Source organism: Bythopirellula superficialaquae (assembly GCF_059632245.1).
Window position 1 is genome coordinate 3,285,921 of the sequence record NZ_CP197426.1, and the last position, 57,671, is coordinate 3,343,591.

The following is a 57,671-nucleotide window of genomic DNA, read 5'->3' on the forward strand; positions in this document are numbered from 1 at the left end:
GCGGCGGGAGGGGAAGCGCATAGCGGCGGCAGGCCATCCAAGATTAGGTTTATTTTCGGAGCACGGCAAATCTCCAGGCGGTGGAATATAACGGTTGTAGCGGTGCCGTAGGAACACGCGCCGCTGCTGACAGACAACGACGTTTCTATTAGGCTGGCATCCATGCAATTCATCATCACAGCTGTTGGTCCTGATCATCGCGGGTTGGCCGATCCAATTGTGCATTGTGTAACGGAGCTCGGGGCCAACATCGCTGAAATTCAGATGTTTGACCACGACGAAGAATCCGTCTTCTCGATGCTGACCCGAGTCGAAATGGATCCTGTCCGGGCTGGAGATCTGCGAGCCTCGGCGCAAGAAATCAGCAAGCGGACAGGACTGTCAATCCGCACATGGACCCCGGACATTCAGGGGCGTATGCCGAGACTGGCTGTTTGCGCCACTTACCGCACCGAGACGCCCCGTGCTGTGTTAGAAGCCATGCAAAGCGGCCATATCGCCGCCGAAGCGGCGGTGATGATCAGCAACCGTCAAGCGTGCCGCGGGTTGGCCGAAGAATTCGGCATCCCCTGGGTGACCATTGGCGATACCAACGGCCGGGCCGATGATGAGCGATTCATCGAGATCTGCGACGAACACCAAATCGATTACATTGTGCTGGCCCGTTATATGAGAATTTTGCCGCCAGCGAGCGTCTGGAAATACGCGGGGGGGCGGATCATCAATCTCCACCACGGCCTGCTCCCCAGCTTCAAGGGCATGCGGCCTTATCACGACGCCTTTGCCGTACGGATGCTCACCTACGGGGCAACCTGCCACTTTATCGTTCCAGAACTCGACGCCGGGAATCAGATCATCAACCAATCGACCTTCAGCGTTCCGCCGGGCACTCCCATCGAGGAAATTGTCCGCCAGGGGCAAGCTGAAAACGAGCCCCAATGCCTCGTTGAGGGGGTCCGCCGAGTGGTCGATGGCGAAGTGCGGTTGCATTTCAACAAGATCGTCGCGGTCAAATGAGGACCAGTTTTACGGGTTATCCGAAATAGCAGCCGGCGCAAGCCATTGGACCGAGAAATTCGGCCCACCGGCTCGCGCCTGGGGGCTAGGTTTGCCCTCGATTTTCTTGACCGTTCCGAAACCCCTGTATAGGGTGGATGTATCGGAACTGAACAGAGACTCTCTTCCTACCCCGTGGTGCACCCTGATGTCACGTATTTTCTGCGCTCTTGCTGCCTTCTGTTTATGCGTCGGCAGCCTCTCGGCCCAAACGATTCGCTTCGATACCAACGTCGGCACGTTCGACATGAACCTGAACCCGACAGGCAATCCCTTCTTGCAGGGCCACGTGGACAACATCCTGGCCTACACGCTCGCCGGGCGCTATGACACAACGGTCATTAACCGGGCCGCGACGAACTTCGTGCTGCAAATGGGTGGCTTTCAAGCCCCGTTCTTGACGTTGCCAACCAGCTTCAACGCCTTTCCCTCGGTGCCCGCTTTTGATCGTGTGATCGTCGACGCCGACAACGACGGCAACGTCGACTTCGACCTCGGCAATCTCTCCAATACTCGTGCTACGGTCTCGCTGGCCTTGAGTAACAATCCGAACACCGGCACGAGTAGCTTCTTCGTGAATCTCAACGACACAAACGACTTTCTCGATGATTCCGACTTCGTCCCCTTCGCCGTCATCGAAAACATGGAGACGGTCAACCTGATTATGTCGCTGCCCCAAGCGAACCTGGATCCCAGCGGTAACAACTTGGCAGCGATCAACATTCCGATTCTCGAGAACAACCAACTCGTCTACATCCAAAGCGCCTATGTGCTTGATGCGACCGATGCCGAGATCGAATCCGCCTTGGCCAATGCTGATCTGTCGAACTTCTCACCAGCAAATCTAAGCGGGTTAACTGGCGGCAGCAGCCCGCTGTCGGCAACCGTTCCCGAGCCATGCTCGATCCTGCTCGCCGGCACGATGGCAATGCTGTCAGTTCTAAAGCGTCGCCGCTAAGTTTCACCCACATTTCGACTTAACACGATCCCGAGACGTTTTCGCCTCGGGATTTTTCATGCGCGCATTTCGTCGAAAATTTTTCTCTCGGCAATGCAAACTGCTCTTGCTATAGGGGTAAACTCTTCCTACGATCCCGCCGCCTCGAATCGTCCGAGGCACACACCTCTTCTACCAACTTATCTACGCAAGTTTATTGTCTCGATGGGTGACCGTTGCTTAGGCACGTTCGCGCTGAGGGTCCGCGAGATGCGCAGTCGCGCGCTATCGCAAGGACTTCGCGCTGTCGTTGTGCCTAGGTTGAAAACGGAACCTCCCGAGATACGTGACAGGAGATGCATCGCATGAGGGCTTTCACTTGCCTCTTGCCGAGTCAATGGCTCATCGGCGTCGTCGGATTGTGGACAATCGCGGGGTTGGCCATACCGGTTGGCGCTCAGGTACCTGTTTCCGATGGCACGATCGCTACCGAGGGTGCCATCGCCGAAGCGAGCTACACCAGCTCGGGGACTTACTTTAGCCGCGAACTCGGCACTCCACTCCGTTTTGGCTATCACAGCGAAGGCTACGGTACCGACCGCGGCGTCGCCAGCCTGGGTGCGATGAAGGTCTTCAATCTCGACGGAGCAGCCTGGTTCCTCGACGCCCAAGGCACGATGAGCGACGACTTCGGCGGCGGCTATAACGCTGGCCTTGGCTATCGCGAACTTGTGAATCTTGACCGTGGTTACGATGCCGAGCGCATCCTGGGTGCGAGCTTCTGGTCGGACGGCCAGAATACTGAAGGGAAAAACTTCTTCAATCAGCTCAGCTTCGGCTTGGAATCCCTCGGTGAATCCTACGACCTCCGGTTCAACGGTTACTTTCCGTTGGAACGCACGAAGCAGAGTGACCCCACGTTAATCGATTTCGACACGCCCGTCTTTCAGGGCAACAATCTGTTCCTCGGCCAACAAGAAATCATCACGAGCACGGCCTATTCGGTGCTTGATGCCGAACTTGCCAAACGAATTGGCAATCTCGACGCGTGGGCGATTGCCGCCGTTTATCAATTGGGTGGCGGGGGCGCGGATGACACGGGCTATCGCATCGGCGTGCGCGGATACGCGGTACCCGACCTCGCGGTGACGCTGCAAGTTACCGACGACGACATCTATCACACCAACGTGATGGTCGGTCTCACGTGGTTCGTAGGTCGCACGCACACGGGCAATGCTCCCGTGGGTGGTATCGTCGACCGCTTCCGCGAACCAGTTTGGCGTAACGACTTTATTGCAACCACAAATGCATCAGCGGTGGGGCCTGCTGGCGATCCATTGCGCGATGCCAACACGGGCGAAGTCCTGACCTTTATCTTTGCCAATTCGAATGTGGCTCCCGGCGGCGACGGCACATTCGAGAACCCAACCGACACACTCACCGGTGCACAAAACCTGAGCGACGAGAACGACTATATCCTAGGATTCTCGAATTCCGAATTTGCAGACGGAATTGTGCTCAAAGACAACCAAAAGTTCTGGGGCTTCGGCGACGATGCCTCAGGCAATCCGCTGGAATACTTCGTCGACACTAATCGGGGTGTCGTGCAACTTCCTGAAATCTCCACGGGTAGCCGTCCCATTATCGATACCGCAGGGACGGCGATTACGTTGGCTGACAACAACGATACTAGCGGCTGGATTCTACGAAATGCCACCACGGGCATCCTTGGCAATGGGGTCAACGCGCCACAAATTGGCAACATGACCATTGGTTCTTCAACTGATCCCGTGGGGACTGGTATTCAGCTAACGAATATCACAGGCACAACTGTTATCGAGAACACGGTGACCATCGATGAAACCACCACGGCAGGCATGATCATCGACGGTGGCGAAGATGGTATGAACATCAACGCCGTTATCACCAACTCCGCTGGCCGGGCGCTAGAAATCCGCAACCGTGCAGGTGGCACGATTGCCTACGGCGGCACGATCACATCTACCGGCGGCACGGGTATCCTGATCGACAACAACGTCGATACCAACATCACGTTCAGCGATGAGATTTCCTTAGCCACAGGCATCAACGACGCCCTGACCATTACCAACAATTCGGCTGACACAGCGGCCACAATTCGCTTCGACGAACTGCTGGAAATCGATACCACCGACGGTGATGGTGTCCTCATCACCGACAGCGATGATGATATGACCTATCGGTTTGCCGACCTCGACATTGAAACAGAAGCAGGTGCGGGTTTCACCGCCACCGGCGACGGCACTCTGATCGTAACCAGTGCCAATGGAACTAACTCGATTGCCACAACCACAGGCCGCGTCCTTAATTTGTCAGGCATGTCGATCGGTACCGGAGGTGCCAACTTCGACACAGTCGACGCGACAGGTGTGGCAATTTCTGCTGACAACCCCGATGCCAACGCGATTACACTGCAAAACTTGGACGGCACGGGCCAACTCCGCATCGGCTCGGGTGAAGACCCAGGCGACGGCGGCACGCTCGTTTCCAACGGCAATGCCGACGATCCTGCGTTCTTCGTCAACAATGTTGACAACCTAGTCGTGAACAACGTCACGATCGACAATTCGGCGGCCACGGGTGCTGGATTGGTTGTCACGGGCCAGGATGGCGGCACGGCCACGTTTAATGGACTCAATGCAGAGACTTCGGGCAACGCCATAGCTGTTAATGTCAATGGTAATGAAGGTGGCACGATCACATTCAATAATCTCGTCGCCGAAAGCGTCAACGGCACGGCTGTCGTGGTGGATAACAACGAAGGCGCAACTATTAACTTTAACCAAGATTTGACGGTCACCTCCACGGGCACTGGCCAAGGCTTCATCGCCTCGAATAAGGGCACGGTAAGTGTCACTGCAGCGGGTGATACGCAAGTCAATACGAACAGCGGCACGGCAATCGAAATTAATGATGTGACAATTGCTGGTACAAACGCCACGTTTGATGAAGTCAATGTAACCGCAGGGACCGACCGTGGCATTTGGATTCAAGATGTCACTGGTACGGGACAAATTGTTGCCGGATCAGGCACGACAGCTGGTGACGGCGGAACGATAACCATGGTCAATGCCGGTACTGGCGTTGAGATTGACAATGCCGATAGCGTTGCGATCAACAACATCATCATCAATAAGTCCGGAACGGGACAAGCGGCCTTAGTCATTGGCCAAGACGGCGGTTCTGCTTCATTCAGTGGAGTTGAGATTAACTCGACCGGTGCCGCCAATGGTCTCGTTGTGGGCACGGCAACAGCGGGTGAAGAAAACACTGAAGGCACATTCACGGCTAATAATCTTGATGTCACCACAGTTGACGGAAACGCTGTCTCTGTGATCGAGAATGAAGGTGGCGAGTACATCTTCACAAATCTGGAAGCGACGACGACTGGCACGGGTGACGGTGTTGTTATTAACAACAACAGCGCCGACACGACTGTGACGTTCAACAACATGGCTATCGAGGCGACTAGCACAGGCGAAGGCTTTGTTGCCTCAAACGGTGGCACTGTCATAGCGACAGGAACAAACACCGTCTCCACGGAAACCGGAACCGCTGTGAACTTGAACGGTGTCGTCAGTGGAGGCATCACCTTCACAGATGTCGATGTCGATGGTGCTGCCAATGGCGTCATTGTCAGTGGAGTCACGGGAAGTGCAGTAAACATAGGCAGCACGGCCACGGCTTCCAGTCTGAACACCACCGGAGATGCAATTCAAGTTACTAACTCGACGAATGTTGTTGTCACGAATGCCGATATTACTGGTACCGGTGCGGGTGTGGTATCCGATCACGACAACGATCAAGTCTACTCTTTAACCTTGAACGACGTGACTATAGCCGCTACGAAAACCAGTGGCATAGTGAGCACTCACTCTGGTAGTGTTGGCTATACGCTTAACATCAACAATAGTGCGAGCAATGCAGTCAACGGTGCTGGGGCTGCCAATACATTCGATCATACCGGCTCGGGTGCCTACACGGTGAATATCAGCAACACCGACTTTGAGGATGCCGTGGTTATGACTGGCAATGGCACTGGCACCTTTGGAGTTACCGCTCAAAGCGGTTCGTCCTTTCAGACAACCGGAACAGAGGTGGCCTTCCAAATCAACCTGGAAGCCCCAGTTGCACTGGCCAATATTCGCATTCAAAACAACGAGTTGGATGCGATCGATGCCAATGCGTTTGATTTGAATATCAACAGCACGAACTCCAAAACCGTCAACTTCCTATTTAACCAGAACGAAGTTGCTAATAACTCTGCCGCAGCAACGGTTGAAATAGATGCCAATGATGCAACGATTTTGAATTCGACCGTCGTCGGCAATAATGTGGTGTTTACTAATGCGGGAACCGGCGTCGAATTCGACATCGCGGCTAATGACGGCAATACAGTGGTTAACTTGAACTTGAACGATAACGAAGTAAGTGGTGTGTTCGGAACCTATGTGTTACGTGAACTCAACGGTTCATCGTTTGGTATTCAGAACCGTGACACGGTTGAAGCTAGAAACGATGGAAACTTCACTTACGACTCGCCAACAAACCAGCTGACGGACTTCACAGACATCAACAGCGTTCCAACGCCTCCGTGATCTAACGACTAAGAACTGCCATGTTCAGTGCCACGCTTCAATGCCATGCTTGTGGCTGGCGAACCATCGGCGGCGAGGAAGAAATTGTCAGGCGGTTGCGAGCGCTAGGATTATTCCGACGTGCTCCTCACCCGCCCATCGAGCTGGTCAGCGAATTGCTTAAAACAAACGCTCATCGGCTTAAATGCGACGCCTGCCACCAACCGGGCCTAGCCATCGCCGGGGCGGACGATGGCAGCTCGCTGGGATTTGCGGATCCGGGCGACGATGGGGATTGGCAACAAGCGATTATCTGCCAGGTTTGCCGCGAGCCGATATCGCCCGACCGTTTGGAAGTATTTCCCCACGCTCAGCGCTGTGCGAAATGCCAGGATCTGTCCGACCGCGGCGCCGAGCCGATCACCCCCGAATATTGCCCCAAATGCGGGGCGCTCGTCGAATTGCGGGCGAGCCGCGGCGGGGGCATCACACGCTATAAGCGATTCTGCACCGGCCAGCCCTCTTGCCGGCTCTAGCCGTTCGTACGGCAGGCTGTCATTATGGACGGATGACATTTCAGCTTGTTGCGACCGCTGCGTTCGGCCTTGAAGCCGTCGTGGTGCGCGAACTCAAAAATCTTGGCTACGAAGGCCGTGTTGCGCGACCGGGCCGGATTGAATTCTCCGGCGATGAAGCGGCCATCTGCCGCACAAATCTGTGGCTGCGCTCGGCGGACCGGGTCATGGTCCAAATCGCCAAGTTTTCTGCCCCGGATTTTGATGCACTCTTCGACACGGTCGCTGAACTGCCTTGGGAAGATTGGATCGTGCGTGAAGCCGCGATTCCGGTACGTGGTCGTTCGCATAAATCTCAACTCACCAGCGTGCCCGCCGTGCAACGTACGGTTAAAAAAGCCATCGTGAAACGCTTGCTCAACAAAATGGGCACGGTGGAACTTCCTGAAACGGGGGCGGCGGTCCCCATTGAAGTCGCACTCCTCGACAACGAAGCCACGATATCCGTGGATACTTCCGGCGACGGCCTGCACAGGCGCGGCTATCGTACGCTCGTCGGCCCCGCCCAACTGCGCGAAACGCTGGCCGCGGCACTCGTGCAATTGAGTTTCTGGAAACGCGATGTGCCGTTGATCGACCCTTTCTGCGGCACGGGAACGATTATCATCGAAGCAGCCATGATAGGGCGCAATCTCGCGCCGGGACGAAATCGCGAATTCTCCGCCGAATATTGGCCTCAGTTTTCGCAGGCCGCTTGGAAACAAGCCCGCCAGGAAGCTGCGGATTTGGTGCTTCCCGAGTTTGAAGAACGGCCGATTGGCACCGACATCGATGCCGAATCGCTCAGTTTAGCGCGCTATCACGCGGAACAAGCGGGCGTGGCCGAAGATGTGCATTTCCAGCAACGCGCATTCGCAGACCTCACGACGAAGCGGCAGTACGGCTGCACAATTATGAATCCGCCTTACGGCTTACGAATCGGTGACGAACACGAAGTTGCCGAGCTTTATCAAACATTTCCTGAAGTTTTGCGGCGGTTGAAAACGTGGTCGCATTTTGTTTTGTCGGCTCACGAGAATTTTGAGCAACTCGTGGGGCAAGAAGCGGATCGTCGCCGGAAACTTTATAACGCTCGGATTGAGTGTACGTATTACCAATTCTTTGGGCCGCGACGGCCGCGGGAAATCGAACCGGCTAAGCCGCAAGCGGCTGCCTTTGGCGGATTGCGCGAAGAAGCCAGTCGCCAAGCCGAGGAGTTTGCTAATCGGCTCAAAAAGCTCGCGCGGCATCTGCGGCGTTGGCCTGCTCGTGGAATCACTTGCTATCGACTTTATGAGCGCGACATTCCCGAAGTGCCGCTCGTGGTGGATCGCTATGAAGATTCCCTCCACATCGCCGAGTTCGAGCGTCCCCACGAACGGACCGCCGCCGAGCACGCCGATTGGCTCGACTTGATGGTGCGCACCGCCGCCGCGGCGCTCGATATTTGTCCTGATTTGGTTTTTTTGAAACTTCGTGAACGCCAGCGGGGTGACGCTCAATACGAACGCTTCAGCGATGAGCATGTTGTGCGAACCGTTCAAGAAGCCGGCCTGAAGTTTATTGTGAATCTGTCTGATTACCTCGATACAGGTTTGTTTCTCGATCACCGCATCACGCGCGGCATGGTCCGTGATATCGCTAGTGGCAAACGGTTTCTCAATTTGTTCGCCTACACCGGTTCATTCACCGCCTACGCCGCCGCGGGAGGTGCCGCAAAAACGACGACGGTCGATCTCTCGGCCAACTATCTCGACTGGGCTCACGAAAATTTGCGCATCAACGGTTTAGCCGGTCCGCAGCACGAGTTCATCCGCGACGACTCATTAGATTTCGTCAGTAATTTGAATAAGCACGACCTTTTTGACTTGGCCGTCGTTGATCCCCCCACGTTTTCGAACAGCAAGCGATTGGAGTTTGACTGGGACGTGCAGCGCGATTATTTGCCGCTGCTGAGCCGGTTGCTGGAACACATGTCGCCCAGCGGCGTGATTTTCTTCTCCACGAATTCGCGGCGATTCAAGTTCGATGAGAGCGCGTTCGCGGGAGTCTCGATTCGCGAAATCAGCAAACAAACGGTCCCCGAAGACTTTCGCAACAAGCGCATTCATCGTTGTTGGCGCATCGTGAAAGGTTAGCCGGTCCGCCGCGGCGGATCCCAGTGCCGTTTTTTGCGCGAAATCCCATTCACGGCAGTGGAACACTGCCGGCTAACGCAGCACGCAACTCCGCAAGTTCACGCTCAAATCCTCCCGACAAAATCGGGAACCGGCACCAACTCTTCGGATCGAGATTTTCATCGTCGAGATGAAACGACGGGGCGTACCGTTCGCGCTTCCATTGGTTGCGACAGAAAAGGACGAAAAACTTTTCGACCCACGCACCCAATTGAGCAGCGCTGTAGTCGGGAAACTTCTTACATACGACGTGAAATACTTCCAGTGGCATGAGCTTGTCACGAATCGCCGCTCGTTCAATCGCGTCGAGCACGCGGTAGGGCATCAAATCGCCCTCATCGGTTTGGCCTTCTGATTTGGGCCGCAGTTCCGCCGTGGGAGCTTGTGAGTTGATCACCGACAGCGCCGGCAGCGGCCCCACTCCGGCTGGGCCGACTGTTTCCATCCATGTGAGCCACTCCAGCAAATAAGCTTTATCGATCCCCCCAATCGGAGCCAATCCGCCAGCCGTGTCACCATCCATCGTGGCATAACCCACCGCTGCCTCGCTACGGTTGCTGGTCGTGAGCAACAAAGCCCCCGTGAGATTCGCCAGCAACCAAGCCCCCGGTGCACGCGTGCGCGCTTGAATATTTTGCAAAGCCGTATCATCGTTTTGCCAAGTTATCTTGCGCCCGACAGCCTCGGAAACCGTTTCGACGTAGCCATCCACGAGCGTATCAATGTTCCACTGCAAGAACTTCGCGCCGATCGCCTGAGCCACGGTACGGGCAGCGTTGTACGTCACGTCACCGCTATTGCGCGTCGATTGATAGACGCAACTCAGAATTTGGCCGACGATGTCTTCGGCCATTTTTGTTTGAGCCAAGCTTGGCAGATGTCCAAGCTTCTTACAAAACTCGGCATGTCCCAGTTCCGCCAGCCCTAGCTTCACCATCATCCACACCATCGTCGCCACGGTAGCCGAATCGGCCCCGCCGCTGAGCGAAATAACAAAGCCCCCTGCCCTGCTCTTGCGTAGGTAATCAAACAAGCACAGCGCCACGGCCCGCGGAAATTCTTCTTCCTTCGGCGGGGGCGAGCCATCCCAATCGCTTTGCGGTACGGGCGGGCAAGCAATAGTCGGAGCTGGCAGCTTAAAGCCGCAATCGAGCGTGATCCCACCGGCGTCTTTGAAAGAATTCGCCACGCGGTTGGCACGGGTCGCTTCTACATCGACATCCGCCTGAGTCACCACGATATCTTGAAACGAAAATCGCGGCCCAATCGCCACAAGCTCACCACCGGTCGCGATCAATGTTCCGCCGTCGTAAAGAACGTTGCCTGCTTCGTTGCCGAGCAAGTTCGTGTAGACGTAGCTCGTCCCAAAATCTCGGCTGCCGCGAAGAACAATATCGCGGCGAATGTCCTGCTTAGCAAAAGCAAAATGGCTGCCGCTGGGGTTCAAAATAATATCAACCCCGCGCGCGCAAAGTTGCTTGCCGGTGCGCTCGATCATCCAAGCATCCCGGCAGATTTCCATGCCGATCTTAATGCCCTCGCAAGAAAAAGTCAGATCACCCGCGGGAAACTTTTCTCCTAAGCACTCAACTTCGCTTACCTTCCCCGCTGGCCAAGGTTTGAACCACCTCGGCTCGTAGTGGATCCCATCGCCCGCTAGCCATTGCTTAAGAACAAAACCCATCAAGCGGCCGTCACAGGCAAAGGCACACGCATTATAAATCTGGCCCTCCACGACCAGCGGCAAGCCCAGCGCAATTGCGATCCCCTGAGTGGCAGGCAAAATCTCGCCGAGCATCTCCAGCGAAGTTTCTTGAACACCACGCGAGAAAAATGCATCCTCACACCCATAGCCGCTGATGCACAGTTCAGGCAGGCAAACAAGGCTTGCCCCGCCGTCACGGGCCGCATGAATCGCGGCGACGATATTCGCGCGATTATGTTCCCAAGCAAGGGGAGTTTGGTTGAGTGCGGCGGCAGCGAGGCGGACTTTCATGTCGAAAGTATAGACGAGCCCATCGACGAAGTCACTTCGTCAGTTCTAGCCGCAAGGCATTGAGCGCTTGCTTGGCGGTGCGCGTTTGCAATATCGCCGGGTGGCTCGCACAGCCAAATCGGAGCTTGCGTGTGGCGTCGGCCCCCGCGATCGCGATACTAATATGAGCATCCGCGGCGAAAGGATCCGCGGGATAAGCAGCAACCGCAAGCCCCCAGTCGGCACGTGCATTGACCCGCATTGCTTCAGCCATCGCCACGGCAACCGCGACATCATGCGGCTCAGTGTTCTCCGGAATCTCGCACAGCGAGTTGAGTTGCGCGAAATTCTCAATCACGGCACCACGCAGAAAAACGTGGGCCGCAGGATCAAGGTCAGTAAGTAATCGTGTTAACATTCCCGCCGTCGCCCATTCCGCGATCGCCAGGGTTTGTCCGCGCTCCATCAACAAACGCATGACGACGTGTTCGAGCTCATCCTCTTCCTCACCGAAAATGAGGTTTCCGAGTGACTGGCGAATCACGCTCTCGATCGGTTCAATTGCGCAAAGGCAGGTGGATTCATCAATGCCCGTAGCCGTGATCCGCAATGTGATCGTGGCATCGCTCACGGTGATCCCCACCTTCGGTTCGCGGCCTCGGCGAATGAGGTCAGGCAGCATCGCTTCGAGCTGACTTTCTCCCGTGCCGAAACACTTGATGCGACGATGGCGAATCACACCATGATCTGGTTGGAGTTGGTTGATCCGCGGAGCCACGGTCGAGTGCCACATCTCGGTCATCTCGACGGGCACGCCGGGTAACGCGAATATGATGCAAGGGGGACGCTCTTCCCGTGAGACGATCATCTCAATCCCGGGGGCGGTACCGTGCGCATTGAGAATGGGGACTGCCCCTTCTGGAAAATCAGCTTGTACAACATTCCGAGCGGGCATCTCGCGTCCGCGCGCTTGGAACAGCCGTTCGATGTGGGCCAGCGACGACGCATCGCGCCACAGTTTAGTCCCAGTCGCGGCAGCTATCGCATCACGTGTGAGGTCATCCGCCGTGGGACCTAATCCACCCGTCGTCACAACAACGTCGGCCCGCTCGAATGCCGCGCGAAACACGGCGACATTATCGGCTAGCTCATCCCCCACGGTCGTGTGGAACGCAACCTCCAAACCGAGCTCGGTAAGCCGCTGGCTGAGCCATTGGCTGTTGGTATCGAGCCGCTGCCCCGTGGTCATTTCATCGCCGATGGATATAACTTCTGCTCTCATAAAAAGAAGTTTCGCTTGGCGGCCACGCATTGGGAAGGCTATAGAACACTAATCTCCGCTAATACTCACTAATAATTGATTAGCAAGGATTAGTGATAATCACCGTTCTTTATATTACTTCACAACCGTGAAGCCGAAACTCGTTCGTGGCCCGGGATAGCCGCAGCGGTAGCCGTAGTGCGGATGACACATCGGCGGACCGTAGTAATGCTCTTCCACGATCACTGGCGGAGGAACCTGAGCAACCACGGTCCGGGTTGGCATGGGCGGACTTTGCATTACTTGAATCACGTCGGTCGAGACGCCCTGATTGTGCAAATAGATTACATCCGAGGCGGCCAGCGGCCGTGCCATCCCCGACGTCCGCACATAATTCTGAATCAGCAGCGGGTCGACGCCCGAACGGCTCATTGCGACGACCTCATCAATCGTGGCGGCACCGGCGGGAACCTGTCGGCCCATCGCCGCGGCAATCTCGGCCCGGTTGCGGGCTTGCATCTCATCCATGCCTGAACCAACGACACCACCAGTAATCGCCCCCAATCCCGCACCGATCAGCGCGCCACCGGCCGCGTTGCCACCCGTGGCCTCGCCGATAATCGCACCTGTTCCTGCACCAGCCAGTGCTCCGAAGCCAGCGCCACGATCAGCGTAATAGGGAGACATACAACCAGCGACTAACATATTCGAAGCGAGTACGACAGACTGCGCAAGACGAAGGGTCATGGGACACCATCATGGAGTGGGGAAAGATCTGCGGGGGTGGGGATCGTCGCAGTCCCCTGTCGATCGGTCAAGATTGTCTATCAACCAAGTGAAGCAGGTGATCCCACCTAAATTGCCATGTCACATTGCCTATTTCCCCGAAATCACGGATTCACCCGTGTCACGAGCTTGCAATCGTCCCCAGTGAAACGTAAACTTGGGTTAACTCGGGATTTGTGGCCGCTTGCAGCCGAAACTGCTAAAAAGCCAGAGCCTGCCTACTTCATGGAGTTCCTTCGGGGACATTGGTGCTGGGCAGCAACAATTGAAAAGCTTTAAGCAAAGCCGCATTTACCGAGCGTAGATGCGGCTTTTTTTGTTGCCCAACGGAATTTGGTTTGCCTACCTCAAACCAGCATCAAAATTCAAACCCTAGCCCCACCGAAACATCATGAGTCACGTTGAAATGTCAAAGCCACCGACGAGTGCTGGATCTTCTTCGCGGGACAACAAACCCGACGATTCCTGTCCGGGCTTCGCCGACGATTTTTCCACGCTGTCGGTCCATGCGGGTGAAGCTCGGCAAAAGCCGGGCGATGCGATCACCGACCCGATCTTCTGCGCGTCGACCTACACCTTCACCGACACCCAATCGGTGATCGACTTCATCGAACAGAATCAAGTCCGCGAAGAATATGGTCGCTACGGAAACCCGGGTGAAAAAGTGGTCGAGCGCAAACTGGCCGCGTTGGAAGGGGCCGAGGACGCGATCCTTTATTCGAGTGGCATGGCCGCATTCGTCGGACTATTGACCGCCAAGCTCAGTTCCTGCGACGAAGTGGTGTTCTTCGATGAATGCTACCACCGCAGCCGCGAATTCTGTACGAAGCATCTCTCGCGATTTGGCGTTGTGACGCGCCAAGTTCGCACCGGTGACTACGAAGCCATGGAAGCGGCCATCAATCCGCACACCAAGCTGCTGATCAGCGAATCGCCCACCAATCCGCACATGAGCTGCATCGACCTCGAACGCTTCGCGTCGATTGGCAAGGAGTACGGCGTCGAGACATTGATCGATGCCACGTTGGCAACGCCTTATAATTTGCGACCCATCTCCGCAGGTATCGATTACGTACTGCATTCAGCCACCAAGTATTTGGGCGGTCACAATGACTTGCTGGCGGGTGTGATTTGCGGTTCGAAGGAAAAGCTCGAACCGGTTCGCAAACTCCGCGGCATCATGGGTGCCGTCAACGGTCCGCAAAATATCTACTTGTTGTCACGCGGCTTGAAAACATTCGAGCTGCGGATGCAGCGGCACAACCAGAATGGCATCCGCATCGCCGAGTTCTTGGAAAACCATCCCCGAATCGAGCGTGTGCTCTACCCCGGTCTTCCATCGCATCCCTATTACGAAATCGCTCGCGAGACGATGCGTGGTTTCGGTGGCCTGATCACGTTCTACGTGAAGGATGCCGACTGGCGCGAGACGGCCAACATCATCGATGCGGTGAAGATTCCTCGAATCGCCCCGAGCTTGGGCGGTGTGGAATCGTTGATCGAGCAGCCACTCGTGATGAGCTACTATCAATGCACGCCCGAGGATCGCCGCGAATTCGGCATCGCCGACAACATGATCCGGCTCTCCTGCGGCATCGAGAACACCGAGGATCTCATTGCCGATTTGGAGCAAGCGTTAAAAAGCTAAGAGCGGAAAATCGAAAAATACGCAGGAACACTAATCTTCGCTGATCAACGCTAATGAATTCCATTAGTGTTCGATGAGCGGTTATTAGTGTTCTGTTGTTTGTGTCTGGGAGTGTGATGTAATGGAATTCAGAACTCGCGCGATTCATGTTGGTAACGATCGCTGTCCAACAACAGGGGCCGTGGTTGCGCCGATCCATATGGCGTCGACCTTTGTCCAGCCTGGCGCCGGCGAATGGGGCGAGTTTGACTACTCCCGCAGCGGCAATCCTACCCGCAAAGCTCTCGAAACGACACTCGCTTCACTCGAAGGTGGCTACGGTGCGCTCGCCTTCGCCAGTGGCATGGCCGCCACGCATTGTGTCACCGCGATGCTCAAGTCGGGTGATCACATCGTCGCCGGCAGCGATATTTACGGCGGCAGCTATCGGCTGTTTCATAAAGTCGCCAACCGCGCTGGCATCACCGTTTCGCTCGTCGACGCCACGGATCCGGCAAATCTCGATGCGGCCATTACCCCCTCAACCAAGCTCGTGTGGATCGAAAGCCCGGGAAATCCCCGCATGTCGATCACCGACATCGCCGCCTGTGCCGAGATTGCACACAAGCATGGCGTGCTTCTAGGTGTCGACAGCACGTTTGCGACCCCCGTGCTAACGCGACCCTTGGAGCTGGGTGCCGATATCGTGATGCACTCGGCCACCAAATATCTCGGCGGGCACAGCGACCTCATGGGAGGCGCGCTGGTCATGCGCGACAAAGAGCTCCGTGACGAACTGTACTTTGTGCAGAATGCCACAGGCGCCATCATGGGCCCGTTGGAATGTTTTCTTTGTTCTCGTGGAATCAAGACGCTCGAATTGCGTGTCCGCGAACAAAGCCGCACGGCATTCCAACTCGCCGAATGGCTTGCGAAGCACGCGCAAGTGAACCGCGTGTTGTATCCCGGCCTGAGCAGCCATCCTGGTCACGAAATCGCCAAGCGGCAAATGACTGGCGGTTTTGGAGCCATGCTCACCTTTGAGCTCAAAGGCGATTTCCAGCAAACCAAGCGATTCGTGCAAGCAACCGAATTGTTCCAGCTTGCCGTCAGTTTGGGAGCCGTCGAATCGCTCATCGAGCAACCAGCGTCGATGTCGCACGCCAGCTACGACCCCGCCGACCGCGCCAAACACGGCATCACCGACGGCTTAATCCGCCTCTCCGTGGGACTGGAAGCGGTTCAAGATTTGCAAGATGATTTAGAAAAGGCGTTTCAGGTAGTGAGCGGCTAACTCAAGTCATTCTGAGAGAGCCAGGCGACCAAAGAATCTGGCCTGCATTACCTACACGCATGGACGGCCTATCAAAACTAAATCTAAATTCTTCGAGTCGCAGCCATAAATTTTGAGAACTGGCCCCAGAATGACTTTGAAGGTGTAACACTATGCAACTTGGATTTGTATCCGCGATCTTTGGCGACTTGGACCTCGAGCAAGTTCTGCAACATGCCTCAACCCTCGGCTACGACTGCGTTGAGGTGATGTGCTGGCCGCCGGGGGGTCCGGACCGCAAATTCGGGGGCGTCATGCACATCGACGTCACGGAATTTTCACAAGGGCAAGCCGAAGACGTGCGTGCCCTGTGTGAAAAATACGCCGTGCAAATTTCGGCGCTCGGTTATTACTCCGTCCCGCTGTCGGCGGATGAGGAGCAAGCCCGCGTGGCTTGCGAGCATTTGCCCAAGGTGATGGATGCCGCGGTGAAGCTGGGCCTCGGCACGGTCAACTCGTTCATTGGCGCGAATCACACCTTGCCACTGGACGAGAACATGAAAAAGTTCGAGCAGGTATGGCCATTCCTCATCAAGCAGGCCGAGGATCGCAACATCCGCATCGGCATCGAGAATTGCCCGATGCTCTTCCCTCAAACCTGGCCGTTTGGTGTGAACTTGGCCCGTACGCCCGCGATTTGGCGGCGAATGTTCGAAACGATTCCGTCCGATCATTTTGGTTTGAATTACGATCCGTCGCATCTGGTCATGCAGTTGATCGACCCCATCGCCCCCATCCGCGAGTTCGGCCCCAAGATATTTCACACACATGCCAAGGACATGCGTGTGGATCGTCACAAACTCGATGACGTCGGTTCGCTGGTTCCCCCCATGGAGCGCTGCTCAGCCAAAATCCCAGGGCTCGGCGATGTGAATTGGGGCAAGTTCATCGGCGCTCTCTCCGACGCCGGTTACGACGGCCCGGTCTGCGTGGAAGTCGAAGACCACGCCTTCGGCGGCAGCATCGAACGTCGGCTGCAATCTCTCAAGATTAGCCATAATGTACTCAGGCCGTTGATCGCGTGAAGACATCTGTTAGCCGGACTGACGCGCGGTCCGAGGACGTTGGATATCAATAAGGCCATTCAGGCAAAGCAGTTCTTACAAGCTATTTTCCTGCATCAATGACTGCTACAATTGACATAAGAGGGTAATCTTATGGCAACCATTATTTCTCCACAGGACGAAAAACTGCTCGAAGAAGTTGTTTCTTCAGGTCTATTCACGGATCAACAAGAAGCGTTGTCAGAGGCAATCCGGCTTCTCCGTGAGCATTCGACAAATGGCGATCTTCAACCGTCGTTTTCTGTTGATGAGTGGATTACCTCTTTTAGAGAGTGGAGTCGCAGGCCGCGAAAAGGGAACCCCCATATGGATGACAGCCGTGATTCCATCTACGGTGCCAATGGTTCATAAAGATTTTGGTCGACACCAATCTATTGACTCGTCTTGCAAACCCTGCTCAACAGGAAATGCAAAAGTTGTCAGAAGCAGTTATTGAAGCCATATTCATACTTGGCCATACTCCCTGTCTCTCAAACTGAAATTCCTCACCAAAACCAGTCTGCGATCACGAAGTTATTAGAGATAAATGCTATTTTGATTGTGCAAATTGATTTAAAGCTCTTTCGCTAAAAGGTCTCAAATAATCACCAGCCTGAGCTAACTTTTCACGAACATATTCTTGGTCTTCGAGACACAGCTTTTCTAAAGGGATTACTAACCGCTTCCCATCGGCAACTCTATACAAACGAACTATGTTGGATCTAGAAACGCTGTGCAGTATAGCAATCTCCGAAAACCGACCGTCGATACTATGCCATTTACGAATCTCTAGACGTGGCAACTTTTGGTGCGGCAAGGCAGATGAAGAACGAGAAGCAACTCTTGAAGATTCGATAGCTCGGTGCGACACCAGCCTGTAACCTGAACTAGTTGCATTTCTTCGTTCATTTTTGGCTCTGACCTCTAATCTCCAAGCGTTCCATTTAGCTTCAACATTAGCCTTCACATCTGATCGCCATGAGTTATCAACATTCCTGCGATAACTTGCCGGTTTGGAAAAATACACAAACTGACCATATCCGATGGGAGCGTAATGTCTACCACCATACATACCTGTGAAAGGATTTCGAGTTTCTGAGTATGAAAAATTGCCTGTATATCCCCTACTCGGCAAAGATCGCGTGTGAGGTCTTACATAGGTTCCGTCGTTTCGAAAATAGCCATCTACATGTACACGTTCTTGTGCTGATGCGGGCTGCAAAACAACCGTGACGAATAAGCAATACAAAATAATAGAAGAATTAACCTGCATAATTTTTCCTATTCGAGCCCGTGAGTATAACAATAAATCGCGTTCTTGTCAATACTAAATCTGGTCAAATATACCTATTATGCTATCGAGGCCATCTTGTCTTGGCCGAAACAGTGTCCGCAACTGTTGAAACAACCTGCGAAAGCTTGGCCGAACTCCCTGATCGCGTGGCGATCCAGCTAAGTGAAAGTACCAAACTCCACGTCCATCTCCACCACCTCCGCCAACCTCTTCAAATACTGCCTCCGCCGAACTTCAATCACGCCCAAGCTTCCCGTGTGGGGCGTCCACTGTTGCACGTCGAGTAGTTGATAACCGCGGGCGTTGAGATGCTCGACCAATGAGAACAGCGCGACCTTCGAGGCATCGCGCACTCGGTGGAACATACTCTCCGCGGCAAAGAGTCCGCCGATCGCGATGCCGTAGGTTCCACCGACGAGTTCCCCAGCTTCCCAAACTTCCACACTGTGCGCATGGCCTAGCTCGTGCAGCAGGGTATATGCGTCGATGATGTCGGGCGTGATCCAGGTCCCTTCTTCGCGACCGGGGCCCGTAGCACAACCGTTCATCACCTTGCGAAAGTCCCGATCACGGGTGACGGTGAATTGCCCTGACCGGACTCGCCGCAACAGCCTTCGCGAGGCCTGAAAACCGTCGAGTGGCATGATGGCCCGTGGATCGGGGGACCACCACAACATGGGCTCGATGCCGGTCTGTGGCCAAGGAAAAATCCCGTGGCGATAGGCGTCCAGCAACTTTTCCGGCGCAAGATCGCCCCCGACGGCCACGATGCCTTCGGGCGAAGAACGGTTCGGATCGGGAAAAAATAACGGTGGCACGGGCTTTTCTCGTCCTCGAAATTGGCCCAAGTTTTCTCGTAGCTGGCTCAAACAACACAAAACAAGTAATCGTAGTATAATGAACCGCTGGCCGTCAGCGGATAGAAAGCGGGCCGTGCTTGAGCACCTTTTCCGTTTTTTGGAAACCACGAATGACACGAATCGGCACGAATAAGGAACAAGTCTAATACCGCTCGTTGATACTCATAGTCGCTCCACAATTCCTAAGCGTTTATGAGCGAACGTCAGCGGTTACTCTTCTCTTATTCGTACTATTCGTCTGATTCGTGGTAAATAAAATACTAACGAACAAGTCAGGGTTCATGCCATGAGCTATGAAACGCCCGATAACGACTCCCGACCCTTATCTGTCTCGCATTATCACCCTTCATTCACTCCACAACCGCATCCCCGCGTCCCGGCCGACGAGGCCCCGGTCACGCAGCAGGATCTTTCGCGGTTGCGTCGCTTGCTGTGGTTCTTCAGCCTGCTGGTCGTGATGTTGGTGTTGCCGTCGTTGGTTTATCGCGTTCGCTACGCGATGGTCGAAGCCGAAGAGCGTGCCCAGTTCGATGTGGCTAGCGATCACATCCAGAATTTGAATTTGATGCAGCTCAACGATGCATCAAAGTTATTAGCTCACTATGTCGGCCCGAGTGTCGTTCATCTGCGCACCCATCACGGGCAAGGCCTCGGCCAAGGCTCGGGCGTGATCGTCGATAAAGATGGCTACATCATTACCAACTATCACGTTGTGGAAGGGGTTGATTCGCTCGAAGTACAACTCAGCGACGGCCGTCGCGGCAATGCCAGTGTGATTGGCTCGGATCCGCTCGTGGATGTGGCCCTATTGAAAACGGAACTGAAAGATTTGCATGCCGCCGAATGGGGCGATAGCGACAACCTCGACGTGGGCGAATGGGTGTGGGCCCTGGGAAGTCCGTTTGGATTTCAGAAAAGTATTACGTTCGGCATTTTGAGCGCTAAGGAACGCCGCGGCATTACCACCGAACGTGGCCAAAATTCCGTCTATCAGGAATTCTTGCAGACCGACGCCGCGGTGAATCCCGGCAACAGCGGCGGGCCACTGGTGAACTTTGAAGGTAAGATCGTCGGCATCAACACGGCCATCTACGGCCCCACCTATCAGGGAATCAGTTTTTCGATTCCCAGCTCCATCGCCAAAGCGAGCTACGAGCAACTCCGCAAAACCGGTTCCGTGGAACGCGGCTACCTGGGTGTTCGTCCCGAGGCGATGACCGACAACGTCGCCCAGTTGTTGGGCCTCGAAAAAGATAAAGGCGTGATTGTCGTCCTCGTGCAGCCTGACACCCCCGCCAGCGATGCGGGCTTGCGCGGTGGTGATGTGATTCTCAAATGGGATGGCACCGAATTTTCTGATCCGACGCTTTTAAGTCGGACCATCGCCGGCACGCCGATTGGCAAGACCGTGCCCGTGGAAATCGTCCGTCGAGATGGCCGTGGAACTCGTGAGCTCACGCTGGAAGTGACCGTCGCGGCGAAGCCGAGAGAGCCATCGCTCTAATTTCGTCGGTCGCAATCGCGCGAGAATTAGGCCCTACCTTCTTGCGCTGGAACATCGTCTAATGGGGTTTGAATTTTGCGACCCCACGACGATACACCGTGCCACTTAACGACCTCCAAGACGCCAAAGAACAGATCCGCCAGGCGATCGACATTGTCGATCTCGTGGGGAGCTATATGTCGTTGCGCCGTCAGGGGCGCAATTTCGTGGGCCTGTGCCCCTGGCACGATGATTCCCGTCCCAGCTTCCAAGTGAATCCCGAACGGCAATCGTTCAAGTGCTGGGTCTGCGACGTCGGCGGCGACATTTTTAGTTTCCTCATGCGGGCCGAGGGTTTGGAGTTTCGCGAAGCGCTGGAAATGCTTGCCGATCGCGCGGGAGTTTCGTTAAACGCTAAGCCGCAAGCGGCTGGTGCGAATCAGTTTGACAAACGCAACCTGCTCGCCGCGATGGCCTGGGCGGAGGGCGAGTTTCACCAATACCTGCTGCAATCACCCACCGCCGAAGGTGCTCGCCAGTATCTCACAGATCGTGGCATCAGCGATGAGAGCGTCAGACGCTTTCGACTGGGCTATTCGCCTGACGCTTGGCAGTGGCTGTTGGACAAAGCCCGCGAGACCAGTTTCTCACCCGCCGTCTTGGAGCGCGTGGGACTGGTTCTCAAGAGCGACAAGAACGGCAGCTACTACGACCGCTTCCGTGGGCGCGTGTTGTTTTCGATTCGCGATGCGCGGTCACGCTGCATCGCGTTTGGTGGCCGCATTCTGCCTGGTACAACGCCGTCGAATCCCGAACGCACCGAAGCAAAATACATCAACAGTCCGGAAACGCCCCTCTTCAGCAAGAGTTCTGAACTCTATGCGCTCGATATGGCCCGCGATGCTATCGCCAAGGAGCAAGGCCTCATCGTGATGGAAGGTTACACCGATGTCATCATGGCGCATCAGCACGGCATCAACAACGCCGTGGCCGTGTTGGGCACCGCACTCGGTGAAAAACATATTCCGCTTGTGCGCCGGTTTACTGATAGCGTGACGCTTGTTCTCGACGGCGATGAAGCGGGCCAACGCCGCACGATGCAGATCCTCGACGAACTGCTAGCACTCTTCGTGTCACAAGAAATAGATTTACGAATTCTGACCTTGCCAAGCGGGGCCGATCCATGTGATGTTATCTCATCGCAAGGAAGCGAAGCCTTTCGAGAGAGGCTCAATAAATCTCTCGATGCCCTCGATCATAAGATACACGCTGTGACCAACGGATTGGCATCAGCCCCTGGAACCCATCGTGCCTCACTGGCCGTGGAAGAAATTCTCGGCACGCTCGCTCGAGCGTTGCCGATGAGCGGACATTCTACGTCGATCAGTCTCGTTCGCGAGCAACAAGTTTTCGCTCGCCTCTCGCGGCAGTTCGGCATCGGTGAAGAAACATTACGTACCCGCCTGGGTGCCGTGCGTCGCGAGCAGTCGGCTCGTTCCCTGCAACGCACACCGACTCAAGCCGCCGTGGTTGCGGCCAAGAGAGTCGCGTTGCAACCCTGGGAACGCGAACTTTTGGAGCTTGTCATCCACGAGCCCGAAATTCTCCCGCTACTCGCCGAGCAGCTCGACACCGAAGAAATTCCCCACGAAGTCTGCCGCGGCATTTACATCAAAGCCGTCGAGATCATGCACGCGGGGCAAGTGCCCACGTTCGATCAATTGATGCTTGCCACGAACGACCCCGACATCAAAAATTTGCTCGTAGACTGCGATGAAACCGGTCGCGAGAAAAAAACGAGCGACAGCCAACGCCGCGTCAGCGATCTGTTGATGCTGCTCGAGCACAAGAAACAATCGGCCCGTCACCAGTCGGCCATGTCCGAGTTTTCGCAGAAGCGACTTGATCCCGGCAATGAAGATCAAGCGCTGGCTGCTTTGTTTAATGACCTGAAACGAAAGGATGAGTCCAAACGCCGTCAAGCAGGTTCCGCGCCCACGGATGGGTGAGAGGCTTGGCAGGTGATCCCCCGCAACTTTTCCACATGCACATGAAGTGCAGGAGGAGTTATTGATGACCCCCGCTACGACCCCATTGAAATCTTCGTCCCCAGCCAAGATTTCGCTCCAAGAACTCGCTGCCTTGGCCCAATCGCAAGGCTTCCTCACTTATCAACAAGCCGATTCTTATTTGCCCGACGAGTGCGCCGATTCGAATCACGTTGACCGCTTGCTCGATTTGGCCGATGCCTTGCGGATCGATTTTATCGAAGCCGAAGGCACCACACGCCGTCTTGCCGAAGAAGTCAATCTCGGCGACCGCGAGCTGTTCACCGACGAATTGCCCAAGCTGACCGACGATCCGATCCGGATGTATCTCTCGCAGATGTGTCGCATTCCTCTCTTGAATCGCGAGGAAGAGATCATCATGGCCAAGAAGATTGAATTAAGCCGCAAGCGGTTCCGCCGCAACCTGCTCCGTTCATTCTGTGCCTTGGCCAACACCGTCGAGGTTTTGCACAAAGTCCACGCCGGCGAATTGCCTTTTGATCGCACGATCAAAGTGTCGCTCACCGAGCGGCTCACCAAGGAGCAAATCTCCGCACGGATGCCGACAAATTTGTCGACGTTGTCGCACCTGATGAAAATGCAACAACAAGATTTTAGCGTTCTCATCAGCCGCAGTGCAGCTTCGGACGATAAGTCGGCGGCTCGCCAGCGTTATCTCCGCCGTCGGGCAAAGATGCTGCAACTCGTCGAAGAAATGAGCCTTCGCACTCGGCGTGTGCAACCGATGATGAAAGTCCTCGAAGATTTGTCCGCGAAAATGGATCGTCTCCAAAAGCATCTTCAGCAACTCAAAGCCGAAGGCGCCCCCGCCACGCGGACGGAACCAGTTCGTCGCGAGCTTCACGACTTGATGCTCAAGACTTTGGAATCCCCCCGCAGCTTGCGTACCCGTTGCCAACTTCTCCGCAAGCAATTGCGTGAATTTGAGCGAGTGAAGCGCGAACTTTCCAGCGGCAACCTCCGCTTGGTCGTTTCGATTGCCAAGAAATACCGCAACCGCGGCATGAGCTTCTTGGACCTGATCCAAGAAGGCAACACTGGCCTGATGCGTGCCGTTGATAAGTATGAATACCGCCGTGGCTTCAAGTTTTCGACCTACGCCACGTGGTGGATTCGTCAGGCGATCACGCGAGCCATCGCCGATCAAGCCCGCACGATTCGTATCCCCGTGCACATGATCGACGTGCTGAGCAAGTTGCAGCAAACCGCCAAGCGTTTGCAGCATGAGCTGGGCCGCATGCCCACCCATGAAGAAACCGCTCTGGCCGCGGGAATCGATCTCGACGAAAGCCTACACGTGCTCGACATCGGTCGTACGCCGGTGAGCTTGGATCGCCCCATCGGTGAAGGAGATGATTGCAGCTTCGGCGAGTTTGTCGAAGATTCGCACTCGGACAATCCTCTCAAGCTAGCCAACAACGGTTTGCTTCGCGAAAAGATTGAAGAGTTGCTTAAGACTCTGACTTTTCGCGAGCGAGAAATCGTGCGTCTGCGTTACGGCTTGGCCGATGGCTATTGCTACACGCTCGAAGAAGTGGGCCGCATTTTCAAGGTGACCCGCGAACGTGTGCGACAGATCGAAGCCAAAGCCGTATCGAAGTTGCAACACCCGGTCCGCAGTTCCGAGCTGAGCGAGTACGTCGCCGACAGCCCAGTGATTGCCGAGGCAGAAGTCTGGGATGACACTCCCGTGGAAGAACTTGCCGCCGCGGCATAGTCGATCCTGCAAATTCTATTTACAGCGAGCCCCGGCCCTTGTGGCCGGGGCTTTTTTTATGCTGTTACCACTCAAATGGAGGCCCGCTGTTGAAGACGGAATTTCTCGCTACAATGATGGGTAGCTTTTTGATAACCCATCGAACGCGATGCTGATCGCATTGCCAACGGAGTTTCTCATGTCCGTATCCACAGCGGTGCTTCGCGAGTTGCATCGTATTCATACTCAGCTGAGCGATCTGAACGAGCGTTTGGCCCGCGGCCCGCGTCAAGTGAAGGCTCGCCAGTCCAACGTCGCCCAGCAGGAAGCCTTGCTCACCGCCGCGCAAGATCGCGTGAAGGACGCAAAGAAAATCCTCGATCACAAACAACTCGATCTCAAGACGAGCGAGCAAAAGATCGTCGACTATCGCGTGAAGCTCAACGGAGCGAATTCCAACCGCGAATATCAAACATTTGTAGAACAAATCGCCGCCGCCGAAATGGCCAATAGCGTGCTGGCTGACGAAATTCTCGAAGGGATGGACAAGATCGATCAGCTCGCCGTGCAAGTCAAGGAAGCAGAGACAGCCTTGGCCGCCGTGAAAAACGATCTCTTAAAGTATCGCGACAGCGTGGCCGCCGAGAGCGCAATTGTTCAAGGAGATATCACTCGTCTGGAAGCCGAACTTGCCGAAGCTGAGAAAAACTTGCCTGCCACGCTCAAGGACGATTATCGCCGGGTGATCCAGGGCAAAGGTGCTGAGGGCATGGCCTCGGTCGAAGACATGGTGTGCCAAGGCTGCGGCCAACAAATCACGCTCAACATGCAGAACGATCTATTGCTTTCCCGACCCATCTTCTGCAAATCCTGCGGCAGCTTGTTGTATCTGGCCGAGTGATTGAATTTAACTTTCTCGATTCTCATTTCCAATTTACTTATTACCCGTGTTCTAGCAGATAAAATAGAACACAGAATTCGGGTGACGAATGATTCCCAGTCTGTAAAACCATCCTATTTTCCAGGGGCTTTTATCGTCTCTCGGAATAAGGTATAAATGGGGATCAACGCTATCGTCATGTCTTGGGTCTTCCGCGAGGGAGGCCCATTTTGTTTGAAATGGTGAGTGGGTTAGTAAGTGAGTAAGTAATCAGGTCGATTCTTACCATTTCTTCAGCTCCTCACCGACTCACCTTTAACCGACTGACCTCGCTATGTCCGATCGCATGCCCATGACCCGTACCGGCTACGATAAAATCAAAGCCGAGATTTACGACTTAGAAAACGAGCAAATGCCGCTCATCGAAAAGCGGATCGCGACCGCGCGGGCCGAAGGCGATTTGAGCGAAAACGCCGAGTACCATGGCGCTCGTGAAAGCCAAGGCCTGCTCCAAGCTAAGATCAACATGCTCAAGGACAAGATCGCCCGGGCGGATATTGTCGACATTGCCTCCCTTCCCAAGGATCAGGTCGTCTTCAGCGCGACGGTCAAAGTCAAAGACCTCGACTTCGGCGATACCGAGGTGTTCACGCTCGTCGGTGCGGGCGAGGAGGATTACGACGCTGGCAAGATTCTCGTCACCAGCCCTCTCGCACAAGGCTTGATAGGCAAGAAGGTCGGCGAAAAAGTCGCGATCGAAGTCCCCGCAGGAACAAATCGTTTTGAGATTCTGGAAATCCGATTCGACGATTAGTTAGTCGTCATTGCATGTTAGCCGGCAGCGTCCCGCTGACGTGAATTCTCGCCAGCTTACTCACGCATTATCAAACGCATAAATACACGTCTGACGATACGTTTCCCCCGGCCGCAACACCGCCGACGGGAAATTGGGATGGTTCGGCGCATTGGGAAAATTTTGCGTTTCCAAACAGAACGCACATTGGTTGTGATACGGCACGCCCTTTTTGCCTGACTGGCCCGACAGGTGATTGCCCGTGTAAAGCTGCACGCCCGGCTGATCGGTGGCGACGCGCATCACCCGGCGAGACTTGGGATCGAGCACCTCGGCGATCGGACGCAATGTGCCCCACTTCCCGTTAAGCACATAGTTTTGGTCATACCCGCCGTTCGTGTCGGCAATGCGATCGCCAATCGCATGCCGCGTGCGAAAATCAAGCGGCGTGCCAGCCACTTCGGCAAACTCGCCGGTCGGAATCAAATGCTCATCGACAACCGTGTAACGGTCGGCGTCGATCATCAGCTCGTGATCGACAATGCTCGGTCCGTCGTGGCCGGAAAGATTAAAGTAACTGTGGTTCGTCAGGTTGATAATCGTCGGCTTGTCGGTGGTTGCTTCGTAATCGATCCGCAAGGCATTGTCTTCGCTCAAGGTGTAAGTGACCGTGCAGTTGAGCGTGCCGGGGAACATTTCTTCACCGGCGGGGCTTTCGTAAGTAAATTTCACGCCCAATTTGTCGGAAAGCTGCTCCCCCGACCACTTCACCTTATCCAAGCTTCGCGAAATACCACCGTGCAAATGATTGGGACCATTGTTGATCGCCAGTTGATAAGCCACGCCATCGAGTGTGAACTTGCCATGCCGAATGCGATTAGCAAACCGACCCGTCGTGCAACCGAAATGATGGTTCGCCCCCGAATCGTATTCACCCACCGTATCGAAACCGAGCACCACGTCGTCGAGTTTCCCCAAACGGTCGGGCACGTGCAATTCCGCCAGCGTGGCTCCACGCGAAAACCATTTGGCAGTCATGCCGTGCGAGTTCGTGACGATAAACATGGGCGATTTCCAAATGATGAAATTGTGATGAGTTCAGGCCGGAAATTATGGCGATCCACGCGAATCTCCGCAAGCGAATCCCCGTGTCGGGGTAGGCGAAAAATGGCTTTGTCAGGTAACATATCACGATCGACTTTGTCAGAATACATTTCAGCGGAACGTCCTTAGTAACGAGAACATCAGCAACAATTTCATGCATAATCAACAAACTTCAATCCGCATCGGCGTGGACCTCGGTGGCAGCGACATCAAGCTCGGGGCCACCGATTTGAGTGCAACGACGATTCTGACTCCTGAATTGGTCAAATGCGCGAGCCTGAGCCAAGAAGGTCCGCAAAAAACCATCAGCCAAATCACCAACGGCGTGCAAGCCGTTCTTAACAAGGTCGATGCCCGCTGGAGCGACATCGCCGACATCGCGGTGACCGTCCCTTGCCCTTGCTCGGCCGAAGGACTGATTTTGAGCGTGCCGAATTTGGGCACGCCCGAAACTAAGCATCTCTGGCAGGTGCCGTTTGGAGAACTGCTGGCCGCGGAAATCGAAAAGATGGCAGGTCGGGCGATTCCGGTTTTTGCTTGTAACGATGCCAACGCCGCGGGCCAGGACGAAGACTTCACTCGCTTTGGCAGCACCACCGCCTCGCGAACGACGGTCTTTGCAACCACCGGCACGGGCCTGGGCGGCTGCATCATTGCGGACGGGCGAGTCTTTTTTGGCTTGGGGCAAGCGGGTGAATTGGGTCATATGAAAATCACACCGCCGGCTGCCTATGCAGAACGCTTCGCCGACGATCCGTTTCCCACGTGTGGTTGCGGAGCCAAACAGTGTGTGGAATCACGCGCATCGTTATCGGGGCTCGTGCGACGTATCACTTGGGCATTGAGTGATGCCGGCACGGCGTTGATCACCAAAGATCTGCAGTCGCGTGGTCAAAGCGTCAATCCGGAAGTCGTGGCCCGACTCAAAGAGCTTCATCAAGAAGGGGCGAAGCGCGCCGCCTACGAAGTTCGCACCTTTGCCGATAAGCAACAAGACGCCTTCTGCCGTTGGCTATTGGATGATTGGGCGATCATGTTCGGTGCCCTCTTCGCAAGTGTTGCCGCCGTGCTGCACCCCGACATTTTCATCATCGGGGGTGGACTCACCGAGATGTCAGCCAAAGGCAAGGAATGGTTCTTAACCACGGTGAAGCAATCCTACGCCGCTGTCAACAAACAAGCCTGTTTTGATAGTTCCCCCACCAATTGCGACATCCAGTGGAGCGTCAGCCGCGATCAAGGGTGGCGGGGTGCAATTCTAATGGCGATGCGAGCCAAAGGTTAAAAAGAACTACGAACAATCCTGAACCAACTAAACTCCGCCACGAGAACGCGCGGCCTGGGAGATCTTGTCGCCGATCATGGCGATTTTTTGGTCACGTAACCGCTTTTCGTTGAGCCAATAAGGGCTCGTGATTTCTTTAAAGGCATAAATGGCCGCTTGAATCCCTTCGGCCCAGGCCACGGTGATGAGCTTGATGTCTCCATGCACATCGCCGATGGCGAAAATCCCGCGCCGACTCGTTTCAAAATAAGGGTCGACCGCAATGCTGCCATCTTCATTGAGTCGAAGATTAAGACGTTGAAAGGTTTCCTTGGCCGAGAGAAAGCCAATCTGTACCACCACATAATCGGCAAGGATTTGCTGCCCGGTTGTGAGTTCCAAGGCAATTTCGCCTGCTTGGAACCAAGCCCGAGAAATTTCCGTGCTACAGTGCACGGTACCACCCGCCTGACGAAAGCGCGTCACGCTATCGGATTTCGCGACAGGCACTTCCTCGCGGACCACGACGTCGACTTGGCCGTTGCGCTCTTGAGCCATCACCGCGGCATCAAGGGCCGAGTCGCCGCCACCCACCACAACAATCCGTCGGCCATCATAGTCGCCGATTTTGGGAATCTTGTAGAACACCTTCTTGGATTCAAGTGCATCCACCACCGGCAAGGCACGTGGATAATGCAAAAGTCCACAGGCTATCAAAACCTTGCGGCACAGATACTCGCCATTCTTAGTGACAACCTTCTTAAGAACGTCCCCTTTTTCTTCTTGATTGGTGTCTTCAATCGTTACGAGCTCGTCATTGAATCGAAACTGCACCAGGGCGTCGACTGCTTGCCGATAGGTGCGTGCCGAGAGTTCTTCGCCACTAATCCCATCGGGAAAGCCGGGAATGTCGACAATCTTTTTGTCGGCGTAAAGAAATTGCGGCTGTCCACCCGGTTTGTCTTTGGCTTCGATCACCAGTGTCGTCAAACCACGATGAGCGGTCGTCAAACTCGCCGCCAACCCCGCAGGGCCGGCTCCAATGATGACAACGTCCCAATACGCCAAGCTGTCGAAATCGAGATCATCCGCAAGTTCGGTGACTTTGAAATCAGCCATAAAACGTGTTCCTTCCAGCCGTTTGGTTCGATTCCCGCTTCGTTGTTATAATAAAAGTCTGAATGTGGAACCACCGCGGGAATAAAGTCATGACGCTTCGCACGCTTATCATTCCTCTCTTTATGAGCCTCGCTGGCGGCGCTATGTTCGCGAGTTTTTGCGCAGCGCAAGGGCGCAATCCGATGCAGCAAGGCGGACAAGGCGGTATGGGTCAAAGTGCCTTTGGACTCAGCGGCCAAGGCGGTGGGGGACAAGGTGTTGGCCGCGGTCAAAGCAGAGCCGGCGGGCAAGGAGGTTTTGGAGCATCGGGCGGTTTTGGATCGGGCAGCACGGGCGGCGGAGCCTTCGGAGGCATGGGCCAAGGCGGCACCAATCAACTGGCTCCCGGTCAGAATGGCTTCATCGGCAGCAACTCTGATCAGGTTCAAGATCTTTTTCGCAACCGCCGGGGAGCCCAAGGTCGAACGGCGATGTTTGATTTTATGATCGAGAATCTCAACGATATGCGTGATCGCGGCGGTCGTAGTGGTGGCGACAACCGCACGCCTCCCGTTCGCGTAAAGCTGCGTCCCGCGTTTGAAACACCGCTGGGCACCATGCAGCAGGTGAATAGCGACGTTCAGACACGATTATCAAGCAGCCTGAATGACCTGGGAGTGACCGATTCGCGCATCGCGATGGAAGGGCGAACGCTCACCCTGGAAGGCACCGTGGCCAGCGACCACCACAAGGCCTTGGTCGAGAAAATGATCTCTTTGGAACCTGGAATATCGACGATCGAAAATCGTTTGACCGTTGATCCCAGTCTTGAACAAGAAGAATAGAGTTCGCTATTTCTTGGGCGAGCTAAGACGTTTTTCCCACCTCTTGGGCAGCGATATCGTCGTGGTCGACATACCTGTCTCGGCTTTTTCAGCTTTCTGCTCTTTCACAGTTGTTTCGGCTGAAAGTTGTTGCACGAGGTTTTGCACCAAGGGTTTTTCCGTATGCTGAGCAATGTCGACCTTCCTGACGCCCGCTTCTTGAACAAGATGTTGACGGTCTTCCTTGCTTACGCCTGGCAGAAGATGCTTCGTTTGCTCGCCCATCACATAATTTGCACCATCGGGATCAAAGCGAGCAATCAGGCTGATCTGCTTGATGTCCCCCCCAACTTCATCCCAGGGAATCCAAACGCTGTAAGAGGGCCCCAGCTGCGAATCGCTTTCGTGCCGCACAAACGATTCCTTGGGAAAAACATACTTCCGCGTCGGATGGGTTTCGTGCGGCTTGCGGTCTGTTTCGTCGTAAGCATACACAACCAATTGACCTTCCACACGAATCGGATCTTCAGACTCTCGATTGAAGAAGATAATCCGGCCGCCAAAGCCACGTTGGGGCGCTTTACCCGTGCGTTGGAGCACCGTATCGGTCCAGGTGCTGACGATTCTTGTGGGCACTTCCGGCAAGGGCGGTTTGCTCGACTTCATTCCGACCGCTCGCTTAAAATCCCCGTTCTTAGCGTATCGCCAAGATTTCTTCGTCGAAGCGCAGCCCGAGACGGTGTTGATCGCCACCAGACACGCCAGGGCTATCAACAACAATGGAGACCGTCGTTGGCAAACTTGCTTGATCATGTTTTATTTGGCGGCCGTCGCTTCGTTTTTCGAGCTACCCAACGAAAACGGAAAACGCAATGCCGAGCGCTCGCCTGTCTCTTGCACCGGGGCATTACTCTGTGGTGGCAAAGGCATCTCGTCCAAGGGGGGAGCTAAATCCGGCGTTGGTAGCAACTCACCCTCGGGAACCTGTTCGGGAAAGACCGTCTGCGATTCCGATTCACCCAGGACGTCGTCCTTGCTCCGTAATCCCACCGGCCCGTGCATGTTGATCACGTCGGAGAGGCACCAGCTCATCCGAGCCGACTCAACTTGTTTGAGCATTTCTGACTCGAAGCGATTGTTCACAACATGCGGCGTCAGAATGATCAGCAACTCTGTGCGGCGCGTCGAAGTACTGTCAAAGCGGAACAAACTTCCCAATAATGGAATATCAGCCAGGATCGGCACGCGGCGATGCAACGCAAAGTCACGTTTCGTCAACAAACCGCTTAACACAACCGTTTGACCACTCGCGGCACTCACGGTCGTGGTGGCTCGCGTCATCGCGATGATCGGTGCGTTGATCGCGTCGCCGTTGGGAGCAATCGACACCGGCACGCCGTCGGCAACGCTCCCTAATTCACTTTTCTCGGCAATGACGTTCATCACGACCAAGCCCTCGGGGCTGATCCGCGGCACGACGGTCAGGCCCAAGCCCACTTGGCGGAAGTCAATTGTATTGTTTCGCTGGCCCAGAGCGTCGATCGTGCTGCCCACGATAAACGGCACGTCCTGCCCAACAAACGCGGTGCCTTCTTGGTTGTTAAGGGCCATGATTTGCGGACGGCTGAGAATTTCCAATTTGCGAGATTCTTGCAGGGCTCGCAGCAACATGCTCACGCTGTCGCTGCTTGCCGAGAGGACCATGCCGCCGAATCCTAGGTCGGGATTGACCCGTTGCATCGCAAAACTCGCAAGGCCCTGAGCAGCCACATTGCCAGCCGTGGCCAACGACCGGTCGCTACCGGAATTGCCCAACGGAATGCCGGCGTCACCAAAATTAAAGCCAGGGGCAAGCGTCGCGGATTGAATCGTTTGCTGTTCAACCTGGGTTATCGCACCGCCTGGAGTCGTGGTTTGCGTCGTCGTGTCCGTAAGCTCCAGTTCGCTTAAGAGGCTACGATCGAACAACACAGAATCTTGAAGACCGAGTTCGATGCCGAATTCATCGGCATCTCCAAGTTCCACTTCGCCAATCAGCACTTGCACCATTACCATCGGCTCTTGAGCATCAAGCTCGCGCACCAAGCGAGCAATCTCGTCGTAGTAGCGTGGAGTGGCGCTGACGATCAGACTATTGCTTTCAATCTCCGGTACGACCACAACTTCCCGTTCGATCTGCTGAAAGGGACTGGCCGTTCCGGGAGCGGTCCCTTGCACGTCGCGCTCGGCGCGCAACCAATCGTTTAACGCCAAGGCCACTTCCTCGGCGGGCTTATTGTTCAGTCGATAGACATGATTCTGCCGATCCCGAGAATCCGTGGAGTCGAGTCGCAGCACGATGGCCTCGACCACCAGCAAGTCTTCCAACGTTCCCGCGGCGATAATGCTGTTGGTGCGTTCATCGACTTCGATGCGTATGGCCGACAACGAGGCCGGTTGATCACCGTCCCCTTCCCCTTGTGGTCCCGTGGCAAACAGCTCTCTTAAGGTCTCCGCCAAGGACACGGCATCGCCGTTCTTAAGCGAGAAAATCTTGAGCTCCACGGCGGCATCGGGGGATTGATCCAATTGAGAAATCAAATTCGCCAGCATCGGCATGCTTTCGGGAGGCGCCGTCACGATCAATGCGTTGGCACTCGGAGCCCCCGTCACTTTCGAACCGCTCAACACGCCCGACTCCAACTGCTGCTTCCCTTGAGAATCGATCGTGATCAATTTCAGCAACCGCGAAAGATTCTCGGGGCCACCTGTGCCCGTCGGATTGAAAGCTTCTTGCAGCACTTCAGCCAGATCGGTCGCGACGGTGTTCTTGAGTTTGAACACACGAATCTCGTTGACCGAATCGCTCGCCTGCTGATCGATTTCGTTGATCAACGCGCGGATTTCTTCCATATCGCGTGGCGTGGCCCGCACGACTAAAGCGTTCAACCGCGCGTCAGCAAACATTTGTGCCCGCGAGCCGAGGCCCGGGACTTCCGTCTCACCTTCCACGGCAAACAAACTTTCCACTACGGGGAGCGCATCCACGGCGTTGGCGTTTTTCAAGCGGAACACGCGGAACTGCATGTTCTCTGCGGGCGTTGGCAAATCCAAACGCTCGATGATGCTCTTCGCACGTTCCACCGAAGGTTCCAAACCGACGAGCAGAACTGCGTTAGGATTCACCAGCGGCACCGCCACGATCGAACCAAAACCATAACGTGTGGAAAGTTCGCCCGTGACTTGAACGAGCAATGCCGCCAAGGCTTGCGAATCGATGTTCTTGAGCATCACCACTTCGATCACCGGCTCGGAGATTTGTTCCATCTCTTCGATTTCTTCGATGATCTTCATGACCCGCTCGACGTCTTCGGGGCTACCACGCAGCATCAAGCTGTTGGTCCCTTCGACAACGTCGATTCGCACCGGTCCCAGCGGGCTATTCTGTTTGCCACCCTCAGTCGCGGCAGGAGCCTCGCCAGGGATTTCGGCTTGAACAGTTTGAGCCTTTGTCGTGGTACCCGTCAGGAGGGCAACCGCTTCACGCAATTTGGGATTAGTGGGAGCTTGCAACACAGCCACCTTTTCACCAGCAGCCGATTTATCCAGTGTCGCGACAATTCCTTGCCAAGCTTTCACTTGAACCGGCGTGCCGTCGATCTTGAATTCCTTGGTCGTGTCGTTGGTCCAGATCTTCACCACAGGGCCATCGCGATTTTCGATGACTGTGGCGCGACCCGCTGAACCGGCTTCAACATTGAGTTTGCGTCCCAGAACTTGTTCTAAACGCTGATGCAACATTTCGGCCGTCAAGGATTGAAGCCGATTTGAAACAACAGGAGCAGGCAGCGCCGGAGCAGGCTGCGGAGCAAGTTGCGGCCCATCACTGGGAGCAGGGGGCGCTGGCTCTTTCGCCGTGAACTCTTGTGCAATTCGTTCGTGAACCGCAGGTGGCGCGACCACAACCCATTGCTGCGAAGCAGCGTCGTAAAATTCTCGCACGTCTTGCCGGCCAGCAAACTCTTGTCTGATTGGCTCAATGCGCTGAGCACCCGCCGCATCGACACGATACGTTTGCACATACGGGCCGTTATTATTTGTGGCCTGCTGCGCTGCGGCCAATTGCGCCAGTAGACCAACAATCGCCACACAGCAAAGCGCGATAATACGCCGCTGAATGCCCTTGCGCAGTTTGGATTGTTGGTTGGTCATGGCAGGCCACCGTTGCCGGATAGGTGCGCGGAACGCCTAAAAAGGCGCCCTTACAATCGGAATAATCGGCAAAGTTTGCCCAAGACGCCAGAAAATACCACCATCTGGGGAGAGATTATCCCGCTAGCAGTTTAGCCTGCTTGCTGCGTAACGGGCTGAGCTTGCCCCAAGGATTGCCCCAAGAAGATTTGCAGACGGTTGCCCTCTTGCTCGACGATGGCCCGACGACCGTCGATTTCACTCACTTTGCCGGTGAATTTACCGATCTGAATCGAATCACCGGCACGGAAGTACATCATCTTGCCGGAGTCCTTCATCCGGATCGACATATACCAACCACCCTCGCCCTGTCCCATGCCTGAAATGAATGCTTGATCGGCTTCGTTCTCTTGAGGTTTGCTAGCAACCGCGGCGGTGTCTTTGAACGGCGCAAACAGATCGCGTTTGGCGATAGCTGCTTGCAGTTCTTCGAGCGGTGGAAGTTTTAAGTCACTCTTCAGATCGCTCAACGTGTCGGTGCGCGGTGAGTCACGCATTGATAACGCATCGACCGTCAACGTAATCGAAAGATCGTTTCCTTCCTTGGCGGGTGCAAGCGAAGCCCGCGAGATTCTTTGCAGATGCCCTGCTTGATAGAACCGCGACAGAAAGTCGACCAGCTGGGACATTTGCCCCGAGGCCGTCACGACATAAGTGAACTCCTGTGTGCGGTCATTGCCGCCTCGCAGGCCAGCAGAACTTTTGATGTCAGCCACCTTCAACGCGGCCTCGGTCATTTGTTTCTGCAACCAGTCCTGGTAGAGCGAATTCGCAATATCCGCATTCGTCGGCAGCGATTGTTTCTGCCAGCGGCGCAGCTTCGTCATGGCTCGCTGGCCGCGCAGCTTGGCCGTGCGGGCTTGGCTAACTTCCTGTTCCGCTTCGCGAAGTTCCGAACGATTCGCCTCGACGGCATCGCGATAGCGGGTCAGCCCCGACGAGCCAACCCACAACACGGCAATCATGCCCACCGTGCCAGCGAGAATTTTTTCGCGTTGCGTCATGGCTGGCCCCCCGCGGGACTACCATCGACGACGTCGACCACGATTTGCACCTGCCAAGGGTACTGCCCCCCATCGGTCGTAGGATCGCTTTGCTCGCGGCGGACACGATGGCCCGTATCGCGCAAACGATTCTCCAACGGCTGAACGGCCGCGCTGCTTGCCACGTTGCCCGTGAGAATCAGGCGTCGATTGGTAAGATCAACTCGCTTCAAGACTCCATCGTTGGCGATTGCAAAATCCTTAGAATCAAATGTCTCTGGCCGCCAATCCTCGCCCAAAGCAACCAACTCCGTCAGCAAATTTGGCGAAGCGTCGAGCCACTCGCGAATCCGGGCCGCATCGCGTTCTTCTGCCTGCAAAGGCTCCAGCTCTTGATTGATGGTGTACAGTTCGTCTTGCAATTTCTCCGTCGTCCACAGCGGCTCGTTGAGATTTGCATACATCTGCCAGCCGATCATCGCCGCAAGTAACCCTGCGGCCACACCCGCCAATACCAGTGTCCGTCGATTCGATTTCGGTTCCGGCGGTTTCCGGGGATGCAAAAAGTCGAGAACCGGTGGCTGCCCCTGCACGGCTTGCCAAGCGATCCCCAACAGCGGCAAAAGTTCGGCTCGGATCGCAGTTGCCGACTCCGGCAACGAGACTTCCGGCGGCAAGCTCAAAGTTCGCACCGATTGTGTGAACTGCCCCCGCAATTCATCGGCCATACCTTGCAGTGCCGCGAATGGTTCGCCCAAAACAAGGATCTCGGCCTCATCGGCAAGGATTCCTTCCTGAGACAAACTCAACATCGTGCGGCGCAATTGCGCGGCAACACCAGCTGCCGCTTTGCCGCTCTCCAATTCTTCCACAAGTGTCACTTGTCGAATCAGCGCCATCTCACCAGCGACCATCGCCCAAATCGTTGCTTCTTTGCCCTGGATTGCGACCAGTATCTGTGTGGTTTGCGTCGCTAGGTCGAGTTGCTTGCCGAGTTCGGTCCAACCGACCGCAAAGGGAACGAGATGCTCGGCTTTCAAGCCCGCGATACGTGAAAAATTCCGCACGCGTGCCAACTCTGCGACTCGCAGCATCATTCCCAACACCCGCTGGGGACGATCTTCGCTGCCGACAAACGGCAGGAAGTCGTAGCCAATCGCTTCGTCGTCGCGCGATGGCTCCAGATCAAGCTGCAACGTGACCAGGGCCGGCAGATCCTCCGGCGGACACGGAGGCAACGAAATATACTGCCACTTGATGGCCGACGAAGGAATCGCCATCAACAACTCAGCTTTGTTGGGCTGATGAACTTCCAATTCCGCGGCAAACTTCTTTGCCGCGGCGGCGATATCCGCGCCTTCAATCGGTACGGCAATCACGCCTTCGACCTGCATGCCCAAGTGTTCCGCGCGCGCAACCACGGCACGAATTTCTTGAGGAGCAAGTTGGATAACGACGGCTCTTGTCATGCAAATTTTCTTCATAGCCGCAGGCGGCAGCCCACGGTTCTTATAATTATGGACCACCGGCTCCCGCCGACGGCTATTAGATAATTTTAGTCACAAAACTGGGCCGATGCGAAACTACTTATTGCTGCTCGATGACTGCCGCTCCCAGCTCCGTAGGCGTAAATCCAGGCCCCAATTTGCTCAAATCTTCCCAGCTGACCAGCAAGGTCGTCGTATCCGTGCGGTCAAACACAATCTGGGCCCGCGAGGTCGCCGGCTGGCCATCAAAAAAGCCCACGACCTGGGCACTGTAAACGTCACCTCCCGAGGTGACAAATGGATCGATCTGTTTCATCTCTTCCAGGGTCACCACGCCATTGGCCAACAGCCAAATCGCATGACGCTGCAAACTGATCTGTCGATCGACGGCCACCTCACGCATCGTGAGAATCTGATCGGCTTGAATTTCCGTCAGATTGGGGATCGACAACAAAACGGGCCTCGTTGCCAAATTCACATTGATCCGCCCACCACGCGCTCCCTCATCGGTGGTGGTCAGCTTGTCGAGCAAGGTCAAAAAAACGCCGCTATAAAGTCCCGCGCTATCCTGCCAGGGAGAATCGACCGTTTCTTCCGCTCCACCTGGTGGTGTTGCCCCCGGGGGAGACCCTCCTGATTCGCCCTCTTCACCCTGCACGGGTGGGTTTTGTCCTGATTGGCCGTTCTGGTTCTCTTGAATGGAAACTCGCGCTCCCACCAAATCCAACAGCGAATTGATCTCGGTTGTCGGTTCGACGTTCAAATCGATCGTCAACGACGCGGCGCTCGAGTTCCCGCCACCAGGGCCAGCCGATTCCTCCTCCGCCGGCCCATACTGGCGATAGGCAATAATAAAATTCGCCGCCTCCGCATCGACCGCTTGTTGCAACGCCGTCTGCAACGCCCGCAAATCGGGATTGTTGACGTTGATCTTCGGATTGCCCGTCGGATCGAGCACACGCTCCGCAGCATAGACCGTAAAATACGCCGACCAACCCCGATTCAATTGGCCCAACGAATTATCAAGCTGCAACAACATCCCCCGGGCCTGTTCGCCGGTATCGACAACAAAATTGCGATTCGTATCGAGTCCATACAACAACTCCGGCGTCACGCCCCGAACTTGCAGCAATTCGCTGAGCGATTGCAACGGCCCATTCCGCGGTTGATAAGCCGGGTTCAGTCCCTGGTAATAGCTATCCTCGGCACCATACGCCCGGGGCTGATTATCGGCGTCGATCCAATCGAGAATCGCGTCGGCAATGTCTTCGGTCATCCCGGGAATAAACAGCAATCGATTCCGTGTGGCCGTTTCGTCCCCTTCGGCTTGTGCCAGCGCGTTGAGATTCAACTTGCTTGATTCATCTTCCAAGCCGTAACGCACGCCTGAATAGTAACCCTGCACGATATCGGGAGCGACCACCGTAAACCGCCCGCGCGATTCCAGATTCAAATCATCAGCTACCAAAATTCCTTGCATCGTGCCCGGATTGGCCAGTAATCCCCCCTGCTGGGCAATCAACGCATCGGTTTGATCGAGAAACAAGCTGAGATGGGCCGTTGCTGATTCGGTGAGATAGCGAGCTTGCAGTTGCTGCCCCGCGTTGCGAGTGGCTTGATGCTCGTTGCGCATCAATGTCAGGTACGACGCCGTCGCCAGCGACATAATCACAATCGACAACAACACCAGCAACAAAATGCTACCGCCACGGTTCGCACGATTGATCAGCATCAGGGGCCTCCTGGCTGCTGCGGTTGACTCGTGTCGGGCGCTGCGGGGCCGCTCAATTCTTGCGGCTCGTCAAGCTGTGGGATTCGCACGACCAGCCGGTGTTCGACCCACCGCGCGGGATCGCGGCGACGTTCTACTTCATCAAGATCTCGCTGAGCTGCATCAGTCCCCAGCACGTCGGCAAACAGCGTGACCTTGATTTCCACCGCCGCGGGCAATCCTTGCTGTGTCGAGGAATCCCACTCCTCGTACCACTGCACACCGTCGGAATACATGAACGAAATCTGCACCACTTCCGGCGCCAGCAATTCCGCGGGTTCCTGGCTTTCGGTAAGCCTTGCGCTCGGTGCAGTCGTCGACATGATCGATGCCGTGGGCGTTTGCCGGCGGTAAAGCCCCGTGTAGCCGGTCAAATTCGTGTTATCGCTCACGCCCCCCGCCGCCAAATCCGCGAGCGTCATCACACGTCCTTCTTCAAAGAAATACTCCACCGTCTGAGGCATGTCATAAGGATCAGTCGTTGTGGTGACTTCAGCCGCAGGCACCATCACCTGCCGCCAATTCCGCTCCGTCGCACGATCGATCCGCAACTCGGTCAATGTTCCGTAGATGCCGAGATCGGTCGAAGTCGATTGCCCAACGGCAGGGCCTGAACTTGACCCAGCATCCGAGCCAAACCCACTCTCTGCGCTGCCGTCAACCAAGCCAGGCGGCCCCGAACTCGAAGACGACGTTGCATAACGAGCTGCGCGCAGATCCTCCGCAATCTTATTGAGCAACGTCCGCGCAAGTTGCGACGATTCCACTTGCGTGCGGCTGGTGTCAACGCGGACGAGATATAAATCTATGGCCGTCACCAACAGCGCCATCACCGCGCCACACAGCCCAATCGCCAACACAACTTCCAACAGTGTAAAGCCACGCCTCTTATCCCCCTCCCGAGCCATCACTCCAGATATTTGGACGGGAGCGGCTAGGGGAGGCCCAATCGAACTGAGCAACCAACATCGCTTCTTATCCACTGCCACCTCCCATGCCATCTGTGGCATCCGAGGGAGTTTCCGCCACCGGCACAGTGTAGTATCTGACCAATCGATATTTCACCGGATTAAACTGCGGTTCCAAATCTTGCTCGACAATCACTTCGATCAATGAGAGCCCAACGATATTCGTCGTGTTGATAGTCACGCTGTACATCCAGGGAACGGTTTCCTCGGTCGTTTCCAATGGCTGCCGCGAAACTTGAACGACTTCCGTGATCCCCGTGAGCATTTCGTCCATGACGGTCGCCGCCATCAGCTGCGCGCGGGATTCGGCCTGAGCGTCGCGCGCGTGGCGCCCCGCGATGGCCATGATTTCGCCCAACACGGCAACGGACCCCGCCAGAATCGCGAGCGCTAGAATGACTTCAATCAGTGTGAATGCCGAACGAGCGGAGCGTCTCATTGGAATTGCCTCCGCTCGGCTTCTTCTTCGGAGAGCAATTCACTCGAACGCGCCGTGCCCGTCAGCGCTCGCAACGTGGCTCGCTGAAAAACTTGCTTTTCATTGCGCAGCAACACGCTCGCCGCGGAACTCGAACCATCGGGGAAAAACAAAATGGGGCTCGACCACAATCCAGACCCACCCTGCGCCATCGGCGTGACTTGTGGCCCAACCGTCGGTTCAAAAACCTGAACATCCCCCTCGGCAAAAACCACTTGCTCGGGAAGAATGATATCTTCAATCGGCGTTGCTGGTTCTTCGATTGCCGGCAATGTTTCTTCAGGAAACCAAGGCTCGCTGCGATAGCTACCCGATTCCGGTTGAAACCGGAATTGCTGAATCTGCCCCGTCTCGATGGCCCGGGCGCGCGTCTCCGACCACGAAGCCAAAACTTGATCGGTGGCTCGTCGCAATCGCACCGTGGCGAAGCCCCCTTCAAAGAGCGGCATCGCCAGGCTGCCCACGACCACGAGCAATACCAAAACGAGCAGCACTTCAAACAGCGTTAATGCGCGACGAACATGTGGCACGGATTAGCCTTTTTCTTCCCAGTTGCCGATGTCGTCTTCCGTGCCGCTTTTGCCATCGGGACCATTGGACCAGAAATCGTACTTGCCGGAGTTCTTCTTGCCCTCGGCTGTGTATTGATACTCATTGCCCCACGGATCCTCTTTTAATTTTTCCATGTATGGACCGGACCATTTGTCTGCAACCGAAGAATCGCTTGGCTCTTCCCACAAATCTTGCAGCTTAGAAGGATACTTATTCGTATAGAGCCTGTAGGATTCGATACTGCTCTTTACCAGTCCGATCTGCGACTTGGCGGCATCAATGTTGGCACGTTCTTTGACGCCACCAAACTGGCTAACTGCGAGCGACGACAAAATCACCAAAATAATCAACACGAGCAGCACTTCGATCAGTGTGAAGCCTGTACGTGATAACGCCGATGTTTGCGAGTGACTCTTGCTACAAAACATAGGGAAACTCCTTTCCTCTGTACTCATTTTTGACTTGGGGAGGGACGCCTGAGGCGGGACAAGTTTATTCAATTTAGCGCCGGAGCTTGCTCCGCACACAACAAACAATTTTACTCATTACAAAGCCGTAGCTGATTTTAACATTGGCAGTAGCAGCGCGACAACGATCACCAACACCGCCGAAGCCATCACCAACAACATCAAGGGTTCAACCAGCCGCACCATCAGGTCCAATTTCCGCCAGGTTTGCCGCTCCAGCGAGTCAGCAATGTCGGTCAGCACGGTTTCCAGCGTGTTGGATTGTTCGGCAACGCTGATCATTTCTACGACGTCAGGCGGAAAATGTCCGCTGGATTTTAAGGGATTCGCCAAAGATTCGCCCGCCGTCAGATTGTCGGCGGCATTGTTCACCGCGGCGGTTAACACGCGATTGCCGGTCGAATCGGCACTGATGGTGAGTGCCCGCACGATGGGGACACCCCCGCTGAGCAGTGTTCCCAGCACTCGGCAAAATCGTGAGACCGCCAAATTGCAGTAAATCGCACCCGCTTGGGGAATCTTGAGTTTCCACTTGTCGACAAACCACCGACCGGCTTCGGTCGCAATTTGAGAACGCACGGCCATCACAATCAGCCCGATCGCTAGAGCGATCAAAAGCCCATAGCTCGAAATGGCCGTGCTGAGCCAAAGCAAAAACTCCGTCATCAACGGGAGTTCACCCTTGGCTCGCAAACGGCTGAACAGAGTTTCAAACTGCGGTACAAAGTAAACGATCAAGACCGTGACAATCGAAATACTGAACACGATCAAAAACATGGGATAGGCGAGCGCCCCCATGACACGGCTTTTCAGTTCGGCCTGTTGATCGGTGAACCGAGCCACGCGTTCCAAGGCCTCTTCCAAAAAACCACCTTCGATCCCCGCGCGGACGATGCTGATCGACAAATCATTGAACGTGCGCGGATGCCTAGACATCGCCTCGGCCAATGACTCGCCGTCGGCGATGCGATCACGTAAGTCTTCGATCGTGGTCTTAAGTGCCGGCAACGTGCTTTGATTGCCAAGCACTTCGAGTGCCCGCAGCAAGGGCACACCGCTTTTCATCAACGCGGCAAGTTGCAGATAGAACTGCGCCATCGCGTGCGGGCGCACCTTTCCGCCGAATTGAATTCTGACTGGGGCAGCTGCTTGCTTCACTTCGACCGGAAACAGCTTCATTCCCGCGAGCGTGCTCATGGCCTCGCGCTGCGTGGCTGCCGACAACTTCCCCGCAACGCGTTGACCGGCGGTATCTCGAGCAATGTAGGCAAAGTCGGCCATAATGAATGCGGATTGCGGATTTCAGTTTGCGGAATGGTACTTCGCTGTAGTCCTAGTCGTCCGAGATATACTATTCATGCGTGTTTGGCTTAATCTTGTTCATCAATCCGCACTCTGCAATCCGAATTCCGCGATCAAAACCGGTCACCCTTTGTCACACGCAAGACTTCTTCAACGGTGGTGATCCCCTCCAGCACCTTAAGCCACGCATCTTGCCGCAAGGTACGCATACCGTCGGCGAGAGCCGCTTTGCGAATTTCCCAGCTGCTTGCCCGATCGTGGGCCAATTGGCGGACCGAGTCGGTTGTCACGCAAAGCTCAAAAATGCCCTGTCGGCCGGCAAACCCCATTTCGCGGCAGAGTCGGCAACCCGCCGGATGGTACAGCGGCATTCCCCCCGCGATGTAATCGTCCCACGGAAAATCGTTAGGCAGGTCTTCTTGGCGGGGCTGGTAGGGTGCCCGGCAGGCCCGGCATAGCCTGCGCACGAGTCGCTGAGCCATCACAGCCTCAATCGTGCTCGCCACCAAAAAAGGTTCGATCCCCATATCCACCAATCGCGTGTAAGCACTTGGCGCATCATTCGTATGCAACGTGCTAAACACCAAGTGACCCGTGAGCGAGGCTTGAATTGCATTTTCAGCCGTTTCGTGATCGCGAATTTCCCCCACCAACACTACGTCGGGATCATGCCGCAAAATGGCACGCAAGGATTGGGCGAACGTCAGCCCAATCTTCGGGTGGACCTGAATTTGATTGATCCCTTCGAGTTGATATTCGACAGGGTCTTCGGTGGTGATGATCTTCGTGTCTTCGCTTTTGATATCCAGCAGCGCACTGTAAAGCGACGTCGTCTTGCCCGAGCCCGTGGGACCCGTCACGAGAATGATTCCGTGCGGCAAGCGAATCAACTGATCGAAGTGGCGGCGCAAGTCTCCTTGCATACCCAACTTCTCGAGCGAAAATTCCATGCTCCCTTTGTCCAAGAGACGCATGACGATCCCCTCGCCATGCAGCATCGGAATCACCGACACACGCACGTCGACTTCGCGGCCATGAACTTTCAGCTTGATACGGCCATCTTGTGGCAAACGCTTTTCGGCAATGTTCAGCCGTGCCATGATTTTCAGTCGGCTGATGATCGCGGCGTGAAAGCGATTGATTTCCGCCGGCGCGGGTTGCTGATGCAGCATGCCGTCGATGCGGTAGCGAATCTTAATGCCAGAAGGTTGCGATTCGATATGCACGTCGCTCGCCCGCGCATCGATGGCTTCCTTGAGAATTTCGTTGACGAGTCGTACCACCGAGGCTTCCTGAGCTTCGGCGGAAATCTCCGCGTCGTCGGCATCGATGTCTCCCAGGAACTCGACGTCTTCCTCTTCTTCACGCTGGGCCAGCAAACCTTCCACAGTTTCGCTGCCGACACCCAAGTGGGTTCGCATGCACTGGGCAATCGAATCCTTGGAGGCCAGCACGGGCTCCACGGCACACCCCAGCACGGCCCCCGCTTCGTCGAGCGAAAACAAATCAAGCGGATCCGAGGTGGCCACAATCACCGAGCCATTTTGCCGGGCGATTGGAAACAGCCCGTGGCGATAGATGAGCTTTTGAGGAAACTCGGCGAGCAGCGAACGATCAATCTGGGTATGTTCCAGGTCGATCATTTCCATACCCATCTCGGCGCCCATCACCCGCAGCGCATCTGCTTCGGTCACAAGCCCCAAGCGCACGGCGATTTCATCCGCGCGATCGCCATTGACCCGCGCCGCGGAAATCTGCTCCAGGCCGGCGTGGTCAACCAGCCCATGCTTCAAAAGAATATTGCCGGGATCCATGTTCCGAGTCAGGTGGGACAAGAAGGCAGGAGTAGTGCGAACGGTAACGTCGCAGTTCCTCAATTATGCCCACTCCCCAAGCTCGAATCAAACCCGCGGCCAAATTGCCCAGGTTGTTCGGCAGATTGAGAATTAGTGTGCCACTGCTGGCTCGCCCAGCAGTGTCTTTGAAGCACGAGTGAGCCGTCACGGAATTTCACGGATAAAACACGGATTGGCGAGAAGCGGCCTACCAAATTTCCGTGTTTAATCTGTGTTTCATCCGTGGCTGCTCAATCCGGAACTAGGCCTGTGGTATTAAATCGCCTCGGCAGACTCGGTTTCCTCGGCCATTTCGGGACGCTGCCGCAACGAGCGTCTCCCTTCGGCATTCCCGCGTCGCCCCCCAAATCCCCCACGACCGCGGTTGCCTTCCAACATTGCCGCCGGCAGATCGAATTCCGCACCTAACAAAGTCACAAGTTTTTCTTGCTGGTCGGGGGACAGCAGCGCGTTGGCTTCTTCGCGGGCTTCAGCCAAAGTCACCGCGCCACGCCTACCTTGAGCCTGAGCTTGCTCGCGCAATTGTTTCTGTTGGTCGGCCGTGAGATCCAATGCCGCCGCGATGTCGGAACTTGAAAGTGCCGTTGCCGCACCATCGCGCCGCAGGCCAAGCTGCAGATTGATTTGCCGCAACCGCGAGGTTTGGTCGCTATTCAAGACGGTGCCTAATCTTTCATTGATGCGGTTAGCCATTTCGGCCATTCGTTCGCGAAACTGTTGGCGATCCGCTGGATCAGCGTCGCGAAACGACTGCATCATGCCGCGAATTTCTTCGGCGAAATCTTCACGAATGTTCACAGTCAGCGAATCGACCTGTGCCGCCTGATCCCCTTCGAGTTTGAGCTCCTGCTTCACGGAATCGATTTGCAGCAGTGGGACAAAGCCCATACCCTGTTGGCCCAAACGACCACGGCCTTGAAACATCCGCCCACGCTCAGGTTGCGCGGAAGCATCTTGCGTAGCAGAGGGCTCTGGTTCACTTTGCTGGGCGTAAAGATCGCCCACCGCCAACCACGAGCAGAGAACGCAAACAATCAACAACGATTTCGACATCACACACCCCTTCAAATGGCAAATTGCATGGATTCATGCTACGCCATCGAAGGGTGGGCGAACAGCCACAACGCTTTCTCACGAAGATTTAACACTTCAAGCAAAGCTAGAGAACTTCTCATCCGAAAACGGGTGCCACTGCTGGCTTGCCCAGCAGTGTCTTACCAGCACTGACGAGGCCACCCATAGAACCCAGCTAGCTCGACTTTTTCTTCGCAGCTTTCTTCGGGGTTGCCTTTTTAGTCGCGGCTTTTTTAGGAGCAGCTTTCTTCGTGGCAGATTTTTTGGCTGTCGCCGCTTTGGGTGCCGCCTTTTTCTTGGATGCTTTCTTAGGCGGTGGGCCCAAGGCGGCTTTATCGGCTAGCAATCCGAGCGCTTCGTCGAACGTGATTTCTTCCGGCAACATCCCTTTTCGCAGCGAGACATTCGTCACGCCATCGGTGATGTAAGGTCCGAAACGACCTTCGAGAATCTGCACCGGCTTTTCGGTCACGGGTGATGCGTCAAACAGTTTGAGCGGCGGCTTCTTAGCAGCCCCACGGCGGTGCGTTTTGGGTTGTGCCAGCAAGTCGACAGCTTGCGCGAACGTCACATCAATGGGCGAAACATCCGCAGGAAGCGAACGCGTGTCGGTTCCACACTTAATGTATGGCCCATAGCGCCCATTGTGCGCCTCGATCGGCTCATTCTTTTCCGGGTGATTGCCCAAATTGCGTGGCAATGAAAGCAGCTTGAGCGCGGTTTCGAGGTCGATCTGCTCGGGCACCATTCCCTTGAGCAAACTGGCGTTTTGCGGCTTCTCTTCATCGTCTGTATTGCCGCGCTGCACATAGGGACCGAAGCGACCCACTTTGACATACACTGGCTTGTTGGTTTCTGGGCAATTCCCCAGCGGCTCGTCACCCTTCTCGGCCTGATCCAACAACTGGAGCGCCATCGCCAGCGTGACTTCATCGGGCGCAACGTCGTCTTTGAGCGAAGCCGTGCGATCGCCCTGCTCGACAAACGGAGAGTAACGGCCCACGCGGACAAACACATCGGGACCGTTCTCAGGCTTGCCGATGAAAATCCGGCTGATCTTCGCGGGATCGATCTCGTCGATCTTGTGCTCAAGGAGTTTCTTCAAACCGGGCCGACCATTGCCGAAGTAAAAGTCGCCCAAGTATTCCACGTGCCCGCGCTCGCCGCGGCTGATCGCGTCGAGATCGTCTTCCATCTGCGCGGTGAATTGATAATCCACCAGCGAACCGAGATTCTCTTCCAGCAACGTGATGACGGAAAACGCGACCCAAGTTGGCACTAGCGCATTGTTCTTTTTGAACACGTAGTTCCGCGCGAGAATCGTATCAATAATCGACGCATACGTACTGGGCCGACCAATGCCGCGTTCTTCCAGCGCCTTGGTGAGTGCCGCTTCGCTGTAGCGCCCCGGGGCTTGGGTCGTGTGTTCTTTGGCTTCTAACGAAGTGGCACGCAGCTGATCGCCCACTTCCAAATTCGGTAGCGCACGTTCTTGGTCGGCCAATTCCGCCGTGGGATCGTCGGAACCTTCCACATACGCCCGCAGATAACCGGGGAAGTCGATCGTTTTGCCGCTCACTTGGAAGACGCAGCCTTCTCCTTCGATCGAGACGACGATCCGCCGACCACGCGCATCTGACATCTGGCTGGCAATCGTGCGTTTCCAAATCATGTCGAACAGACGAAACTCGTCGTTGTTCAGCACATTCTTCATCGTCTCAGGCAGTTCAAACGGATGACCCGCGGGGCGGATCGCTTCGTGAGCTTCCTGAGCGTTCTTCACCTTGGATTTGTAAACGCGCGGCTCCGACGGCAAAAACTCACCGCCATAGCTGCGGCTCACCAAATCACGTGCGTCCTGAATCGCCACGCTCGCCAAATTCGTCGAGTCGGTACGCATGTAAGTGATGTGGCCGTTTTCGTACAAGCTTTGGGCCACTTGCATCGTCCGCCGCGCCGTGAATCCGAGCTTACGGTTCGCTTCCTGTTGCAGCGTACTGGTCGTGAACGGTGGATAAGGCTTCGTGGTGTATGGCTTATCTTCAATCGAAGCCACGCGGAACGTGCCGTTCTTGATGCGCTCGATCAGGGCGTTCGCGCCCGGACCATCCAGCAACAACATGTCGGGGTTTTTGAGTTTGCCCGTCGTCGAATCAAAATCCTTACCCGAAGGAATTTTGCGACCATCTGACGACATCAACGGCGCTTCAAGCGATTGGCCATCTTCCTTGGAAAACTGGGCCAGCAAGTCCCACCACGTGCCCGAGACAAACGCCATCCGCTCGCGTTCGCGTTCCACGATCAAACGCACGGCAACGCTTTGCACGCGGCCTGCCGAAAGTCGTGGGCGAACCTTCCGCCACAGCAGCGGCGAAACTTCATAGCCATACAACCGGTCAAGAATGCGGCGTGTTTCTTGGGCTCGTACCAAGCCCTGGTCAACCTCGCGCGGACCTGCCAGTGCTGCTTGAATGGCATCCTTCGTGATTTCGTGAAACACCAACCGATGCACCGGCACCTTGGGTTTCAAAATCTCCAGCAAATGCCAACTGATCGCTTCCCCTTCGCGGTCTTCGTCCGTCGCCAGATAGAGTGCGTTGCACTTTTTGAGTTCGTCTTTGAGCAGCTTGATTTGCTTAGACTTCTCGGGCGGAACGACATAAATGGGCGTGAAGTTGTCGTTGACGTTCACCCCCAAGTTCGACCACGGCTCTCCTTTATATTCCGCCGGGATCTGCGCAGCCCCTTGCGGCAAGTCGCGAATGTGGCCGATGCTCGCCTCGACACGGAAACCTTTGCCCAAGTACTTGCCAATCGTTTTGGCCTTGGCTGGAGATTCCACGATGACCAGTGCTTGGCCGCCGTCGCCGGATTCAGGAGTAGTTGCCTTCTTTGCCATAGATATTCAGTCGTTTCACAAAGCCCCAGCTGTCTGCCAAGTTCCGCTTCTCTTATCCGTTCAAAACCTAAGACGGGGTGAGCAAAGTCTTGTCAGCCTGCCTCTTCCGGTCAAGTTCTACAGACCCTACATTTATAGAATTGGGTAATAAGCAACCACGGACTAGGGCACCCTGTCTTAAGTCGGGGATGCCTGATTTGGCGGTTTATTGACGACTTCCACTGGCTCGTAGCGCCTCGCTCGTCGTCCACACTCCTGATTGGGATTGCATTTACGTCGATCTGCAATAGAATCACGGGCCACTTTAACTAAGCATTCTGTCGTCAATCATTACTTCTGCACCGGTCGGGCTGTCAAGTGGCCCGGACCTGGCAACCTTGGCTCAGGACGTTCGATGGCTCACCCTTTTCGCTATTTTCGCAAGCACCAGAAGGCATTTATGGCCGCCGCGGTGGTAGTTGCTATGTTTGTGTTCGTCATTGGCGACCAAATTACCGCGATGATTGGCCAAGGGGGCGGCGGACCCGACCCCAAAGAAGTGGTTGCTAGCTGGGATGGCGGCAAATTGACCTCCATGGAGCTCGATGTCCTCACCCAACGGAGGTACTTCGTCAGTCAGTTCCTCGATCGATTGCGGATGGAAGGGGCCCGGCGGCTCATCGAACAAGGGGGCACTCCGATGCTTCCCTCGGTTCCCGATTTCGTGCTTTCCCCCAATTCCAGCCCCCGCGATGTACAAGTCGGGGTCGTCACGACCCGCGTTCTCGCCGATCAGGCGAAAAAAGCGGGGATGAGTATCAGCGATGATGTCATTAACCATTTTCTCAAGGAAACCAGTTTCCGCCGGGTGAGCGATGAAGAAATGAAGATGCTCATGCAAGGCATTCGCGGCGGCGGCAATGTACGCGGCCTGGAAGATCAACTGTTCGCCGGCTTGCGTGAGCTCTTGCTAGGAAACACCTATTTCGGCAGTTTCAGTTCTTACACCCGTCCCGAACTCGCCGAGCGGCTGCCCGTGTTGCCAGACAACCTGCCCGAGCAACGCTGGCAGGATTGGAAACGCATCAACGACCGCATCGCCGTGGAAGCAGCCACGATCCCCGTCTCGGACTTCGTGAAAGATGTCCCCGATCCGAGCGAAGCCGAACTACGCGCTTTTTATGAAGAGTTTAAGAACAACGAATCGCATCCTCCCCACCAAGTTTTAGGGGCCATTCTCCCCTCGGCCGATCCCGGCTTTAAGGAAATGCGGAAAGTTAAGCTCAACTATCTGCTCGGCGATGTGAACGCTTGGAGCGAAAAGTATCGCGACACGATCACTGCCGATGAAATCGCCGACTACTACGAGCGCAACAAGCGCACGCAGTTCGTGAAGACCGACGGCGCAACCCCATCGTTTGACGAGGGCTTATTCGATACCAAGCCGGCCGAAGAAACGGTCGAAACCGAAGAATCCGCGACCGTTGAAACTCCCGAGGGCGACGTCACCGAAACGGCCGACACTGAAGAAACCACGACGGAAGAGACCACGACCGAGGAAACTCCTGCTGAAGAAACGACTCCTCCCGCGGAAAAATCAACCCCTCCCGCCGCACCGGCTGATGAGGATTCCAGCAGCGTCGAGCGCAGTAAAACATTCCAGCTCGCGGCATTCCAGCTGAATGAAGAGGCCGAGGAAGCTTCGGAAGCAGCCGACGAGGCAGAAGTCGAAGAAGCCGCTGAAGAAATCGTCGATGCCGAAGAAACCGTGGCCGCAGAAGAGGCCGTCGAAGAAGCGACCGAATCGCTCGAAGAAACCGATGCCGCAGCAGCGGAAGAAGCTGCTGAAGAAGATGCCGACGAAGACAAAACTGAATACATTCCGCTCGACGAAGTGCGCGATTCGATTCGCAATAAGCTCGCCACCGACAAAGCTGTCGTCGAACTGAAAAAGGTGATGGACCGCATCTACGGCGAGCTCCAAACCGAGTACAACCCCTACGGCTTCGCGGTCGTGACGGCTCGCTCGGAAAAGAAGGAAATTCCCGCTCCATCGGCGGCATTAACCAATCTCAAGGAACGTGCCAAGGAAACCGGCTTAACTTCCGAAGAAACCGTGCTGCTCACGCAACGGGAGCTTGCCGACACCTTCGTGGGCAAGGCGATCGATGTCCAAACACAAAGTGAGTTGGTCATCCAAGCCGCCTTCGATGATCTGCAGCTTTATGAACCGATGTTGGCCACCGATCTTGATGGCAACTTGTTTCTCGTTACGAAAGTGGAAGACGTTCCCGAAAAGATTCCCGCCTTCGACGACATCAAAGACGAAGTCCTGCAAGCCTGGAAGCTCCGCGAAGCCTCCCAGCTCGCACTGAAGAAAGCCGAAGAATTTGCCGCCGAGGCTCAGAAAAAGGGAGATACGCTCAGTACATTCTTCATCGGCAAGCCCTATGAAGTGACCACGACCGATCTCTTTAGCTGGCTCTCGTTCGGCACGACCCCGGCGGAAATGCAACGTGGCGCCCGCTTGGGCGATGCCCCGCCGCTCTCCGCCGTTGGCCCAGATTTCATGACCAAGGCGTTCGAGCTCAAAGACGATGAAGTGGCCGCGCTGCTGAATTACGATCAGACCAATGCCTACATTTTCCGCGTCGACCGCCGCGAGTCGACACCCGAGGAACTCAAAGCCTTGTTCCTCAAGGAAGCCAACAGCTGGTACGGCGGCCGTGTGATGATGGGGGCACGTTGGCAATACCAACAACGCCAACTCATCGCCGAGCTCATGGATCGTGCCGGGCTTGATATGGAAAAGCTCGACACATTCCTCAGCCGCATGTACACACAGTCGGATTCAGAGCAATAAGCTCTCCCTATCGCTGGGGCTTGAACACAACCACCGATAATGGTGGCAAGGTCATCACCAGCGAATAAGGACGTCCGTGGCTTTCGCTGTTTTCTGCGGCAAGGCCTGGATAATTGCCCACGTTGCTTCCCGCGTAGTACTGCGAGTCGGTATTCAAGATTTCTTGATACCAGCCCCCTTCGGGCACACCGATCCGGTAATTGCTGCGGACGACGGGCGTAAAGTTGCAGGCCACGAGCACGTAATCATTCGGATTCGTTGCGCGGCGGAGATAGACCAGCACGCTATCGTTGTGGTTGTGGCAATCGACCCATTCGAAGCCGCTGCTTTCAAAGTCATGCTGATGCAGCGCAGGCTCGGTCGTGTAGAGTCGATTCAAATCGGCCATCAATCGCTGAATGCCTTCGTGGCTCTCCCATTGCAATAAGTCCCATTGCAAATCGTCTTCGTAATTCCACTCTTTCCACTGGGCGATATCGCCACCCATGAACGTGAGCTTTTTGCCGGGGTGCGTCCACTGATAACCATACAGCAGCCGCAAATTCGCGAAGCGTTGCCACATGTCGCCGGGCATCTGATCGAGCATCGAGCCCTTGCCGTGTACCACTTCGTCGTGCGAGAACGGTAGCACGAAATTCTCGGTGAAGGCATAGATCAACGAAAACGTCAGTTCATCGTGATGATAGCCGCGGTGGATCGGTTCATGCCGCATGTAACGCAGGGTGTCGTTCATCCACCCCATGTTCCACTTCATGCTGAAGCCAAGCCCACCCAAGTAAGTCGGCCGCGACACGCCACCAAATGCGGTCGATTCCTCGGCCACGGTCAGCACGCCGGGATATTGGAGGTGAACCTGTTCGTTGAATTCCTTAAGGAAATGAACCGCTTCAAGATTCTCGCGCCCGCCATATTGGTTGGGGATCCACTCGCCCTCGTTGCGGCTGTAGTCGAGATACAGCATCGACGCCACGGCATCGACCCGCAGACCGTCAATGTGATACTTATCGAGCCAGAACAACGCGTTCGAGGTGAGGAAATTACGGACCTCATTGCGGCCGTAATTGAAAATCTTCGTGCCCCAGTCGGGATGTTCACCCTGGCGTGGGTCAGCATGTTCGTACAACGCCGTGCCATCGAAAAAGTCGAGACCGTGGCTGTCTTTGGGGAAGTGCGCGGGGACCCAGTCGATCAACACGCCAATGTTGTGCTGATGCAGATAATCGACGAAGTACTGGAAATCCTGAGGCGAACCGTAACGGCTGGTCGCCGCGAAATAACCAACCGTTTGATATCCCCAGCTTCCGGTGAAGGGATGCTCGCTGATCGGCATTAGCTCAATGTGCGTGAAGCTCATCTTTTCGCAGTAAGCGGCCAAACGGTGAGCCAGCTCGCGATAATTCATCCAGGGGCAACCACCATCGTGGTTGCGGTTCCAACTTCCCAAATGAACTTCGTAGATCGAGATCGGCGCATTCAGCCCATTGCGACTTTCCCGTTCGCTCATCCAGTGGAAGTCGTTCCACTGATACGAATCGATGTCGGCCACGATGTTGGCGGTGCGGGGCGGAACTTCCGCGGCGAAGCCATAGGGATCGCACTTCTCAACGACATTCCCGCCACGGGCTTTCACAGAGAATTTATACAGCGTCCCCACGGTCATGTCGGGAATGAACAATTCCCAAATCCCGCCGGGCATGTGTTTGCGCATCGCGTGCTTGCGACGATCCCAGCCGTTGAAATCACCGATCACGCTGACGCTCTCGGCATTGGGAGCCCACACGGCAAAGTTAATCCCCTTGATGCCATGAATTTCGCGTTCATGGGCACCAAGCCGGCGGTAGGCATCCCAGTGGCGGCCTTCGCCCAGCAAGTGGAGATCGTAATCGGTCAGCAGCGGTGGGAATGAGTAAGGATCGTGCATCGTCGTTTGTTCGCCCGCCTGGTTCACACTGCAAAACTGATAAGTGTGACCGAGCTCACGGTCGTACACCTCCGGATTGCAGATCGCCTCGAACAATCCCGCCGGGTGGATCCGCCGCATCGGCTGAGAAATGCCGTGCTGCTGATCGACCAGCCACACTTGCTGCGACTCAGGAAGATAAGCCCGGATCGCCAGAGCCCGTCGACCGCCATCGACAATTTCGTGCGGTCCCAACACTTCAAACGGGTTGTGGTGATAGCCGTGGACAACCGGTGCAATGGCACCGAGATCAACTTGAGTTCGCACCGCGGACATCCTTTTCTGGATTGCTAATCTGGGTTCTGTTTTACCTGAAATTACTTCACTGTGCCGCCTAAATTACCTAGTCACCTGACGAAATTCGGCATATTCCGTCAAACCCTTGTTTCATTTACCGTGCCAACACCTTGAATTTCTTTCCGAGAAGTGGGAATTATGCGGCTCCCTGTGTTAAACCCGGCATCGCGGCACCAATGGCACGCAAGGATTCGCCGAAATTGGTCGCTTTGCTCACCAACGAGGCCGCCACGCGACCGAGCGAATTCGGGCGCTGCTCTCGTTGAACGCGACGCCTTCTGACACGTTGTGGGGGTCTGACCCGCCGTTTGATGGGGGGGATCGCAGCTGTTTCCGCAGCTTCGGAAGACGTGGCAGTCAATTCACAAGAGTTCGGCGTCAGCTCGTGACAACGAGCCTCTGCCGCCTCAAGCACGTGCGTTTGAGGGTCGACACACGACAGTGGCTCTTCTGTCGCGGCTTCTTCAAATTGCCAAGCCTGGCAGACGACTTTATGGAACAACAACGCGCGATCCACGCGTTGCCACAGATCATGATCTTTCACGGGAACGATCCGGCCGAATCGTTCCCATTGCCAATCATTCGCTCGCCACTCGGTCAGGCCACTGCGGATGCCACGACTCACGTAGCGACTCTTAGTGACGAGCGTAACCTGCGCTGGACCATCCAGGGCTTCCAATCCTCGCACCACGGCGAGCAGTTCCAAGCGTTCGCCACAGGTGACGTTTTCTTCATCGGCGACAACCATTCGCCGGCTGGTTTCGACGTTCTGCAGCACAAACCGCCACGTTTGGCCACTCGATGTGCAACTTGCTTCGGAGAAAAGCAAATAGTGGGAATTGGCAATCATGAGGACGCATGCACGACGCTGTGGGGGAAACGTCGGTCCGAATCGGTGGGTTAACGGCGACTGGCTTCGGCTGCCAGTCACTCGCGGGGGAGTACCTCAGACACGCGTCCACTGCGAGTCAAACAGCGACATGAGCCGCTGTCTGAAATACCTTATCGGCAAACGCTTCGCAAACTCTCCAGTTTATCAGCCAGCCGTTTTAATCGGACCTATGCCGCTTGCGGCTTAGCGCGCGAGTTCTCAAGGGTGCCACTGCTGGCCCGCCGCGGCGGATTCAAAGCAAACTGCCCAGCAGTGTCTTCACGGCACTCATCTAAACACGACGAAATTCGTGCTGAACGCTCACCAATTCCGAGAGCCGTTCACGATCGGCGCTCGAGGCGATGCCGTCGATGACGGCCCACGTCAGCCGCGAGATTTCGGCTTCGACGCTTTCCTGCGGCGTGATGGGGGCCACCAGTGAAGCGATCGCTCCGCGGCCCTTGGCAGGAGAATAATTAGCCCGTGCCTGGGGATTCCCTACCACACCAGACAACGGCAACGACAGGTTAGCAGCTTCTCGGATCACGGTGAAAGACTCCCTAACACCAAGGCAGGCGAGCGGTGGGCATCAGCCCACTGCATATTCAAAGGACAGTCGGCAATTAAGCAACTGGCGTGCCAGCCATCAGGCCCACCTGTCGCAACCGCAAGGGAAACCTCTTCCCTCTGAAAAACTAGGCACTGCCCACGATTTCCAGGTTCGCGGTGGACTAGGCCAAGTGGCAGCAATTTTGCCATCTCGCCCAAATTCGCGGCACGCGCTGCCCCACGCCTCAGCAAGCCGCTCGCGGCTTAGCCTAGCTGTGGCTGAGGTCTCCGACCTCGGATGCTGTGGCTGAGCCGCTACTACGGTCATTCCGAGGGAGCCTAGGCGACCGAGGAATCTGGCTTCCCCCACCCTGCACTGACCCGCGTATGCGCCCAGTACGGCAACCACACGATTCAACCGTCCCGTCATACCCGCGATGGCGGGAATTCCAGTCTTTAACACTTGGCCACAAAAAACACGAAAAACGACAAAAATGAGCCCAAACGCGCTAGCGTGGGGTTTTTCGACGCCGCCACAATCGTGAAATCCCAGAACCCGCGGCTAGCGCCTTGCGGCTCATTCGTGTAGCTCAAGTCTGTGCCTGACACCAAGGCGATTGTAGACTGGCAAACGGCGTGCATCGAACGGAGTCGAGACACCCCATCAATCAGGAAATGGCGCCAAAACGCAAGAAGCCTCTGGGGGCATTACTTACCAGGACCGAAGCCACGCTCTTCGAGTGGTGCCGCATGGCGAGAACGAAAGAGTAAAAAAGATCAGCTAGTTGGTGAAGGAAGGCGAGCCGTGAACGTGAGCGACCGGAGCGAATTAGGCTAACCACGCGGTATGATCATTTTCTTTCTATTCATCTTCATCTTGGCCATCAGAATAAAGCGGCCCACGTGCCGAGTAAGCCTCTTCGATTTTAACTCTAAATGCTTGAGCTCTTTTGTAATGCGACTGTCGTTCCAGAGCCAAGTGAATCATTTCTTGCGCACGATCAAGTTTGCCAAGTTCAAACCAAACCTCAGCTAAATGCGCCGGCGCAATCCCAGATCGATTTAATGTTGTCGCAGCTGCATAAGCAACGACTGCTTCTTTGAAACGGCCTTTCTTAACAAGACACTCGCCAAGCAAGAATAGTGGCTTATAATGCGGCTCTATGAGAATGCTCTTTTGAAATAGTTCGATGGCCTGGGAAGTACGTCCCTCGTTCATGGCTTCGCGTGCGTATTCGAATAACTCTAAATCTTCTCTCCAATCAGGGTTGTTTCGATCAGTGAACTGTGGGTGTACCATCGCTCGCTATTCCTTCATTTCATGCGACTGGATTAATTCATGGCCTCATGGCCAACGGCATATCATACCGTAGCATGGGACAACGCCCCAGGACACAAGCCATATCATCTGTTTGGCCGAAGGACATAGTCATCATGAAAAACTTTGCCACGGCTGAAGATGGCTTTCTGCCAACGATACAAAATCGATTTCATTTCTAGGGCGTTGCTCTAGGCTACGATGAAATATGGCTTTCAGCAATCAATTTCAATCCTATCTTGTACACGCGACTTCCCCTAACCCGCCAGTGTCTCGCCTACCCTCCACCTTGCAGCCTTATCGAACCTTCAATTTCCCAAAGCAATAACTTCTCCCAACGCCATCCTAAACTTCACCACGAAAAGCCCCGTCTCCTACTACTGAAATCCACACGGGCCACCCCGTGCCACCCACGGCTGCATTTCTCCCCTTCGTCGTTTCTCTCTTTCGTGTCTTTCGCCTATTTCGTGGTTCCCCCCTCCACATCCCCCGCAGCAGACTTCCCTTGTCAACAATTCTTTTTGTGCCACTTCGTGTTTTTTGTGGCCAGCAATTTTCTCAACGCTCGTTTCCTCCGTGCACTCAGCGTCTCTGCATGAAGAATTGTAGATTCCCGCCTGCGCGGGAATGACGTAATGAGGTGGCCAAATTTTAGGAAGGAAATGGCCCCGCGGATGTGCTATGTTCGCTTCTGCTTGGCGAGCCTCCCGCGTGGGCGGGGGGAGTTCGTAAGATCATGGACGTATTCGTCATTGTGAGCCGAGCAAGACGGCGAGAGGAGTACGCCTACAAACCGTGTGAATGTGGAAACGAGATTCTTTCGCCTCCGGCGGACCGAGGCTCTCTCAGAATGACGTGAGTTCCGTCGAACTTATTCATCGCGAGGCATGACAAAGTTGCAAAAGTTGAACAAGATGACAAAGTTGCCAGGGCCGTGGACTGTAAGACGATAGACAAACTCCACAGTCTACAGTCCATTGTCCACAGTCCTTCCCCCTGCTTGGCAACATTTAAGAGGCACGCAAACCAAGCAAACC

The 57,671-nt window shown here is 55.4% G+C and carries 41 protein-coding genes; 17 read left to right on the forward strand and 24 right to left on the reverse strand.

The window, feature by feature from the left end; all coding sequences use genetic code 11:
• The first annotated feature begins 162 nt into the window (after positions 1–162).
• The 5 genes from SH678x_RS13460 to rlmKL all read left to right on the forward strand — a co-directional run bounded on the left by SH678x_RS13460 (position 163) and on the right by rlmKL (position 9,301).
• Positions 163–1,017, forward strand: a complete 855-nt coding sequence (locus tag SH678x_RS13460) for a formyltetrahydrofolate deformylase (protein WP_496918973.1) — start codon at positions 163–165, stop codon at positions 1,015–1,017.
• 187 nt (positions 1,018–1,204) lie between these two features.
• On the forward strand, positions 1,205–2,014 hold the full coding sequence (locus SH678x_RS13465; RefSeq protein ID WP_496918974.1) for a peptidylprolyl isomerase: 810 nt from the start codon (positions 1,205–1,207) through the stop codon (positions 2,012–2,014).
• Positions 2,015–2,358: 344 nt separating this feature from the next.
• A complete protein-coding gene (locus SH678x_RS13470) occupies positions 2,359–6,630 on the forward strand; it encodes a beta strand repeat-containing protein (protein ID WP_496918975.1) in 4,272 nt (1,423 codons plus the stop codon).
• A gap of 20 nt (positions 6,631–6,650) precedes the next feature.
• A complete protein-coding gene (locus tag SH678x_RS13475; RefSeq protein ID WP_496918976.1) occupies positions 6,651–7,145 on the forward strand; it encodes a TraR/DksA family transcriptional regulator in 495 nt (164 codons plus the stop codon).
• A gap of 32 nt (positions 7,146–7,177) precedes the next feature.
• Entirely contained in the window at positions 7,178–9,301 is a 2,124-nt protein-coding gene (gene rlmKL, locus SH678x_RS13480; RefSeq protein WP_496918977.1) for a bifunctional 23S rRNA (guanine(2069)-N(7))-methyltransferase RlmK/23S rRNA (guanine(2445)-N(2))-methyltransferase RlmL, read from the forward strand.
• 49 nt (positions 9,302–9,350) lie between these two features.
• Here the strand turns inward: rlmKL and nadE are convergent, their stop codons facing one another.
• The 3 genes from nadE to SH678x_RS13495 form a co-directional block, all read right to left on the reverse strand.
• Positions 9,351–11,336 carry an NAD(+) synthase gene (gene nadE, locus SH678x_RS13485; RefSeq protein ID WP_496918978.1) on the reverse strand — a complete coding sequence of 662 codons (1,986 nt, stop codon included), beginning with the start codon at positions 11,334–11,336 and terminating at the stop codon, positions 9,351–9,353.
• A gap of 31 nt (positions 11,337–11,367) precedes the next feature.
• A complete protein-coding gene (locus tag SH678x_RS13490; protein ID WP_496918979.1) occupies positions 11,368–12,597 on the reverse strand; it encodes a CinA family nicotinamide mononucleotide deamidase-related protein in 1,230 nt (409 codons plus the stop codon).
• Positions 12,598–12,711: 114 nt separating this feature from the next.
• The gene (locus SH678x_RS13495; protein WP_496918980.1) at positions 12,712–13,323 is read right to left on the reverse strand and encodes a YMGG-like glycine zipper-containing protein; all 612 of its coding nucleotides are present in this window, start codon (positions 13,321–13,323) and stop codon (positions 12,712–12,714) included.
• Between the two features lie 430 nt (positions 13,324–13,753).
• Between SH678x_RS13495 and SH678x_RS13500 the strand changes: the two genes are divergently transcribed.
• From SH678x_RS13500 to SH678x_RS13515, 4 genes are all read left to right on the forward strand, one after another.
• Entirely contained in the window at positions 13,754–15,010 is a 1,257-nt protein-coding gene (locus SH678x_RS13500) for a trans-sulfuration enzyme family protein (protein ID WP_496918981.1), read from the forward strand.
• Between the two features lie 121 nt (positions 15,011–15,131).
• A complete protein-coding gene (locus SH678x_RS13505) occupies positions 15,132–16,283 on the forward strand; it encodes a trans-sulfuration enzyme family protein (RefSeq protein ID WP_496918982.1) in 1,152 nt (383 codons plus the stop codon).
• A gap of 152 nt (positions 16,284–16,435) precedes the next feature.
• Entirely contained in the window at positions 16,436–17,347 is a 912-nt protein-coding gene (locus SH678x_RS13510) for a sugar phosphate isomerase/epimerase family protein (RefSeq protein ID WP_496918983.1), read from the forward strand.
• A gap of 132 nt (positions 17,348–17,479) precedes the next feature.
• Positions 17,480–17,737: a hypothetical protein gene (locus SH678x_RS13515; RefSeq protein WP_496918984.1), complete on the forward strand. Its 258-nt coding sequence runs from the start codon at positions 17,480–17,482 to the stop codon at positions 17,735–17,737.
• A gap of 178 nt (positions 17,738–17,915) precedes the next feature.
• On the opposite strand, the gene SH678x_RS13520 is transcribed toward SH678x_RS13515, so the two are convergent.
• The gene (locus SH678x_RS13520; RefSeq protein ID WP_496918985.1) at positions 17,916–18,638 is read right to left on the reverse strand and encodes a hypothetical protein; all 723 of its coding nucleotides are present in this window, start codon (positions 18,636–18,638) and stop codon (positions 17,916–17,918) included.
• 179 nt (positions 18,639–18,817) lie between these two features.
• On the reverse strand, positions 18,818–19,477 hold the full coding sequence (gene aat, locus SH678x_RS13525; protein ID WP_496918986.1) for a leucyl/phenylalanyl-tRNA--protein transferase: 660 nt from the start codon (positions 19,475–19,477) through the stop codon (positions 18,818–18,820).
• Positions 19,478–19,805: 328 nt separating this feature from the next.
• On the opposite strand from aat, the gene SH678x_RS13530 reads away from it, so the two are divergent.
• The 5 genes from SH678x_RS13530 to greA all read left to right on the forward strand — a co-directional run bounded on the left by SH678x_RS13530 (position 19,806) and on the right by greA (position 26,461).
• Positions 19,806–21,023 (forward strand): S1C family serine protease, encoded by a 1,218-nt coding sequence (locus SH678x_RS13530; RefSeq protein WP_496918987.1) that lies wholly within the window; start codon positions 19,806–19,808, stop codon positions 21,021–21,023.
• A 98-nt stretch (positions 21,024–21,121) separates the two neighbouring features.
• Positions 21,122–23,011 (forward strand): DNA primase, encoded by a 1,890-nt coding sequence (gene dnaG / locus SH678x_RS13535; protein WP_496918988.1) that lies wholly within the window; start codon positions 21,122–21,124, stop codon positions 23,009–23,011.
• Positions 23,012–23,075: 64 nt separating this feature from the next.
• Positions 23,076–24,788 carry a sigma-70 family RNA polymerase sigma factor gene (locus SH678x_RS13540; RefSeq protein WP_496918989.1) on the forward strand — a complete coding sequence of 571 codons (1,713 nt, stop codon included), beginning with the start codon at positions 23,076–23,078 and terminating at the stop codon, positions 24,786–24,788.
• Positions 24,789–24,966: 178 nt separating this feature from the next.
• Entirely contained in the window at positions 24,967–25,668 is a 702-nt protein-coding gene (locus SH678x_RS13545) for a zinc ribbon domain-containing protein (RefSeq protein ID WP_496918990.1), read from the forward strand.
• A gap of 313 nt (positions 25,669–25,981) precedes the next feature.
• Entirely contained in the window at positions 25,982–26,461 is a 480-nt protein-coding gene (gene greA / locus SH678x_RS13550) for a transcription elongation factor GreA (protein WP_496918991.1), read from the forward strand.
• Positions 26,462–26,521: 60 nt separating this feature from the next.
• Here the strand turns inward: greA and SH678x_RS13555 are convergent, their stop codons facing one another.
• Positions 26,522–27,505, reverse strand: a complete 984-nt coding sequence (locus tag SH678x_RS13555) for an aldose epimerase family protein (protein ID WP_496918992.1) — start codon at positions 27,503–27,505, stop codon at positions 26,522–26,524.
• Positions 27,506–27,698: 193 nt separating this feature from the next.
• Between SH678x_RS13555 and SH678x_RS13560 the strand changes: the two genes are divergently transcribed.
• Positions 27,699–28,829 carry an ROK family protein gene (locus SH678x_RS13560; RefSeq protein WP_496918993.1) on the forward strand — a complete coding sequence of 377 codons (1,131 nt, stop codon included), beginning with the start codon at positions 27,699–27,701 and terminating at the stop codon, positions 28,827–28,829.
• A gap of 27 nt (positions 28,830–28,856) precedes the next feature.
• On the opposite strand, the gene SH678x_RS13565 is transcribed toward SH678x_RS13560, so the two are convergent.
• Positions 28,857–29,927 (reverse strand): NAD(P)/FAD-dependent oxidoreductase, encoded by a 1,071-nt coding sequence (locus tag SH678x_RS13565; RefSeq protein WP_496918994.1) that lies wholly within the window; start codon positions 29,925–29,927, stop codon positions 28,857–28,859.
• An 89-nt stretch (positions 29,928–30,016) separates the two neighbouring features.
• On the opposite strand from SH678x_RS13565, the gene SH678x_RS13570 reads away from it, so the two are divergent.
• Positions 30,017–30,751 carry a BON domain-containing protein gene (locus tag SH678x_RS13570; protein WP_496918995.1) on the forward strand — a complete coding sequence of 245 codons (735 nt, stop codon included), beginning with the start codon at positions 30,017–30,019 and terminating at the stop codon, positions 30,749–30,751.
• 6 nt (positions 30,752–30,757) lie between these two features.
• On the opposite strand, the gene SH678x_RS13575 is transcribed toward SH678x_RS13570, so the two are convergent.
• The 13 genes from SH678x_RS13575 to topA form a co-directional block, all read right to left on the reverse strand.
• A complete protein-coding gene (locus SH678x_RS13575; protein ID WP_496918996.1) occupies positions 30,758–31,543 on the reverse strand; it encodes a hypothetical protein in 786 nt (261 codons plus the stop codon).
• Between the two features lie 3 nt (positions 31,544–31,546).
• Complete coding sequence (locus SH678x_RS13580; RefSeq protein ID WP_496918997.1) at positions 31,547–34,921, reverse strand: secretin N-terminal domain-containing protein; 3,375 nt, start codon at positions 34,919–34,921, stop codon at positions 31,547–31,549.
• Positions 34,922–35,052: 131 nt separating this feature from the next.
• Positions 35,053–35,964 carry a hypothetical protein gene (locus SH678x_RS13585; RefSeq protein ID WP_496918998.1) on the reverse strand — a complete coding sequence of 304 codons (912 nt, stop codon included), beginning with the start codon at positions 35,962–35,964 and terminating at the stop codon, positions 35,053–35,055.
• Complete coding sequence (locus SH678x_RS13590; RefSeq protein WP_496918999.1) at positions 35,961–37,412, reverse strand: hypothetical protein; 1,452 nt, start codon at positions 37,410–37,412, stop codon at positions 35,961–35,963. The genes SH678x_RS13585 and SH678x_RS13590 overlap by 4 nt, the downstream gene beginning before the upstream one ends.
• A gap of 118 nt (positions 37,413–37,530) precedes the next feature.
• Positions 37,531–39,162, reverse strand: a complete 1,632-nt coding sequence (locus SH678x_RS13595; protein WP_496919000.1) for a type II secretion system minor pseudopilin — start codon at positions 39,160–39,162, stop codon at positions 37,531–37,533.
• Positions 39,162–40,202, reverse strand: coding sequence for a PulJ/GspJ family protein (locus tag SH678x_RS13600; protein WP_496919001.1), 1,041 nt, complete (start codon positions 40,200–40,202; stop codon positions 39,162–39,164). Before SH678x_RS13600 ends, SH678x_RS13595 begins: the two co-directional genes overlap by 1 nt.
• Positions 40,177–40,608: a type IV pilus modification PilV family protein gene (locus SH678x_RS13605; RefSeq protein WP_496919002.1), complete on the reverse strand. Its 432-nt coding sequence runs from the start codon at positions 40,606–40,608 to the stop codon at positions 40,177–40,179. The genes SH678x_RS13600 and SH678x_RS13605 overlap by 26 nt, the downstream gene beginning before the upstream one ends.
• Positions 40,605–41,177 carry a hypothetical protein gene (locus SH678x_RS13610; protein WP_496919003.1) on the reverse strand — a complete coding sequence of 191 codons (573 nt, stop codon included), beginning with the start codon at positions 41,175–41,177 and terminating at the stop codon, positions 40,605–40,607. Before SH678x_RS13610 ends, SH678x_RS13605 begins: the two co-directional genes overlap by 4 nt.
• 3 nt (positions 41,178–41,180) lie before the next feature.
• Positions 41,181–41,627, reverse strand: a complete 447-nt coding sequence (gspG, locus tag SH678x_RS13615) for a type II secretion system major pseudopilin GspG (RefSeq protein ID WP_496919004.1) — start codon at positions 41,625–41,627, stop codon at positions 41,181–41,183.
• Between the two features lie 117 nt (positions 41,628–41,744).
• On the reverse strand, positions 41,745–42,947 hold the full coding sequence (locus tag SH678x_RS13620) for a type II secretion system F family protein (protein WP_496919005.1): 1,203 nt from the start codon (positions 42,945–42,947) through the stop codon (positions 41,745–41,747).
• A 134-nt stretch (positions 42,948–43,081) separates the two neighbouring features.
• Positions 43,082–44,782, reverse strand: coding sequence for a GspE/PulE family protein (locus SH678x_RS13625; RefSeq protein WP_496919006.1), 1,701 nt, complete (start codon positions 44,780–44,782; stop codon positions 43,082–43,084).
• A gap of 297 nt (positions 44,783–45,079) precedes the next feature.
• Positions 45,080–45,877, reverse strand: coding sequence for a hypothetical protein (locus tag SH678x_RS13630; RefSeq protein WP_496919007.1), 798 nt, complete (start codon positions 45,875–45,877; stop codon positions 45,080–45,082).
• 196 nt (positions 45,878–46,073) lie between these two features.
• A complete protein-coding gene (topA, locus tag SH678x_RS13635; RefSeq protein ID WP_496919008.1) occupies positions 46,074–48,797 on the reverse strand; it encodes a type I DNA topoisomerase in 2,724 nt (907 codons plus the stop codon).
• Between the two features lie 394 nt (positions 48,798–49,191).
• Between topA and SH678x_RS13640 the strand changes: the two genes are divergently transcribed.
• Positions 49,192–51,639, forward strand: coding sequence for a hypothetical protein (locus tag SH678x_RS13640; RefSeq protein ID WP_496919009.1), 2,448 nt, complete (start codon positions 49,192–49,194; stop codon positions 51,637–51,639).
• Between the two features lie 7 nt (positions 51,640–51,646).
• Here the strand turns inward: SH678x_RS13640 and glgB are convergent, their stop codons facing one another.
• The 4 genes from glgB to SH678x_RS13660 all read right to left on the reverse strand — a co-directional run bounded on the left by glgB (position 51,647) and on the right by SH678x_RS13660 (position 56,616).
• On the reverse strand, positions 51,647–53,866 hold the full coding sequence (gene glgB, locus SH678x_RS13645; RefSeq protein WP_496919010.1) for a 1,4-alpha-glucan branching protein GlgB: 2,220 nt from the start codon (positions 53,864–53,866) through the stop codon (positions 51,647–51,649).
• Between the two features lie 166 nt (positions 53,867–54,032).
• On the reverse strand, positions 54,033–54,746 hold the full coding sequence (locus tag SH678x_RS13650) for an RNase H family protein (RefSeq protein WP_496919011.1): 714 nt from the start codon (positions 54,744–54,746) through the stop codon (positions 54,033–54,035).
• A gap of 313 nt (positions 54,747–55,059) precedes the next feature.
• Complete coding sequence (locus tag SH678x_RS13655; RefSeq protein WP_496919012.1) at positions 55,060–55,314, reverse strand: hypothetical protein; 255 nt, start codon at positions 55,312–55,314, stop codon at positions 55,060–55,062.
• Positions 55,315–56,178: 864 nt separating this feature from the next.
• Positions 56,179–56,616 (reverse strand): tetratricopeptide repeat protein, encoded by a 438-nt coding sequence (locus SH678x_RS13660; protein WP_496919013.1) that lies wholly within the window; start codon positions 56,614–56,616, stop codon positions 56,179–56,181.
• Positions 56,617–57,671 lie beyond the last annotated feature (1,055 nt).

Excerpts from the sequence above, each read along its gene's own strand:
- SH678x_RS13565 (WP_496918994.1), bottom strand. The coding sequence starts at position 29,927 with ATGGCTGATTTCAAAGTCACCGAACTTGCGGATGATCTCGATTTCGAC.
- SH678x_RS13505 (WP_496918982.1), top strand. The coding sequence starts at position 15,132 with ATGGAATTCAGAACTCGCGCGATTCATGTTGGTAACGATCGCTGTCCA.
- SH678x_RS13475 (WP_496918976.1), top strand. The coding sequence starts at position 6,651 with ATGTTCAGTGCCACGCTTCAATGCCATGCTTGTGGCTGGCGAACCATC.
- SH678x_RS13605 (WP_496919002.1), bottom strand. The coding sequence starts at position 40,608 with ATGAGACGCTCCGCTCGTTCGGCATTCACACTGATTGAAGTCATTCTA.
- SH678x_RS13540 (WP_496918989.1), top strand. The coding sequence starts at position 23,076 with ATGACCCCCGCTACGACCCCATTGAAATCTTCGTCCCCAGCCAAGATT.
- SH678x_RS13495 (WP_496918980.1), bottom strand. The coding sequence starts at position 13,323 with ATGACCCTTCGTCTTGCGCAGTCTGTCGTACTCGCTTCGAATATGTTA.
- SH678x_RS13625 (WP_496919006.1), bottom strand. The coding sequence starts at position 44,782 with ATGGATCCCGGCAATATTCTTTTGAAGCATGGGCTGGTTGACCACGCC.
- rlmKL (WP_496918977.1), top strand. The coding sequence starts at position 7,178 with ATGACATTTCAGCTTGTTGCGACCGCTGCGTTCGGCCTTGAAGCCGTC.
- SH678x_RS13500 (WP_496918981.1), top strand. The coding sequence starts at position 13,754 with ATGAGTCACGTTGAAATGTCAAAGCCACCGACGAGTGCTGGATCTTCT.
- SH678x_RS13595 (WP_496919000.1), bottom strand. The coding sequence starts at position 39,162 with ATGCTGATCAATCGTGCGAACCGTGGCGGTAGCATTTTGTTGCTGGTG.
- SH678x_RS13510 (WP_496918983.1), top strand. The coding sequence starts at position 16,436 with ATGCAACTTGGATTTGTATCCGCGATCTTTGGCGACTTGGACCTCGAG.
- gspG (WP_496919004.1), bottom strand. The coding sequence starts at position 41,627 with ATGTTTTGTAGCAAGAGTCACTCGCAAACATCGGCGTTATCACGTACA.
- SH678x_RS13650 (WP_496919011.1), bottom strand. The coding sequence starts at position 54,746 with ATGATTGCCAATTCCCACTATTTGCTTTTCTCCGAAGCAAGTTGCACA.
- SH678x_RS13470 (WP_496918975.1), top strand. The coding sequence starts at position 2,359 with ATGAGGGCTTTCACTTGCCTCTTGCCGAGTCAATGGCTCATCGGCGTC.
- SH678x_RS13560 (WP_496918993.1), top strand. The coding sequence starts at position 27,699 with ATGCATAATCAACAAACTTCAATCCGCATCGGCGTGGACCTCGGTGGC.
- SH678x_RS13590 (WP_496918999.1), bottom strand. The coding sequence starts at position 37,412 with ATGACAAGAGCCGTCGTTATCCAACTTGCTCCTCAAGAAATTCGTGCC.
- SH678x_RS13620 (WP_496919005.1), bottom strand. The coding sequence starts at position 42,947 with ATGGCCGACTTTGCCTACATTGCTCGAGATACCGCCGGTCAACGCGTT.
- SH678x_RS13515 (WP_496918984.1), top strand. The coding sequence starts at position 17,480 with ATGGCAACCATTATTTCTCCACAGGACGAAAAACTGCTCGAAGAAGTT.
- SH678x_RS13600 (WP_496919001.1), bottom strand. The coding sequence starts at position 40,202 with ATGGCATGGGAGGTGGCAGTGGATAAGAAGCGATGTTGGTTGCTCAGT.
- greA (WP_496918991.1), top strand. The coding sequence starts at position 25,982 with ATGTCCGATCGCATGCCCATGACCCGTACCGGCTACGATAAAATCAAA.
- SH678x_RS13575 (WP_496918996.1), bottom strand. The coding sequence starts at position 31,543 with ATGATCAAGCAAGTTTGCCAACGACGGTCTCCATTGTTGTTGATAGCC.
- SH678x_RS13640 (WP_496919009.1), top strand. The coding sequence starts at position 49,192 with ATGGCTCACCCTTTTCGCTATTTTCGCAAGCACCAGAAGGCATTTATG.
- topA (WP_496919008.1), bottom strand. The coding sequence starts at position 48,797 with ATGGCAAAGAAGGCAACTACTCCTGAATCCGGCGACGGCGGCCAAGCA.
- nadE (WP_496918978.1), bottom strand. The coding sequence starts at position 11,336 with ATGAAAGTCCGCCTCGCTGCCGCCGCACTCAACCAAACTCCCCTTGCT.
- SH678x_RS13465 (WP_496918974.1), top strand. The coding sequence starts at position 1,205 with ATGTCACGTATTTTCTGCGCTCTTGCTGCCTTCTGTTTATGCGTCGGC.
- SH678x_RS13570 (WP_496918995.1), top strand. The coding sequence starts at position 30,017 with ATGACGCTTCGCACGCTTATCATTCCTCTCTTTATGAGCCTCGCTGGC.
- SH678x_RS13530 (WP_496918987.1), top strand. The coding sequence starts at position 19,806 with ATGAGCTATGAAACGCCCGATAACGACTCCCGACCCTTATCTGTCTCG.
- SH678x_RS13580 (WP_496918997.1), bottom strand. The coding sequence starts at position 34,921 with ATGACCAACCAACAATCCAAACTGCGCAAGGGCATTCAGCGGCGTATT.
- SH678x_RS13585 (WP_496918998.1), bottom strand. The coding sequence starts at position 35,964 with ATGACGCAACGCGAAAAAATTCTCGCTGGCACGGTGGGCATGATTGCC.
- SH678x_RS13520 (WP_496918985.1), bottom strand. The coding sequence starts at position 18,638 with ATGCAGGTTAATTCTTCTATTATTTTGTATTGCTTATTCGTCACGGTT.
- SH678x_RS13555 (WP_496918992.1), bottom strand. The coding sequence starts at position 27,505 with ATGTTTATCGTCACGAACTCGCACGGCATGACTGCCAAATGGTTTTCG.
- SH678x_RS13660 (WP_496919013.1), bottom strand. The coding sequence starts at position 56,616 with ATGGTACACCCACAGTTCACTGATCGAAACAACCCTGATTGGAGAGAA.
- SH678x_RS13545 (WP_496918990.1), top strand. The coding sequence starts at position 24,967 with ATGTCCGTATCCACAGCGGTGCTTCGCGAGTTGCATCGTATTCATACT.
- SH678x_RS13490 (WP_496918979.1), bottom strand. The coding sequence starts at position 12,597 with ATGAGAGCAGAAGTTATATCCATCGGCGATGAAATGACCACGGGGCAG.
- SH678x_RS13630 (WP_496919007.1), bottom strand. The coding sequence starts at position 45,877 with ATGTCGAAATCGTTGTTGATTGTTTGCGTTCTCTGCTCGTGGTTGGCG.
- SH678x_RS13460 (WP_496918973.1), top strand. The coding sequence starts at position 163 with ATGCAATTCATCATCACAGCTGTTGGTCCTGATCATCGCGGGTTGGCC.